The 56,352-nt window shown below is 71.7% G+C and carries 52 protein-coding genes and 1 pseudogene (2 of these 53 only partly in view); 34 read left to right on the top strand and 19 right to left on the bottom strand.

Annotated elements, in window-relative coordinates:
• A protein-coding gene (locus ACZ4NB_RS09270) for a LysR family transcriptional regulator (protein ID WP_467659626.1) crosses the window boundary here: on the bottom strand, window positions 1–628 show its 5' portion. Its footprint begins 287 nt before the window's first position; only the first 628 of its 915 coding nucleotides appear in the window; its start codon is at window positions 626–628; the stop codon falls past the left edge of the window.
• Window positions 629–704: 76 nt separating this feature from the next.
• Here ACZ4NB_RS09270 and ACZ4NB_RS09265 point away from each other — a divergent pair, with 76 nt between their 5' ends.
• Both ACZ4NB_RS09265 and ACZ4NB_RS09260 read left to right on the top strand, forming a co-directional pair.
• Window positions 705–1,418: a CTP synthase C-terminal region-related (seleno)protein gene (locus tag ACZ4NB_RS09265; RefSeq protein WP_467659624.1), complete on the top strand. Its 714-nt coding sequence runs from the start codon at window positions 705–707 to the stop codon at window positions 1,416–1,418.
• A 36-nt stretch (window positions 1,419–1,454) separates the two neighbouring features.
• Window positions 1,455–2,783 carry a glycosyltransferase gene (locus tag ACZ4NB_RS09260; protein ID WP_467659622.1) on the top strand — a complete coding sequence of 443 codons (1,329 nt, stop codon included), beginning with the start codon at window positions 1,455–1,457 and terminating at the stop codon, window positions 2,781–2,783.
• Between the two features lie 133 nt (window positions 2,784–2,916).
• Here the strand turns inward: ACZ4NB_RS09260 and ACZ4NB_RS09255 are convergent, their stop codons facing one another.
• Entirely contained in the window at window positions 2,917–3,081 is a 165-nt protein-coding gene (locus ACZ4NB_RS09255; protein WP_384426141.1) for a hypothetical protein, read from the bottom strand.
• Window positions 3,082–3,333: 252 nt separating this feature from the next.
• Between ACZ4NB_RS09255 and ACZ4NB_RS09250 the strand changes: the two genes are divergently transcribed.
• Window positions 3,334–4,278, top strand: coding sequence for a CAP domain-containing protein (locus ACZ4NB_RS09250; protein ID WP_467659620.1), 945 nt, complete (start codon window positions 3,334–3,336; stop codon window positions 4,276–4,278).
• 37 nt (window positions 4,279–4,315) lie between these two features.
• Here the strand turns inward: ACZ4NB_RS09250 and ACZ4NB_RS09245 are convergent, their stop codons facing one another.
• A complete protein-coding gene (locus tag ACZ4NB_RS09245) occupies window positions 4,316–5,518 on the bottom strand; it encodes an erythromycin esterase family protein (protein ID WP_467659618.1) in 1,203 nt (400 codons plus the stop codon).
• Between the two features lie 58 nt (window positions 5,519–5,576).
• Between ACZ4NB_RS09245 and ACZ4NB_RS09240 the strand changes: the two genes are divergently transcribed.
• Window positions 5,577–6,296 (top strand): TioE family transcriptional regulator, encoded by a 720-nt coding sequence (locus ACZ4NB_RS09240; RefSeq protein ID WP_467659616.1) that lies wholly within the window; start codon window positions 5,577–5,579, stop codon window positions 6,294–6,296.
• A gap of 121 nt (window positions 6,297–6,417) precedes the next feature.
• Window positions 6,418–7,875: an MFS transporter gene (locus ACZ4NB_RS09235; RefSeq protein WP_467659614.1), complete on the top strand. Its 1,458-nt coding sequence runs from the start codon at window positions 6,418–6,420 to the stop codon at window positions 7,873–7,875.
• Window positions 7,876–8,065: 190 nt separating this feature from the next.
• Here the strand turns inward: ACZ4NB_RS09235 and ACZ4NB_RS09230 are convergent, their stop codons facing one another.
• On the bottom strand, window positions 8,066–8,362 hold the full coding sequence (locus ACZ4NB_RS09230) for a hypothetical protein (RefSeq protein ID WP_467659612.1): 297 nt from the start codon (window positions 8,360–8,362) through the stop codon (window positions 8,066–8,068).
• Window positions 8,363–8,636: 274 nt separating this feature from the next.
• On the opposite strand from ACZ4NB_RS09230, the gene ACZ4NB_RS09225 reads away from it, so the two are divergent.
• A complete protein-coding gene (locus ACZ4NB_RS09225; RefSeq protein WP_467659610.1) occupies window positions 8,637–10,814 on the top strand; it encodes a polyprenyl synthetase family protein in 2,178 nt (725 codons plus the stop codon).
• 93 nt (window positions 10,815–10,907) lie between these two features.
• On the opposite strand, the gene ACZ4NB_RS09220 is transcribed toward ACZ4NB_RS09225, so the two are convergent.
• Complete coding sequence (locus ACZ4NB_RS09220; protein WP_467659608.1) at window positions 10,908–13,289, bottom strand: helix-turn-helix domain-containing protein; 2,382 nt, start codon at window positions 13,287–13,289, stop codon at window positions 10,908–10,910.
• 160 nt (window positions 13,290–13,449) lie between these two features.
• Here ACZ4NB_RS09220 and ACZ4NB_RS09215 point away from each other — a divergent pair, with 160 nt between their 5' ends.
• Window positions 13,450–14,517 (top strand): AfsR/SARP family transcriptional regulator, encoded by a 1,068-nt coding sequence (locus ACZ4NB_RS09215; protein WP_467659606.1) that lies wholly within the window; start codon window positions 13,450–13,452, stop codon window positions 14,515–14,517.
• Window positions 14,514–15,236, top strand: a complete 723-nt coding sequence (locus tag ACZ4NB_RS09210) for a DUF6585 family protein (RefSeq protein WP_467659604.1) — start codon at window positions 14,514–14,516, stop codon at window positions 15,234–15,236. The genes ACZ4NB_RS09215 and ACZ4NB_RS09210 overlap by 4 nt, the downstream gene beginning before the upstream one ends.
• Window positions 15,237–15,476: 240 nt before the next feature.
• Here the strand turns inward: ACZ4NB_RS09210 and ACZ4NB_RS09205 are convergent, their stop codons facing one another.
• Window positions 15,477–16,019, bottom strand: a complete 543-nt coding sequence (locus tag ACZ4NB_RS09205; protein ID WP_467659603.1) for a YciI family protein — start codon at window positions 16,017–16,019, stop codon at window positions 15,477–15,479.
• 34 nt (window positions 16,020–16,053) lie between these two features.
• On the opposite strand from ACZ4NB_RS09205, the pseudogene ACZ4NB_RS09200 reads away from it, so the two are divergent.
• Window positions 16,054–16,251 (top strand): annotated as a pseudogene (locus tag ACZ4NB_RS09200) (response regulator transcription factor); the annotation flags it as partial.
• A 181-nt stretch (window positions 16,252–16,432) separates the two neighbouring features.
• Complete coding sequence (locus ACZ4NB_RS09195) at window positions 16,433–18,850, top strand: SpoIIE family protein phosphatase (protein WP_467659602.1); 2,418 nt, start codon at window positions 16,433–16,435, stop codon at window positions 18,848–18,850.
• Between the two features lie 84 nt (window positions 18,851–18,934).
• On the opposite strand, the gene ACZ4NB_RS09190 is transcribed toward ACZ4NB_RS09195, so the two are convergent.
• Complete coding sequence (locus tag ACZ4NB_RS09190) at window positions 18,935–20,098, bottom strand: NAD-dependent formate dehydrogenase (protein WP_467659600.1); 1,164 nt, start codon at window positions 20,096–20,098, stop codon at window positions 18,935–18,937.
• Window positions 20,099–20,271: 173 nt separating this feature from the next.
• On the opposite strand from ACZ4NB_RS09190, the gene ACZ4NB_RS09185 reads away from it, so the two are divergent.
• Window positions 20,272–20,514 carry a hypothetical protein gene (locus ACZ4NB_RS09185; protein WP_467659598.1) on the top strand — a complete coding sequence of 81 codons (243 nt, stop codon included), beginning with the start codon at window positions 20,272–20,274 and terminating at the stop codon, window positions 20,512–20,514.
• A 3-nt stretch (window positions 20,515–20,517) separates the two neighbouring features.
• Window positions 20,518–20,910, top strand: a complete 393-nt coding sequence (locus ACZ4NB_RS09180) for an SRPBCC family protein (RefSeq protein ID WP_467659596.1) — start codon at window positions 20,518–20,520, stop codon at window positions 20,908–20,910.
• A 108-nt stretch (window positions 20,911–21,018) separates the two neighbouring features.
• On the opposite strand, the gene ACZ4NB_RS09175 is transcribed toward ACZ4NB_RS09180, so the two are convergent.
• The 6 genes from ACZ4NB_RS09175 to ACZ4NB_RS09150 all read right to left on the bottom strand — a co-directional run bounded on the left by ACZ4NB_RS09175 (window position 21,019) and on the right by ACZ4NB_RS09150 (window position 28,485).
• Window positions 21,019–22,749 (bottom strand): PKD domain-containing protein, encoded by a 1,731-nt coding sequence (locus ACZ4NB_RS09175; RefSeq protein WP_467659594.1) that lies wholly within the window; start codon window positions 22,747–22,749, stop codon window positions 21,019–21,021.
• 334 nt (window positions 22,750–23,083) lie between these two features.
• Window positions 23,084–23,680 (bottom strand): Type-2Aa cytolytic delta-endotoxin, encoded by a 597-nt coding sequence (locus ACZ4NB_RS09170; RefSeq protein ID WP_467659592.1) that lies wholly within the window; start codon window positions 23,678–23,680, stop codon window positions 23,084–23,086.
• Between the two features lie 87 nt (window positions 23,681–23,767).
• Window positions 23,768–24,793: a TolB family protein gene (locus ACZ4NB_RS09165; protein ID WP_467659590.1), complete on the bottom strand. Its 1,026-nt coding sequence runs from the start codon at window positions 24,791–24,793 to the stop codon at window positions 23,768–23,770.
• Entirely contained in the window at window positions 24,790–26,112 is a 1,323-nt protein-coding gene (locus ACZ4NB_RS09160) for an MFS transporter (RefSeq protein ID WP_467659588.1), read from the bottom strand. Before ACZ4NB_RS09160 ends, ACZ4NB_RS09165 begins: the two co-directional genes overlap by 4 nt.
• Window positions 26,113–26,117: 5 nt before the next feature.
• Window positions 26,118–27,005, bottom strand: a complete 888-nt coding sequence (locus ACZ4NB_RS09155) for an alkaline phosphatase family protein (protein WP_467659586.1) — start codon at window positions 27,003–27,005, stop codon at window positions 26,118–26,120.
• A 124-nt stretch (window positions 27,006–27,129) separates the two neighbouring features.
• Window positions 27,130–28,485, bottom strand: coding sequence for a helix-turn-helix domain-containing protein (locus tag ACZ4NB_RS09150; protein ID WP_467659584.1), 1,356 nt, complete (start codon window positions 28,483–28,485; stop codon window positions 27,130–27,132).
• Between the two features lie 377 nt (window positions 28,486–28,862).
• Here ACZ4NB_RS09150 and ACZ4NB_RS09145 point away from each other — a divergent pair, with 377 nt between their 5' ends.
• The 6 genes from ACZ4NB_RS09145 (at window position 28,863) to ACZ4NB_RS09120 (ending at window position 35,078) form a co-directional block, all read left to right on the top strand.
• Window positions 28,863–29,606, top strand: a complete 744-nt coding sequence (locus ACZ4NB_RS09145) for a DUF4232 domain-containing protein (protein ID WP_467659582.1) — start codon at window positions 28,863–28,865, stop codon at window positions 29,604–29,606.
• 555 nt (window positions 29,607–30,161) lie between these two features.
• Entirely contained in the window at window positions 30,162–30,269 is a 108-nt protein-coding gene (locus ACZ4NB_RS09140) for a keywimysin-related RiPP (RefSeq protein WP_467659580.1), read from the top strand.
• A 155-nt stretch (window positions 30,270–30,424) separates the two neighbouring features.
• The gene (locus tag ACZ4NB_RS09135; RefSeq protein ID WP_467659578.1) at window positions 30,425–32,344 is read left to right on the top strand and encodes a lasso peptide isopeptide bond-forming cyclase; all 1,920 of its coding nucleotides are present in this window, start codon (window positions 30,425–30,427) and stop codon (window positions 32,342–32,344) included.
• A gap of 14 nt (window positions 32,345–32,358) precedes the next feature.
• Window positions 32,359–32,616 (top strand): lasso peptide biosynthesis PqqD family chaperone, encoded by a 258-nt coding sequence (locus ACZ4NB_RS09130; protein WP_467659576.1) that lies wholly within the window; start codon window positions 32,359–32,361, stop codon window positions 32,614–32,616.
• 130 nt (window positions 32,617–32,746) lie between these two features.
• Window positions 32,747–33,163 (top strand): lasso peptide biosynthesis B2 protein, encoded by a 417-nt coding sequence (locus ACZ4NB_RS09125; RefSeq protein WP_399144798.1) that lies wholly within the window; start codon window positions 32,747–32,749, stop codon window positions 33,161–33,163.
• Window positions 33,164–33,167: 4 nt separating this feature from the next.
• Window positions 33,168–35,078, top strand: coding sequence for an ABC transporter ATP-binding protein (locus ACZ4NB_RS09120; protein ID WP_467659574.1), 1,911 nt, complete (start codon window positions 33,168–33,170; stop codon window positions 35,076–35,078).
• 130 nt (window positions 35,079–35,208) lie between these two features.
• On the opposite strand, the gene ACZ4NB_RS09115 is transcribed toward ACZ4NB_RS09120, so the two are convergent.
• Window positions 35,209–35,601, bottom strand: a complete 393-nt coding sequence (locus ACZ4NB_RS09115) for a hypothetical protein (RefSeq protein WP_467659572.1) — start codon at window positions 35,599–35,601, stop codon at window positions 35,209–35,211.
• 665 nt (window positions 35,602–36,266) lie between these two features.
• On the opposite strand from ACZ4NB_RS09115, the gene ACZ4NB_RS09110 reads away from it, so the two are divergent.
• The 10 genes from ACZ4NB_RS09110 to ACZ4NB_RS09065 all read left to right on the top strand — a co-directional run bounded on the left by ACZ4NB_RS09110 (window position 36,267) and on the right by ACZ4NB_RS09065 (window position 46,906).
• Window positions 36,267–36,434 (top strand): hypothetical protein, encoded by a 168-nt coding sequence (locus ACZ4NB_RS09110; protein WP_467659570.1) that lies wholly within the window; start codon window positions 36,267–36,269, stop codon window positions 36,432–36,434.
• Window positions 36,435–36,638: 204 nt separating this feature from the next.
• A complete protein-coding gene (locus tag ACZ4NB_RS09105; RefSeq protein WP_467659568.1) occupies window positions 36,639–38,222 on the top strand; it encodes a radical SAM protein in 1,584 nt (527 codons plus the stop codon).
• 112 nt (window positions 38,223–38,334) lie between these two features.
• Window positions 38,335–40,218, top strand: coding sequence for a carbamoyltransferase C-terminal domain-containing protein (locus tag ACZ4NB_RS09100; protein ID WP_467659567.1), 1,884 nt, complete (start codon window positions 38,335–38,337; stop codon window positions 40,216–40,218).
• Window positions 40,219–40,373: 155 nt separating this feature from the next.
• Complete coding sequence (locus ACZ4NB_RS09095; protein ID WP_467659565.1) at window positions 40,374–41,276, top strand: phytanoyl-CoA dioxygenase family protein; 903 nt, start codon at window positions 40,374–40,376, stop codon at window positions 41,274–41,276.
• On the top strand, window positions 41,269–42,621 hold the full coding sequence (locus ACZ4NB_RS09090; protein ID WP_467659563.1) for an MFS transporter: 1,353 nt from the start codon (window positions 41,269–41,271) through the stop codon (window positions 42,619–42,621). Before ACZ4NB_RS09095 ends, ACZ4NB_RS09090 begins: the two co-directional genes overlap by 8 nt.
• A gap of 3 nt (window positions 42,622–42,624) precedes the next feature.
• On the top strand, window positions 42,625–43,560 hold the full coding sequence (locus ACZ4NB_RS09085) for an NAD(P)/FAD-dependent oxidoreductase (protein ID WP_467659561.1): 936 nt from the start codon (window positions 42,625–42,627) through the stop codon (window positions 43,558–43,560).
• A 147-nt stretch (window positions 43,561–43,707) separates the two neighbouring features.
• Entirely contained in the window at window positions 43,708–44,625 is a 918-nt protein-coding gene (locus tag ACZ4NB_RS09080; RefSeq protein WP_467659559.1) for an Inducer of phenazine A, read from the top strand.
• Window positions 44,626–44,636: 11 nt separating this feature from the next.
• Window positions 44,637–44,822 carry a hypothetical protein gene (locus ACZ4NB_RS09075; RefSeq protein WP_467659557.1) on the top strand — a complete coding sequence of 62 codons (186 nt, stop codon included), beginning with the start codon at window positions 44,637–44,639 and terminating at the stop codon, window positions 44,820–44,822.
• 13 nt (window positions 44,823–44,835) lie between these two features.
• Window positions 44,836–46,716 (top strand): carbamoyltransferase family protein, encoded by a 1,881-nt coding sequence (locus tag ACZ4NB_RS09070; RefSeq protein WP_467659555.1) that lies wholly within the window; start codon window positions 44,836–44,838, stop codon window positions 46,714–46,716.
• On the top strand, window positions 46,694–46,906 hold the full coding sequence (locus tag ACZ4NB_RS09065) for a hypothetical protein (protein WP_467659554.1): 213 nt from the start codon (window positions 46,694–46,696) through the stop codon (window positions 46,904–46,906). Before ACZ4NB_RS09070 ends, ACZ4NB_RS09065 begins: the two co-directional genes overlap by 23 nt.
• 56 nt (window positions 46,907–46,962) lie before the next feature.
• Here ACZ4NB_RS09065 and ACZ4NB_RS09060 read toward each other — a convergent pair whose 3' ends face one another.
• The 3 genes from ACZ4NB_RS09060 to ACZ4NB_RS09050 form a co-directional block, all read right to left on the bottom strand.
• Complete coding sequence (locus tag ACZ4NB_RS09060) at window positions 46,963–47,589, bottom strand: class I SAM-dependent methyltransferase (RefSeq protein ID WP_467659552.1); 627 nt, start codon at window positions 47,587–47,589, stop codon at window positions 46,963–46,965.
• 99 nt (window positions 47,590–47,688) lie between these two features.
• Window positions 47,689–48,579 carry an NAD(P)H-binding protein gene (locus ACZ4NB_RS09055; RefSeq protein WP_467659550.1) on the bottom strand — a complete coding sequence of 297 codons (891 nt, stop codon included), beginning with the start codon at window positions 48,577–48,579 and terminating at the stop codon, window positions 47,689–47,691.
• Window positions 48,576–49,004, bottom strand: a complete 429-nt coding sequence (locus ACZ4NB_RS09050) for a nuclear transport factor 2 family protein (protein ID WP_467659548.1) — start codon at window positions 49,002–49,004, stop codon at window positions 48,576–48,578. Before ACZ4NB_RS09050 ends, ACZ4NB_RS09055 begins: the two co-directional genes overlap by 4 nt.
• 151 nt (window positions 49,005–49,155) lie before the next feature.
• Between ACZ4NB_RS09050 and ACZ4NB_RS09045 the strand changes: the two genes are divergently transcribed.
• The 4 genes from ACZ4NB_RS09045 (at window position 49,156) to ACZ4NB_RS09030 (ending at window position 52,429) form a co-directional block, all read left to right on the top strand.
• Complete coding sequence (locus ACZ4NB_RS09045) at window positions 49,156–49,740, top strand: TetR/AcrR family transcriptional regulator (RefSeq protein ID WP_467659546.1); 585 nt, start codon at window positions 49,156–49,158, stop codon at window positions 49,738–49,740.
• Window positions 49,741–50,094: 354 nt separating this feature from the next.
• Window positions 50,095–50,469, top strand: coding sequence for a peptidase inhibitor family I36 protein (locus ACZ4NB_RS09040; RefSeq protein ID WP_467659544.1), 375 nt, complete (start codon window positions 50,095–50,097; stop codon window positions 50,467–50,469).
• Window positions 50,470–50,588: 119 nt separating this feature from the next.
• Window positions 50,589–51,458, top strand: coding sequence for a hypothetical protein (locus tag ACZ4NB_RS09035; RefSeq protein ID WP_467659542.1), 870 nt, complete (start codon window positions 50,589–50,591; stop codon window positions 51,456–51,458).
• Between the two features lie 101 nt (window positions 51,459–51,559).
• Window positions 51,560–52,429: an SMI1/KNR4 family protein gene (locus tag ACZ4NB_RS09030; RefSeq protein WP_467659540.1), complete on the top strand. Its 870-nt coding sequence runs from the start codon at window positions 51,560–51,562 to the stop codon at window positions 52,427–52,429.
• A 5-nt stretch (window positions 52,430–52,434) separates the two neighbouring features.
• Here the strand turns inward: ACZ4NB_RS09030 and ACZ4NB_RS09025 are convergent, their stop codons facing one another.
• Window positions 52,435–53,154: a DUF6215 domain-containing protein gene (locus tag ACZ4NB_RS09025; RefSeq protein WP_467659538.1), complete on the bottom strand. Its 720-nt coding sequence runs from the start codon at window positions 53,152–53,154 to the stop codon at window positions 52,435–52,437.
• Window positions 53,155–53,749: 595 nt separating this feature from the next.
• Between ACZ4NB_RS09025 and ACZ4NB_RS09020 the strand changes: the two genes are divergently transcribed.
• On the top strand, window positions 53,750–54,517 hold the full coding sequence (locus tag ACZ4NB_RS09020; RefSeq protein WP_467659536.1) for a hypothetical protein: 768 nt from the start codon (window positions 53,750–53,752) through the stop codon (window positions 54,515–54,517).
• Between the two features lie 105 nt (window positions 54,518–54,622).
• Here the strand turns inward: ACZ4NB_RS09020 and ACZ4NB_RS09015 are convergent, their stop codons facing one another.
• Window positions 54,623–55,234 (bottom strand): TetR/AcrR family transcriptional regulator, encoded by a 612-nt coding sequence (locus tag ACZ4NB_RS09015; RefSeq protein WP_467659534.1) that lies wholly within the window; start codon window positions 55,232–55,234, stop codon window positions 54,623–54,625.
• Between the two features lie 218 nt (window positions 55,235–55,452).
• Between ACZ4NB_RS09015 and ACZ4NB_RS09010 the strand changes: the two genes are divergently transcribed.
• Window positions 55,453–56,352, top strand: the 5' portion of a protein-coding gene (locus tag ACZ4NB_RS09010) for a purine-cytosine permease family protein (RefSeq protein ID WP_467659532.1). Its footprint extends 561 nt past the window's final position; only the first 900 of its 1,461 coding nucleotides appear in the window; the start codon lies at window positions 55,453–55,455; the stop codon falls past the right edge of the window.

Genomic DNA, 56,352 nt, shown 5'->3' with positions numbered 1-56,352 from the left:
GGTCCAGGGGCAGCGCGGTGTCCGGGGCGTCGATCCAGTGGGCCTGGCTGAGGTCCGTCAGCCGGACCGAGTGGCGTCGCGCCAGCGGATGGCCGTCGGGGAAGAGCACGGCCAGCGGCTGCTCGGCCGTCGCGAGGGTGCGGGCGGGGCCCAGGTCCGGCAGCGGAAGCGGGTCGCTGGGGGCGGCGACGCCGTCGACGAGTCCGAGCTCGGCGCGGGCGGTGAGGACGTCCTGAACCACCGACTCCCGGCCCAGGACCTGCACCTGGAGGTCCAACGGGTGCTCCGTGGAGCGCAGTTGGGCGAGCGTCCGCGCGACGGCGGGGGTCAGGGCGGCCGGTGAGCAGACCAGGGTCAGGCGGGTGGGGCGGGCGTGGTGCAGGCGGTCGAGGTCGGCGCGGGCGGCGTCCAGGCGCAGCAGCAGGGCAGGAGCGTGCTCCATCAGCCGGGCCCCGGCCGCGGTGGCGGAGACCGGCCGGCGTTCGACGAGCCGGGTGCCCAGGTCGGCTTCGAGCGCGGCGATGTGCTGGGAGACGGCGGACTGGGTGTAGCCCAGGGCCGAGGCGGCGTGGGAGAAGGAGCGGTGTTCGAGGACCGCGACGAAGGTGCGCAGCAGATGCGGATCCATGAGCATCAGTATCGCTTATGCGGAGTGTATGAATCATCGTTGGACGCGATACGAGGTGTTCGGCAGGATCGGCGGCATGAACCACACCGCACGCATCGCCCTGGTCGGGGACCGCTCCGACGCCGTTCGCTCCCACGCCCGCATCCCCGGCCTGCTGGAGGCCCTCCGCATCCGGGACGGGCTGGACCTGGACGCCTACTGGATCGCCACACAGGACGCCGATCAGGGCATGGACGGCTTCGACGCGGTCTGGGTCCTGCCGGGCAGCCCCTACCGGAGCGAGGCCGGCGCCCTGGCCGCGATCCGCGCCGCACGCGAGGGCGGCATCCCCTTCCTCGGCACGTGCGGCGGCTTCCAGCACGCGCTGCTGGAGTTCGCGCGCAACGTCTGCGGCCTGGACCGCGCCGCCCACTCCGAGAACGACCCGGAGGCCACCGCCGAGGAGGCCGTGCTGACTCCGCTGGCCTGCTCGCTCGTCGGCCACGAGGGCACGGTCCGGGTCACTCACGGATCCCGGGCCGCCACCTTGATAGGAACCGACCGCGCACCGGCGCGCTACCACTGCAACTACGGGCTCAACTCCCGCTATTTGGACGTCCTGCGCGACCACGGTCTGACCTTCACCGGCGCCGACGAATCCGGCGAGGTCCGCATCGCCGAACTGCCCACCCATCCCTTCTTCCTGGCCACTCTCTTCCAGCCCGAACTGGACGGCGACGGCACCCGGGCCCATCCGCTCATCACCGGCCTGGCCCGGGCGGCGGTCGACCACGGCGCCCGCACCCGATGAGCGGAAATTCCTGACCGTCATCAGCCAAGTCTCTGTGTGTCACTGCCGCTTTCCGGCGCGCAACGGTCATCCTTTTTGGAGCGATGTGCGGTGCTACGGACCACCCACCGACAGCATGACGACCTGGCGAGGCGAGCTGTGCGAGTTCTGATTCCAAGCCCCGGCACCTGGGGTGACGTAGCTCCGTACCTCGGGCTGGGCAGGCGGTTGAAGGCCGCCGGACACGAGGTGACCCTGGCGTGCCATGCGCGCTTCGAGGACGCGGTCCGCGCGCACCGGCTGGAGTGCCGGACCCTTCCGCTGGACCCGCTGGACTTCATGACGACCGAGATCGGTCCAACGCCCCCGCGCACTCTTCTCCGAGAGATTCGACGAAGCCTCCTCCCACAGATCGCACGGGGGATCCTCGACGCCTCCCGGGGCGGGGTGGACGTCCTCCTGACCGGCCTGGTGACCCATCCGATCTGCGCGTTCGTCGCCGAGGGCGTGGGGGCGCGATGCCTCGGCACCTACCTCCAGCCGATGCGGTCGGCCGTACGGTTCGGTCTGAACGGCCTCGTGCCCGGTCGCCTCCGGGACCGGATCGTCGAGGCCGCCGTGGCCAAGAGCGCGGGCCTCAACATCGCCCCGTCCCTCAACGTGCTGCAGCAGGACCTCGGACTCCCCAAGCAGGCGACCAGACGCGCCCTGCGGGCCCTGCGCACCGAGACGGTGTGCCACGGATACAGCCCCATGATGGTGCCGCCGCTCGCCTCCTCGCCGGTGCGACAGCGAACCTGCGGATACTGGTGGCCGCCGCGCCCCGAAGGCTGGCAGCCGGACCGGCGACTGGTCGACTTCCTGGACTCCGGCAGCAAACCGGTGTTCATCGGCTTCGGCAGTATGGCCATGGGAGACGCGGAGCAGTTGAGCAGGCTGCTCGTTCAGGCCCTGAAGAAGGCGCGGCTGCGCGCCGTGGTCCAGTCGGGCTGGCTGGGGATCCATATGACCGGCGATGATGTCCTCACCGTCTCCGAAGTCCCGCACGACTGGCTCTTCCCCCGTATGGCCGCGGTGGTCCACCACGCGGGCGCGGGCACCACGGGCGCGGGTCTGAAGGCCGGGGTGCCGGCCGTTCCCGTGCCGGTCCACTTCGACCAGTTCTACTGGGCCTCCCGACTGGCCGCCATGGAAGTCGCCCCCGCCCCGATTCCCCGCCGCCGGCTGACGGCGGACCGCCTGGCCGATGCGTTGCGCGACGTCGTGGACGGACCGGTCTTCATGCAACGGGCCCGGGCGATCGCGTCCCACCTCGCCACCGAGGACGGAGCCGCCTCCGTCCTCGCCGAACTGGAACAGATGGATTCCTGCACCGCTCCCGCGTGAACCACTCGCATCGAGGGAGCGGGTCTTGGGAGCCGGTCCTTCCCGCGGCTGGTCGGTGCTGAGTTCCCGCTCCCGGACCGCGGCGCCGCGCCCATCGGGTGCTGCGCCGCGGCCTGCGGAGCGGGTCGGTCTATCAGCCTTTCTCGTTGCTGTGGACGGCCGCGGCCCATGTGGCAAGCAGGTGCTCGTACTCGTCCTGCTCCTCGGGCCATAGCGGCCGACCGATGCGGGCGGCCATGAAGTCGCGTATCGCGCGATTGGCCTCGGCGGTGGCGTCAGGGACGCAGTGGGGCGCCATGACGTAGATGATATGCGGTGGGTTGGTATGGGGCCATTACCGCTTTTGGCTGACTCTGGCAACCTCTGCCCTTGACGTGACTGCCGCGTGAGCTGCACGGAGAATTTCTTCGCCGGCGGAGCACTTTTTCGTTATCCGGCGCCGTCACCGGGGTCTCCCTTGTGCGGTCCGCCTGCGCGGCGGGCCGCACGGACCCATATCCCCTACGGGCCAGGGCCATGCAGGCCCGACGGCTGCACAGGAATCGAAACCATGAGCAACGACGACGAACTCCAGTGGGTACTACTGCGCGACGGGACGTCGACCGGGACCGGAAGCCCGACCGGCGAGCCCGCCGCACACCGCCGTCCCACCACGCCCAGGCCCGCCGGTCGGCACGCGCGCACCGCGCCGCGGGGCGGAACCCACCGCGCCGTCAGCAGCGGTCCCGGTCCCCGGCGGAAGGCCGTGCTGCTGGCGGTGGCGGCCGCGGTCGCCGCGGGCGGCTGCTCCCTGGCGCTGATACCCAGCGGCTCCGGCCCCGACCAGGAGCTCGCGGCGGACCGGTCCCCGGCGGCGCAGCCCACGGAGGACGTCGCCGCCCTGTCGGCACCGCACAGCGCCGCACCCACCCCCCAGCGCGACAAGGCGTCGTCCTCCCCCTCCGACGCCGAACGGCACGGCAAACGGCACGCCCCCCAACGGCCGCGGAAGACCCGCCCCGAGAGCGGCGCGAAGACGACGACCGCGAACCCGCCGTCCCGCACCTCCCGTACGGAGGCCGGGGCGAGAGCCGAGGCCCCCACCGCACCGCGGACCGCGACCGGCACCGCCGCGCGGTTCGCGCAGGAGGTCGTCGACCTGGTCAACGATCAGCGGGCCCAACACGGCTGCGGCCCGCTCACCGTCGACTCCCGGGTGCGGAAGGCGGCGCAGGCGCACTCGGACGACATGGCGGCCCGTAACTACTACGAGCACAACACCCCCGAAGGCGTCGACCCCGAAACCCGGATGACCCATGCCGGATTCCGGTGGAGCAGCTGGGCCGAGAACATCTTCAAGAGCCCCGAGGACCCCGCCACGGCGCTGAAGGGCTGGATGGAGAGCCCCGGACACCGGGCCAACATCCTCAACTGCTCCTACAAGTACACGGGCGTGGGCGTGAACCTCAGCTCCAACGGCCCTTGGTGGACTCAGGACTTCGCCACCGGGTCCTGACCACGGGAGGTGTGCCGCAACGGCGGCCCGGTACGCCCTAGCCTTGCGGGACGTCCTTGAGGAACACGATCCCGTCGAATCCGGCCAGGTGGGCCGGGTCGAGGGGGAAGTAGCCGAAGTAGGGCGACGCGTGGGGCGCGGGCAGTGCGTCGCCCAGGGCGGCGGTCAGCCGGGGGGCGTCGACGACGTAGCGGTCCTCGGGGAGGGCGTACAGCAGACCTTCGAGGGTGTCCGGCGGCGGGGTGTCCACTCCGTGGTGGCGGAGCGTGCCGAGGGCCGTGGCCAGGAAGGCGTACTCCTCGCCCAGGCGGGCGCTGACGAGTGCGCCGGCGCTCCACCACTCCAGCGGCAGACCACCCATCCGCATCGAGCTCCGGTCCCGCTGGAGATGGGCGTTGTGGGCGTGGACCAGTGTCGGTCCACGTTCGGCGAGGGCGAGGAGGTTGTCGGCCATCATCCGGTCCCGCAGGCTCACCAGCCAGGTCATGCGGGCCGGTGAGGTGTCGGCCATCCAGAAGTGGTAGCGCAGCAGACCGGTCGCGGTACGCCCGTACAAGCGCGCACGGTCCCAGGCGCCCCGCGAGGTCGCCGCGAGCAGCTGCGGCGTCCGCGCGTCGAGCAGCGCCACCAGATCGTCGGCGAGCAGCCGCAGCTCCCTGGCTTCGGCCGACTGTCCCACGGACCGGGCCGGGTCCATCATCGCGTCGGGATGGGTCCACCGGTCGTCGGCGCCGAGCAGTCGGTCGAGGGTTTCCGCGGTGCAGGGGAGCAGGTCCGCGTCCACCTGGGCCGCGAGGTAGCCGTGGAGTGCGAGGAGGGACTGCCGGGGGCTCGCGGCGCCGGTGATCTCCAGAGGTCCGTCGAAACCGGCGAAGCGGAGCCGCTCGGACGCCGGTCGGCCGTCGTTGTAGTCGCGCATCCAGCGCACCAGCTCGCGGTTGGCCGCGGAGGTCCCCCAGCCGTGGCTGAATCCGCGGGCCATGGCCTCATCGAGGGTGCCGGTGCCCGAGGTGACGTAGTCGTCCACCACCAGGCCCATCATGCAGTCGCTCTCGATCGTGATCGTCTGATAGCCCTCCTGCTCGACGAGCTGGCGGAAGAGCTCGTTGCGCAGGTCGAGCAGAGTGTCCTCGCCGTGAGTGGGCTCGCCGAGGGCGAGCAGTCGCGGCCGGGCCGGGAGCAGCCCCATGACGGCCGCGGCCTCGACGGCATGGACGGTGTCCTTGATGTCAGTAGCCATGCCTTAAACGGTATCGTTGAACCCTCGGTTGAGACTTTTCCACGATATCGGCGGCTCCATGGGACGAAACCTTCAAAACGGCGAACGCCTCAGGCCGGTTGACCTGGCGCGCGGGCACGGTCTGTCCACGCAGGCGATCAGGAACTACGAGGAGGCCGGCATCCTCCCGGCCGCCGGTCGCACCCCCCACGGCTACCGCACCTATACCTCCGTGCACGCCGGGGCCCTGCGCGCGTTCCTCGCCCTGATGCCCGGCCACGGCCACCAGACGGCGACGTCGATCATGCGGGCGGTGAACGAGGACGCGGCCGAGGAGGCGTTCCGCCTCGTCGACGAGAGCCACGCCCAGCTCCTCGACGACCGCCGCACCCTCCAGGCCGTGGAGCGCGCGCTGCGCGACCTGGATCCCACGGCGGCGTCCGGGCCCGGGGTCGGCGCCCTGTTCATCGGACCGCTGGCGGGGCAGCTCGGCATCCGGCCCGCGACGCTGCGCAAATGGGAGCGCGCCGGGCTGGTGCGCCCGCGCCGCGACCCGGTGACCGGGTACCGCGTCTACGACGAGGCCGACGTGCGCGACGCCCGCCTGGCCCACCAGCTCAGGCGGGGCGGCTACCTGCTGGAGCAGATCGCCCCGCTGCTCGCCCAAGTACGGGCGGCCGGCGGGCTGGAGCCGCTGGAAGGCGCCCTGCGCGACTGGCGCGCCCGACTGTCCGCCCGCGGCCGGGCGCTGCTGACCGGCGCCGCCGAGCTGGAGGCGTATCTGCGTCTGCGCGGATGAGCTTCGGTCGCCGGCGGCCAAGGGGCCTGAGTTACGGCCGGATGTCCGTTCGGCGAGCCATGAGACGGTTCAACTCGCGGGCGGCGTCGCGAAGGAAACAGCTCACAGACGGGATGCGGAAGTGAACGACAGTCAGAGCGTCGGGTCGTGGCGGGAACTCGGCAGACATTGCGGAACCGCCGTGGTGCTGGCCGGAGGCGTACTCGTCGGCGCCGTCAACATCTACCTGGCCGCGAGCCTGCTGCCGACGGCGGTCGCCGACATCGGCGGTGAACGCCTCTACGCCTGGAACATGACCGTCTTTCTGACCGCCCAGGTGGTCGCGACCATGCTCGTGAGCCGCATCCTCTTCCGTCACGGCAATGTCGGCTCCTACCTGATCGGCTTCGGCGTCTTCGCCGCCGGATCGGTGGTCGGCGCGGCCAGCCCGTCGATGCCCGTGTTGCTGGTCGGCCGCGGCGCCCAGGGACTCGGGGCGGGCTTGCTGACCGGTCTGGGGTTCGCCCTGATCTACTCGGCATTACCGCGCCATCTGTGGGTCCGCGGCAGCGCGTTGATCTCCGCCATGTTCGGCGTGGGCAATTTCGTCGGACCGGCTCTGGGCGGGCTCTTCGCCCAGTTCGGCTCCTGGCGGACGGCGTTCGTCGTGCTGGCCGTCGCCGCGGGAGCGATGGCGGCGTTCGTCCCCCGCGTGCTGCCACGAAGCGGCCGGGGCGAGACGGCGGCGGTTCCCGTACCGCTGGGCTCGTTGATGCTGGTTGTCGGGGCCACGGGTGCCGTGAGCATCGCCGGAATCCTCTCCGACGAGGCCGTGATAGCGGCGTGCATCGCAGTGGCGCCGGCACTGGTCATCGCCTTCGCGGTGACGGAGAAGCGGAGCAAGGACCGGGTCCTTCCGCGCCAGACCTACCAGACCGGCTCCGCATTGCGATGGGTCTACCTGACCATCGCCTTCCTCGCGGCCGGTATCGGTGTGGAGGCGTTCCTGCCCTTGTTCGGCCAACGACTGGGAGGGCTGCCGCCGGTTGCCGCGGGGTTCTTCGGCGCCACGCTGTCGCTCGGCTGGTCGGCAAGCCAGGTCGCCAGCTCCTCGGCGCGTGCGCAGCGGACGGTTCGACGGCTGCGGGTGGCCGGCCCCGGCCTCCTCACGGTCGGCCTCGCCGTGCTCGCTGTGCTGCAGCGCCGTGACGCACCACTCCTTCTGGTCATCGCCTGGCTGCCCGTACTCTTCCTCGCCGGCGCCGGAATCGGTCTGGCCATGCCCCACCTGTCCGTCGCCGCGATGGCGAGCACACGGGACAAGGCGGAGGGAGAGAAGGCCGCCGCGGGGATCGCGACCGTGCTCACGATGTCGACAGCGTTCGGTGCGGCGGTAGCCGGCCTCCTGGTCAACCTGACCGGTCCGTCGACGCTCGCCTCCGCGCGTTACCTCCTGCTCGGCTTCGCCGCCATCTCCTCCCTCGGGATATGCACCGCGCTACGCGCCAACCGCCTTGCGCAACGGACCGAGGGGCGGCGCGAGGATGAGAGTGAGGGCGGGAGCGAGGCCGAGCAGACCGCAGGACACCGCGGCCGATGACGAGGTGATCGACGACCGGATCGTCGTATGCGTGGCGGGGCAGTTCGACACCGTGGGCCTTGTGGCTGAGGTCGATCATCGCGTAGACGAAGTCGGATCTGCGCCGCAGGGCGAAGCGCTCCGCCATGGTCGGGGTTTCGGTCGCCGGGTCGGTCCCTGGTTCCGGTCCCGGCTTCGGCTTGCGGAGTGCTCACATGGTGGGGTGGTCGGGCGCGGGTGAGGCGGCCACGGCGTCGTCGAGGATCTGCTCCCGCGCCGAAACGACCAGTTTGTTGAGCGCGGTGGCCAGGGAGAGGATCTCGCCCGGCCGGTCCGAGACGGCGATCAGGTCCGTCGACTCGTCGAGGAAGGTTCCCGCTTTCTGGAGGAGGCCCTGAGCTTCGGGGGTGGTGGGAAGCGCATCGGCCTTGATCAGGTTGAGCATCGTCTCCAATGCGTCGGCCAGCTCGCGGACCGCTGCACGCATCTCGGCTTCATCGGAGTTCATGACGCATACGATCGCGGATCGAGCGTGCATCTGTCATGCCGTCAACTCGATGTGAGGTACCGGAACTTAGTGCTGTGCTGTCCCGCGGCGACTCGGCTGGTCCGGCAGGGACGAATCCGGGGCGGGCGGCATTTCACCTGTTGGGATGGTTTGCGTGTGGACGCTGACGGGCAACTCGACCGGCTCGCGGCGGATTCCTGGTAGGCCCGAAGCAGGCATGGGATTCCTCGGGCCGCTCACCGTGGCCGGGTGTCGGTGTGCCGTTGGGGGGATCATGCTGGAGCGGTGGGCCCTGCACGGCTGGCTGTCCGGGGAGGCCGGCGAGCCGTCTACGTTCGCGGTGATGTTCCTACGGGGTGTGGACGCGGCGGAAGCTGGTCCATCGGACCCATGGCACGGGTTGCTGTGGTCCCGGTCGGGCGCCGGGGGCCGGGAGCCGGCGGTCCGCACCTGGATGGACGGCCGGGCGGTGGCGATGCTGCGGTCGGCCGTCGAGGCCGATGAGGCGATGGACCCGCGGGTGCGCGCGGCGCTGGTGGAGGCGTTGGCGGACGGGACGCCGGTGCCTCCCGACCGACTTCTTCCGGGGCCGGTCGTGGTCGCCGCCAAGGGACGGGTGGGGCTTGAGTACGGCGGTGTGGCCGCCCTGCGGGAGGCCGCCGACGGCTCGTACCGGCTCACCGTGCGGGAGGGGGACGGTCTCAGTCTGGACCTGGTCGTCGCGCCCACCCGGGCGGTCCTTCCGTATGGCGGCCTCGGGGACCTGGGCGGCCATTGCCGGCCGCGCTGCAGCGTGCGGGGCGTGATCGCCGGACCGGGCGAGCGGCCGGTGGCGGTGTCGGGCAGCGGGTGGTACGACCACACCACCGGCGCCGACCTGCCGCGGATGAGCGGCGGGCGGCGGACGGCCGATGCCGGCTGGATCCGTCTGGACATCGGGTTGGACTGCGGCTGGGACCTCTGCGTCGGCGACATCCGGGTCGAAGACGTCGTCTCGCGCCGCGTCACCGAACGGCTTACGGCCGCGGGCGCCGTGGCTCCCGACGGCACCGTCGTCCACGCCCGGCCGCACCTTGCGGAATCCTCCTCGTGGACCTCGCTCGCCACGCTGAACACCTATCCGACGTCCTGGGAGGTCCGGCTCCCGGAAGTGGACGCGCGGCTCACGGTCACGGCGACCGGGGACCGGGACATCCGAAGCCTGCTGTTCGGCTTTGGGCTGCTCAGCACGGACGCCGAGGTGCGGGGCACTCTGGGCGGTCGGCCGGTGCGGGGACGGGCCTGGGCGGAAGTGGTGCCCGCCCAGCGGATCACGGACATCGAGGAGTATCTGGGCCGGCTCCAGGCGGTCACCCGGCGCGAGGTGAACCTGCTCTATCCGGACCGCCCCTCACCGGCCTTGACGGCCTCGCTGCTCGGTGGCTGCGGCACCCCGACGGACGGCATGCCCGACACGACGGTGCACGAGACCCTGGTGCGGCCCATCCGCCACCTCACGGACCCCGGGGGCAGGGGCTGGCGGACGTTCGTGTGCTGCGCGGCGATGGAGCTGCTCGGAGTCTCCAGCGCGTCGTACGCCCGGCTGTTGGCGGTCGTCGAGGTGATCCACAGCGCGAATCTGGCGATCGACGACGTGCAGGACGAGTCGACCTCCCGGCGCGGCGTTCCGGCCGTACACACCGTCTACGGCGTGCCGACCGCGATCAACGCCGGCACCGCCGCGTACTTCGTCTTCGACCGCGTCATCGAGGACCTCGTACCCGACGACGACACCCTGCGCCTGGGCGTCTACCAGCGCTGCATACGGACCCTGCGGTCCGCGCACGGCGGTCAGGCGGTCGACATAGCAGGCCATACCGAAGCGATGGACCAGGCGGTGGCCGCACACGATCCGACCGCGTTGCTGGCCCGGATCCAGGCGGCCCACCGTTTCAAGACCGGTTTGCCGGCCCGCGCCTTCGCCGAGATCGGAGCCTTGATCGCCAGAGGCGACACCGCGCGGATCGCCGCCCTGGGGGAGTACTTCGAAGCCGTCGGCACGGCCTACCAGATCACCGACGACCTCCTTGATCTGTACGGCGCGACGATTCCCGCCCCGCAGGGCGCACTCCGCAAGCACTGCGGGGAGGACCTCCGGGCCGGCAAGGTCACCATGCCGCTCGCCCGTGCCGTCTCCCTGCTGCCGGCCGGTGAGATCTCCCGGCTGTGGAGGTCGGTGCGCGGCGGCGGGGCCGATCCGGCGACGGTGCGGGAGGTCGCCGCCGCCGTCACCGGCTGCGGCGCCGTTCAGGCTTGCTACCAGGAGGCCAAGGCCCATGTCGACGCAGCCTGGCGTCGGCTTGAGCCCCTGCTGGCGGAGTCCCTCACCAAGGTCCTGGTGCGTGCCCTGGGGAACTACGCCGCCCTGCGCGAACCGGACTTCCCTGCTCGGGGAGGCGTGTGGGGGAAGTGACGGTGGTCGTCCCGCGGGCGGAAGGCGGTCGCCGGCGAACACCACCCCAGGGGCGTCTCTGCGGTCCGTTTCGTCCGGCGGGGAGCCGTCTCGTCAGGCCGGCTCCGATGCGCCGGTCGGGGGTGGGCTGTCCGGTCCGGTCGGCTGCGTGCGAACGCGGGGGGAGCGGTAGGCGCGGGCGAGGTGGTGTTGCAGCCGGGCGTGGCGGAACTGGTAGACCGCGCCGGCCTGACGGAGCACGCCCCGCTGGTAGGCGTCTTCGAGGAAGGCGACGACGGCCCAGGGCAGCCGGCCGGTCAGCGGCAGCCAGATCCGGGAGAACACCGCCCACTGCCCCCAGGCCGTCAGGCTCAGCGCATAGCCGAGGGCGCCGCCGAGCCCGCTGATGAGGCCGAGCTTGAGCGAGGCCGTGAGACTCCAGACGACCGGGCCGGTGACCGCCTGCACGACAACGATCACCGCCATGGATCCCAGGCCGACCAGGAGCCCGAAGGTGGGGGACCAGAGCAGGAGTTGGGTGGCGACGGTCCGGGAGTTCGTCCGCAGCAGGCTGACCGGATTGACGGCGGACCGGATGTCGAGGGGGGCCTCGAAGAGGGTCAGCAGGCCGAAGGTGGGGCCGGCTCCCAGTGCGAACACCAGGCCGTAGACGATGCCGTCGTCGAGGCCGATGGCCAGGACGGTCGGGAGGCTGCCGTGCGCGAGGACGCCGTTGAGCACTCCGCGGACGAAGCCGTAGCAGAGGCCGAACACGAACCCGCCCACCAACCCGATCACCAGTCGGGGGAGGGCTCGGCGTCTGGTCCGCGCGTCCCGGCCGAACAACTTCATCCGTATGCCGGACGGTTCCACGGCCGCGTCGTCGGACGCGACGAGTAACCAGTACGCGATGCCGAACAGCAGCCCGGACAGGAGTCCCGCCGCCAGCCCGTCGGCGAGCTGGAACTGGAGGGAGTCGAAGAGGGTGCCGACGACACTGTCGACGAGCCCGATGGCCAGGCAGGTCGCCAGCGCGGTCACCAGCGTGCGGGTGATGCGGCGCAGCCCGTAACCGAGCCGCCACCACTCCAGGTTGGGGGTGTCGAGCCGGGTCAGGTGGTCGGCCAGGTAGCCGAGCCAGTACTGGGCGCGCTCCGGGTCGACGGTGTGGCGCGGCCCGCTGCCGGGGCGGTGGTCGGGCCGGGGGCGGTAGGCGGTGGCGATGAAGTTGTCGAGGAGGTGGTCCTCCAGCTCCTCGGGCCCTGAGAAGCGCCGGGTCTCCAGGAGCGCGGCCGGGTCGTTGCCGGGGGTGTCGCTGTAGACGGCGCGGGCGAGGGTGACCATCAGCGGAGTGGTCAGCACCGCGGCGAGGTTGGCACCGGCCCGGCTGTGCGGCCGCTCGCGCAGCTCGTTCAGCACCGGATCCCAGGCGGTCGCCGAGGGGGCCCCGCCACGGGCCTTGCGCGTGGTGCGCGGCAGGTAGTCGGCCAGATCGTCCAGGGTGAGGTCGGTCAGATCCACCGCGGCGGCGGAGGTGAGCACATCGGTCTCCGCGACCGCGGCGGCGTACTCGGACGGGCGGCTGGTCAGCAGCAGGGGGAGGGTGGTGGCGTTGAGCGCCTCCAGTGCGGGACGGCGCAGTCCCCCGGCGATCTCGTCGAAGCCGTCGAGTACGGGAAGCACCCGGCCGGTCTCGACCAGCGCGGCGGCCAGGCTCGACCCGCCGGGCCCCGGGGCGGCGAGACCGGGGTGATCGCGCGTCAGCTGCGCGGCCAGCCAGTCCCGGAACGTCATGGCGGTCGGATCCCATGAGCCGATGCTGAAGATCACCGGTACGGCTTCCGGGCGGCTCCGCGACGCCAGGTAGTCCAGGACGAACCGCACGGCGAGGATCGTCTTCCCGGAGCCGGAACGACCCAGCACCACCAGCCGCCCGGACGGGATCCGCCGGAACACACCCGCGATCTCGCCCAGTTGCCCGCTCAGATCCAGTGGACCGGGCGTGGCACCGGCGGGCAGCCGGCGGATGTTGGCCCAGTGATCGGTCAGCTCCTCGGCGACCGGCCGCCAGCGCACCGGCAGCGGATAGGGATCGTGAACCTGCCGCTGCTCCTCCTCGCGCCGCCAGCGGGCGGCCACCGTCTGCGCCAGCTGCTCGGACACATCGGCCAGGGTCTCGTCCAGCGCCGACTCCGGCCGGGCGGCCGGCACCGGGCCCGGCCCCGGCTCGGCGCGGGCGGCCGGGTCCTCCGGCCGGGTGTCGTCCCCGGTCCTCCGGACGGCAGCCGCCAGCAGCTCCTCACGTTCCTGGGGGCTCAGCCCGAGCGCGTCGGCCAGCAGGCGCACCGTGGTCACCCGGGGGTCCGCGCGTTCGCCGGTCTCCAGCCCCCGGATGGTGCGCACGCCGACTCCGGCGCGCTCCGCCAACGCCTCCTGAGTCATCCCGGCCGCCCGTCGCAGCCGCTTCAACAGCGCGCTGAACTCACTGGTTGTCACAGGTCTGGCCTTCCCCCGGCAGGTCGATTCCCCCAGGTGAGGGACTCTAGCGCGGCCACCGGCCGGATACGGCCGGTCTGCTGGCCTGTCCGCAGCACGGTGCCGGGGCCAGCGTCGACGGCAGCGACCAGACCGACCACCGGAACCAGGGGATCCCGCGATGCCGACGACCGCGACCGCCGACCGACCGACCGTCACCACGCTCACGCCCCAGGAGCGCGAGCTGCTCTACGCGGTCGGCTGCGGGCTGACAGACACCGAGATCGCCTCCGCCCTCGCCCTCCCCGACGACGCCGTGGCCGGCCGCCTCGCCCGGATCCTCGCCAAACTCGGACTGCGCGACCGGGCCGCCGCCATCGTCCACGCCTTCGACTGCGGCCTGGTCGTCCCGGGCCACGGCCCGCGCGAGCCGGCAACCCCGTCGGTACGGAGTGCCGGTCGCCAGGCCCGCGAACCGCGGGTGCGGATCTGTGTGCTCGGCCCCCTGAAGGCATGGCGCGACGGCCGGCCCGTGGACCTGGGGCCGCTGCGCCAGCAGGCCGTGCTGGCGGCGCTGGCGCTGTCCCCGGACCGGACGGTCAGCCAGCAGGAACTGCTCGACGGAGTGTGGGGGATGGAACCGCCGAACACGAAGGTGGTGCCGGTGTACATCTACCGACTACGGAAGATCCTGAACACCGGGGACGGCCAGGACTCGGTGATACGGCGCGACCGGTGCGGCTACCGGTTGGTCCCCGGCGCGGTCGAGGTGGATGTGACGCGGATGGAGGAACTGGTCACCGCCGCCGGAAAGGCCGAGCGGGCGGGCGAACTCACCGAGGCGGTCCGGGTCTGCGGCCAGGCGGTGGACCTGTTCCGCGGGGAGCTGCTCTCCTGCCTGCCCGGACCCTTCGTCGAGCTGGAGCGGCTACGGCTCACCGAGCGCAGGATCACCCTCGCGCAGCGGAAGCTGGACTGGCAGCTGCGGCTGGGCCGGCACACCGAGGCGATCGCCGAGCTGTGGGCCCTGGCCGTGGCGCAGCCCCTGAACGAACCGGTCGCCGCGATGCTGATGCGTGCGCTGTACCGCAGCGGCCGGCGGGCCGAGGCGTTGGCCGTCTACGACCGCACCCGCCGCCGGCTGGCCGACGACCTGGGGGTGTCGCCGGGCCGGCTGCTGAGCCGGACGCATCTGATGATCCTGCGCGGGCACGACGCCGGCCTCGGCCTCACCCGCACCACGCCATGACCCGACCGACGCCGCGCACGAGCGGTGAGGAGCTGCTGCTGGCGCGGATTTCGGCGGCGGCCGGCCGCGCGGGCATCGGCAGACGGCGTGCCACCTACGCGGGGACCGGACAGCCGACCCCCGCGCAGGCCGGCCCGCTCCGGCCGATCCGCAGACTGCTGGCCTTCGTCCGGTACGGCCGGTCCGCCACGACGAAGTCGCGCGCGGACGCCCGACTGGACCTCTACGAGCACGGCATGACGGTCGCCATCAAGGGACGGATCCAGGTCATCCGCTACGACACCACCTCGATGTTCCACACGAGCGTCCGGCCCGCGCACGACCCGGCCGGGTCCCGCGCCCTCGACGTCCACACGCTCACCGACATCGAAGGCAAGCGGGTCGTGCTGTACGACGGCCCGGTGCAGGGCGCCGCGGAGCAATGGGTCCCAGAGGTCCAGCAGGCCGTCATCCGCGCCCAACTGCCGCCGGCACTGGCCGCACTCGACGAGGGCGGACGACTCGTCTTCGGGGACATCTGGCTGACCAGAGAAGCGGTCGGGTCCGCCGAGGTCGCCGCCCGGTGGCCGCAGGTGCGGCGCCTGAAGGTCGAACACGGCGCCGTCAGGCTCGACATCGACGGCACCTGGCACACCCTGGCGGCCACACCGTCGACGATCCGGAACCTCTTCGTCCTCCGCGTGCTCGTCGAGCACTTGGGTAATGGCGGTGGGCGCTGAGCCGCCGCGAGCACCCAGTTCGTCGTCATGGTGTGCACGGCGAGCCCTCGCCAGGCCCCGAAGCCCGGCGCGCCGATGGCGCCGATGCCGTACTGGCAGAAGACGGGCGCGCGACATGTCAGGGCACTTCACCGCGGCCTCCGCCTGGGTGCCGACGTCCATCCCGCAACGGCTGTGCGGTCCCGCCGAGCGCGACGACGGCTGGCTCCGGCCCGAGGTGACGGGCGACGCCCCGATTCCTCACGAACGCCCGCCGAACTGCCAGTTGTGGACCTCGACGGCGGCGTATCGTTCCCGGGTCAGGACGGCGCGTGCGGTGTCCGGGTCCGGTGCGCGGACCAGGGCCGCGGTGCCCACCCAGATGGCGCCGTCGTCGGACAGCAGCGGACCGTACGCGATCAGTTCGTCCTGGTCGGGTGGCAGGGCGAGGTCGGCTGCCGGTCCCGTGCCGAGGCCGAGCACCAGGTAGCGGCTGCCCTCGGTCGGGCCGCCGGGGAAGTCCCACATCGTGCGCCCCAGCATGTTGCGCCACCGGCGCAGCATCACGTCCCGGTACACGCCGGCCTGGTAGCCGGGCTCGTCGAAGGCGAACGCGCGGGCGGCGGCGAGATCGGGCAGGTCGACGATGTGGACGCTGCCGGTGGGCACATCGCCGACGAGCGTCGGGCCGCGGGCGATCATCTCCTTCGCGTACCGGTCCATATAGGACCAGTGCTCTTCCAGCAGCTCGTCGCGCAGCGCCAAGGAGTCGGGTCGATCGCGGTGGTAGCAGAAGAATTCCATGGCCACATCATCGAGGTGCCGGTAGATGAGGGCGCGCCGCACCCCGCGCGAGCGCGAGGTGCTCTCCCTGATGGCCGAGGGCCGGGCCGACGCCGCCGTCGCCCGCGAGCTGTACGGCACGGAAGCCGCGGTCGACAAGCACGTCAGCAGCATCCTGCAGAAACTCGACCTCCAACTCGACGGCCAGGGGCACCGCCGTGTCCTGGCCGTCCTCACCTACCTCCGCGCCTGACGGCCCGATCGGCCGGTAGGGGCGGGCGCGGCCCCATGCGTATGCCCTGTGAGGCGCGCGGAGTGCTCTGACCAGGCCGATACTGGGTTCGAGTCGAGCCAGGCGCCCGATCACCGCGGATCGAGCAGCGCCCCGGGCGCCGACGCGCGGTCCCCCGCGGACGGTACGAGGGTGGTAGGTGATGGACACACCGGTGACGACGTTCCGCGAGGGCCCGGACGACCCGTTCGCCCTGCGTCGCTCGGCCTCCGCGGTGCTGGACGGCAGGGGCCGGGTCGTCGGCTGGACCGAGCATGCCGAGGCGCTGCTCGGCTACTCGCCGGAGCAGGTGCTCGGGCGGACGGCGCGCGAGGTGCTGCTCGACCCGCGCGACGAAGACGTCGTCATGGCCGCGGTGGCGGACTGCGTGAGCGCCGGGGGCTGGTTCGGGGTGCTCGCCGTACGGGAGCGCGGCGGCAGACGGGTGGAGCTGGGCTTCCGGGTCCGGGCGGTGGGGCGGGCCGACGGGGAGACCGAGTGGGTGCTCGTCGCCGCGCCCGCGGAGCAGGTGATCCAGTGGGAGACGGACCGGTCCGTCCTGGAAGGGATGTTCCGCCGGTCCCCGATCGGTCTCGCGGTGCACGCCCCCGATCTGAGCCTGCTGCGGGTGAACCGGGCGCTCGCCCGGTTCGGCGGCATCCCGGTCGAGCACTTCCGCGGTATGCGCACCGGCGACTTCGTCATCGCCCGGGACACCGCGACGGTGGAGGCGCGGCTGCGGCGGGTGCTCGAAACGGGGGAGCCGCTGATCTTCACCGAGCAGCCCTGCCGCCTGCGGCACGACCCCGACCGGGAGCTGGTGGTGTCCATCTCGGCCTTCCGGATGCAGGACGCCTCCGGCCGTATCCTCGGCGTCACCCAGATGGTGGAGGACGTCACCGACCGCCACCGGGCCCGCCGGAGACTCGCGCTGCTCAACGAGGCCGGCGCCCGCATCGGCACCACCCTCGACGTGGAGCGCACCTCGCGCGAGCTGGCCGAGGTGGCGGTCCCCGACCTCGCGGACTGTGTCTCCGTCGACCTGCTCGAAACGGTTACCCGCGGTGAGGAACCGGGCCAGGAGCCGCCCGCCCACATGGTTCGGGCGGCCGTCCGCAGCATCTCGCCCGAGGCCCCGCCGGTGATGTATCCGGTGGGCCACACGATGCACTTCCCACCGGAGGCCCCGCAGGCCAGATGCCTGGCCGCACGCGCTCCCGTCCTCGAACCGGTCCTGGAGTTCTCTCCCGGCTGGTCCTCCCTCGACCCGGACAAGGTCGAGCGGGTCCTCGAACTGGGCGTCCACTCGCTGATCGTCGTGCCACTGGTCGCCCGCGGCCTCGTACTGGGCGTGGTGAGCCTGTGGCGGTGGCGGCGGCCCGAGCCGTTCGAGGAGGACGACCTCACGCTGGCCGAGGAGTTCGCTGCCCGGGCCGCCCTCTGCATCGACAACGCCCGCCGCTACACCCAGCAGCACCAGGCCGCGCTCGCGCTCCAGCGCAGCCTGCTCCCGGCTGAGGTGCCCGAGCACCCGGCCGTCGAGATCGACCACCGCTATCTGCCGGCCGACGCCACCGCCGGCGTGGGCGGCGACTGGTTCGACGTCATCCCGCTCTCCGGGCTGCGGGTCGCCCTCGTCGTCGGCGACGTCGTCGGCCGCGGCATCCACGCGGCGGCCACCATGGGCCGGCTGCGTACCGCCGTCCACACCCTCGCCCACCTCGACCTGCCCCCGGACGAGGTCCTCTCCCACCTGGACGACCTCGTGGACCGGCTGGCGACCGAGCAGGAGCGGACCGGCGAGCATGCCCCGCAGGTCGTCGGCGCGACCTGCCTGTACGCGGTCTACGACCCGGTCTCCCGGCGCTGCGCCCTGGCCCGCGCCGGTCATCCGCCGCCCGCGATGGTGACACCGGACGGACGGGTGGACTTCCTCGATCTGCCGGCCGGTCCGCCGCTCGGCCTCGGCGGACTGCCCTTCGAAGCCGCCGAGCTGGAACTGCCCGAGGGCACCGTGCTCGCCCTCTACACCGACGGGCTCCTGGCGAGCCACCGCCGCGACCTCGACGAGGGCCTGGCGCAGTTGCGCGAGGCGCTGAGCCGGCCCGCCGACTCGCTGGAGGACACCTGCAAGGCGGTGGAGGACGCACTGCTGCCCGACCGCCCCAGCGACGACATCGCACTGCTCACCGCCCGTACACGCTGCCTGGCCGGACACAAGGTGGCCACCTGGGAGCTGCCGGAGGAGCCGACCGCGGCCGCCGAGGGCCGGGCGCTGGCGGTGGCCCAGCTCGACGACTGGGGGCTGGCGGACCTGGCCTTCACCACGGAGCTGATCGTCAGCGAGCTGGTGACCAACGCCTACCGCTACAGCAGCGGTCCGGTCACCCTGAGGCTCATCCGCGACCGCGACCTCATCTGCGAGGTCTCGGACACCAGCAGCACCTCGCCCCATCTGCGCCACGCCGCGACCACCGACGAGGGCGGCCGGGGCCTCTTCCTGGTCGCCCAGCTCACCGAACGCTGGGGCACCCGCTATCTGCGCAACGGCAAGACCATCTGGGCGGAGCAGCCGCTGTGAGGTGCGGGTAGGCGGTGCGCGCGCACCCGGTTCGGGGGCTCCCGCCATCCGCCCGACGGTTTCTCGCCCGCCGGCCGTCGCCGGCTATCCGGCGACCGTGTACGAGCGCGCTCCCGTCCCGGCGAGCCCGCCCCCGTCGACGATCAGGTACTCCGGGCGGACCGGCCGCCCGTCGAGCCAGTGCTCCAGGATCTCCCGCGTGCCGGCGGCGTAGCGGGCCTGCGCCGACAGGGTCGTACCGGCCATATGCGGCGTCATCGCCTCGTGCGGCATGGTGCGCCAGGGATGGTCGGACGGTGGCGGCTGCGGATACCAGACGTCACCGGCGTATCCGGCCAGTCGGCCGCTGTCGAGGGCCCGCACCACGGCATCCCGGCCGACGATGAGCGCACGTGCGGTGTTGACGATGTACGACCCGCGCTTCATGACCCCGATCAGCTCGTCGTCGAAGAGGTTCTGGGTCTGCGGATGCAGCGGGGTGTGGATCGACAGCACATCGACCGAGGAGGCCAGGGACCGGACGTCGGGGTGGTGGGTGAGCGCCAGCTCCTCCTCGACGTCCCCGGGCAGCCGGTGCACATCGCAGTAGTGCAGGGTGACGTCGAACGGCCGGAGGCGTCGTAGCACCGCCTGGCCGATGCGGCCCGCGCCGAGGACCCCGACGTCCATGCCTTCGAGGTCGTAGGAGCGTGAGACGCTGTCCGCGATGTTCCAGCCCTGCTTCGCGGTCACCCACTCATGGGCGGGCAGATAGTCGTGCACCAGGGTGAGGATCTGCATGACGGCGTGCTCGGACACACTGATGCTGTTGCTGTAGGTCACCTCCGCCACCGTCATGCCGTGGGAGATGGCGCTCGGCAGATCGACGTGGTCCGAGCCGATACCGGCCGTGATCGCGAGTCTGAGCCGGGGTGCCGAGGCGATCCGGTCGGGGGTCAGATAGGCGGGCCAGAAGGGCTGCGAGATCACCACGTCGGAGTCGGGCAGCTCGCGGTCCAGCACACAGCCCGCCCCCTCCTTGTCGGAGGTGACGACGAAGGTATGGCCCCGCTCCTCCAGGAAGCGGCGCAGTCCCAGTTCTCCCGAGACGCAGCCGAGCAGCTGTCCCGGGGTGAAGTCGACGGCCTGCGGGGTCGGCGCGGTCTGACCGCCCGGATAGCCGGTGATGGTGGGAATCGCGTCGCGGGCGTACGGGGGTGGATAGCCGCCCACGGGATCCGGATAGAGCACCGCAAGGATCTTTGCCATGGCCGCCCTCCAACAATGGGGCCACCGCAGTGGAAAACCGGCAGTTCACTGGTGAACCGGCAGTCCACTGGTGAATCGACTAATGGTCGATGATCTTGAATTTTAGTCGAGCGGGTGTCCGCCCGGCAAACCTCGGAACACTGCGCCGGACGCGGAGCTCGCGCTCGTCGTAGGTGACGTCGACTCCCGCCTCCGTCACGGCGGCGAGCGACGCGTCCCGTGCCTCCGCGGACTCCCACTGCACAAGGGAAATCACCGCGTCGCCGGACACCCCTACCGGGATGCTGGCCGCCGCGATCAGCGGCGCGGTGATCGGCATTCACCAGCAGTGGCTGCTGGCACCCGACCGCATCGACCTGAAGGGCGCCCTGGTCGCGATGCGTGCGATGGTGGTGCCGACGGAGGGCCGCGGCTGAAGTGTGCCCAAGCCGTGCACCGGCTGGGTTCAGGAAGCCGTCGACCGGGCGCCGCTGACCGAGGTGGGGCAGATCTTCCGGATGGCCATGTACCACGCCGACCATCCAGGGGGTGACTACCGCGTGGTCAACAAGGTCCAGGTGCTCGACCCGCCGCGCGCCATCGGCTGGCTCACGGGGCAGGAAAAGGGCGACGGCCAACTGGAGTTCGGCGGCTGGCTCTGGCGCTACGACCTGGTGCCGCTCGGCCCGTCCGAGACCGAGGTCACGCTCACCTACGACTGGTCGGCCGTGCCGCAGTTCATCCGGGCGCGGGGCATCCGGTTCCCACCGTTCGGCCCGGAGCATCTCATCAACTCGCTGCACCACCTGGCCGAGCTGGTCTCCGGCAGGTGAGGTCGTCGACCCGTGGAGGGCGCCGCCGCCAACGGCTGGTGATGACGCCACGTCACGACACGTCCCGGGGGCGGCCCGCACCTGCGAGCCGCCCCCGGGACGGAGCCTTTAGTCCGCAGTGAGGGGCCGGGCGGCCTCGACCAGGGCGCGTCCGCCGTCCTGACCGGTCATCACGACCCGTGGCAGCCAGGGACCCTTGCGGTCGTAGGCATGGGCGACGGACGCCTCGCTCGTCTCCTGCTGGGTACCGTCACCGAAGTACCAGTGGTAGCGGTACCCGCCGGCGGGCGGCTTCCCGTCCACCGTCACCGACAGCGGCACCTCGCTTCCGACCTGCGCTTTCTCCGGGGCCTTGAACTGCGCCCGGGGGCCCTGTCGGGGCAGGTGGAACCACCTGCGCACACTCGGGTTGAGGAGAAAGGCGTCGGCGTACTGCCGGGCGCCCTCGATGTCGGGGTGGCCGACGGCCGCGGACAGGCACTGCAGCGGAGTCGAGCTGAGCTCGGGGCAGGCGCGGGTGCGCAGCGGGAACGCCGGATCGGTCACCGGAGTGTTCCAGACCTTGGAGTCCCGGGTGAGCACGGCGTTGTCCACCGTGAACAGTCCGTCGGCGGCGACCGCGTACGGGCCGTCCTCGGACGCCTTGTTGGCGGCGGCCGCCGCTTGGTGGTAGGCCGCGTTGGCCAGTTGGGTGTACTGCTCGTAGCGCTCGGCCACACCGCCGAGGGCGCCCTTGCAGGAGGCCAGCCGGGCCCCGGCCAGCCCCGGCGTCGAGCAGGTCTTCACCGGGATCGGAGAACTGCTGCGGCTCAGCGCGTAGTAGAAGTCGGCCACCAGCACCTTCGGCCGCCCCGGCAGGGAGTGGGCCTTCTCGATCGCCGCCTGCATCCCGCGCCCGCCGTATCCGACCTTCGCGCCACTGAAGTACGGCACGTCCTTGGCCGGGTTCTCCGGTGCCGCGCCGATGCCGGAGCACTCGCGCCGCACCGCCTCGGGGAGGTCCTTCGAGCCGGGGGTGATGCCGACGCCGATGCCGAAGAAGGGGTCGAGGTCGTTGATGCAGCCGTTGATCACGACCAGATCGAGACCGTAGCCGCCCGCCCGCGCCTGTGCGCCGGCCTTCTCCAACTGGCAGAACACGTCCGGCATCTGCTGGGTGACCTCGCCGAACTCCATTTCCCCGTCGCCGTCGGGGTCCTGCCGCTCCGTCGTGCGCAGGCAGGCCGCGTCCTTGTTGCCCGCGGGCAGCTCGGGCGCGTCGAGCACCGCGCCGGAGATCGAGTAGTCCAGGTTCTGATGACCCCGGCCGGTCGCCCGGCCGAGCAACTCACCCGTCAGATAGGGGAACTTCTGGTCGTGGTCCAGGCCCTGGCCCCAGACCACGGAGTCGCCGACGGACGCCACCCGCACCGGGTCGCACCCCCGGCGCACCGTGTCCCGCCAGACCTTGCCGTAGTGGCCGGGCGCCCGGTCGTCGGACCCGGCGATGCGGGCATCGACCTGGAGAGCGGTCTCGGTCGCGGGCACCCGGTCGAAGGGGATGCCGAACTCCGCCGTACCGACATCGGCGGCCATGGCGAGCCGCCCGCCGGCCAGCTGCTCCGCACCGGCGCGCACCCGCCACTCCACGGTGGCTCCGTGCTTCGCCGCGGACGGGTCGTAGATCTGCACCTTGCCGTGGACGGCTCCGCTGCACACCGGATTCGGCGTCATGTCCACATCGAGGACGAGCGGGAACGCCGATCCCGGCAGGAGGCCGGTCTGTGCCGCGGCGGGGTGCCCGCCGAGGAGCTGGCCGAGGAGCACGGCGGCCGCGCCGACCGCCGCGTAACGCCGCACCGCCACCAAGCGGCGGGCCGCCCCCGGCCGCCTCGGCACGGAACCCGCGCCGGTGCCCGCCCGCCTGGGCGCAACCCGCCGCCACCACGCTAACTTCACGCCAACACCTCTGATTTCGCCGTCATTTCGGTCCAATGCGGAGTGTGCGGAGGCCACCGCATTCCGCACCAATAGGGATCATGGCAGCCGTGAGACCGGTATGGACCGCGAGCGGGTCACGTACTGAGTGAAACTGATCACTTACCCGCAGTTACCGGCCTTTTGGCGGCGGTGCACGCGAGAGGAGCAGGCGGAGCGGCCGGGACGTGGTGTGGCGCCATGCCCCGGCCGGCGGTCAGACGGCGGACCGCAGCGCCTGCCGCACGGCGACCGCGTTGACCCGGATGGCGAACCGTGCGACGTCGTCGAGAGCCACTGCGCGTGCCCGCTCCCCGTCCAGCGCGACGGTCACATCGGCGCAGAGCGCGAGGACGTAGACGAAGCCCTCGGTCTCCTCGTCCTGGAGCGCGAACAGCAGGTTGTAGTAGTAGCTGGTGCGGTCCGTGGCGTCGCCGTGGAACGACAGATGGGTGCCCTGCTGTGCGCCGAGTCCGACGAAGGCGTCGGCGAGCGCCGCCTCGGCCTTCTCCCAGAACGCGGGGTTGCCGAAGGGGTGCGTCAGCGCTTGGCGGACCGCCTCCCGGAGGGAGAGCGCCATGACGCCGGCGGGAGCGGTCTCCTGGAGCCCCCAGCCGCGGATGATCTTGACGATCGAGCCGTCGGGGATCGCCCCCGCGGCGCGGCCGATCTCACCGAAGTCGTAGTCCACGGTCGCCGGGGCGACCGCGTGCTGGAACGCGTCGGCCATGCGCTGTGTCTGCGCCAGGGCGTCGGGGCCCACTTCGAAGACCGTCCGGAACGTGGTCTTCTGGGCGGTGGGCTGGTCGGCCATGACTGCTCCTCACATGCGGAAATGAACACGTCGCGCCGACAGGCAGTATGCCGTTGCGCTCATCGGGGGCGGAGGGCGGTCCGCCGGTCAGCGCAGATACGCCGGGGCGAGGGCGGAGGCCATCAGACGCCGGGCCCTTCCGCTGCCGTCGGCCGGGACGGTCCACAGGTCCGAGCCGTAGTCGCCGGGGAGGGCGTAGACGAGGGTGGAGTTGTCGGTCCAGAGTGCCTGGTCGTCGATATTGCGCCGTTCGGCCGTGCGGGATTCGGAGAGGGTGCGCAGGTTGAGTACGTACAGCCGCCAAGGCGCGTCGGGTGAGGCTCCCGGGACGCGCTTCTTGTAGGCGATCCGGCTGCCGTCGGGCGAGAGCGAGGGGCATTCGACGTTCCGGTGCAGGGTGGTGAGGGTGCGGGCGGTGACGTCCCCCCGGACGAGATAGGTCTGACCGCCGGTCGCGAGGGTGGCGTAGAAGCGGCGGTCGTCGGCGAAGGTCACGCCCCAGATGTTGATGTCGGAGGCGCGGTACGGCCGGCCGTCCTTGGTGACGGCGAAGGTCTCCAGGTTGTCCTGGATCGCCCAGGTGCGGGTGTCGACGATGGCGGTGCGGGTGGAGAACTTGGTGCCCGCGTAGGAGTCCCCGCTGACGAACACCGTCCAGGCGACGAGACGGCCGGAGGGCGAGACGCGGGCGCGGGTGGGGATGCCGGCGGCCGGGAATCGGTGCCGCGGGCGCAAGTGGGAGTCGAGGACGACGGCGCGATAGGTGTCGTCCAGCGCATGGTGCACGGCCTGTAGGCAGATGCCGGTGCCGGCGGCCGCGTGGAAGCGCAGGCACTTGACGCCGGACACGGTTCGCGGCCCGTTCGGCCGGTCGGCGGGCGCGGTGGCGATCTCGTCGCGATGCGGGCCCCAGGCCAGGTTGCGGACCAGCAGCCGGCCGTGGGCGGCGGTCGCCCGGAGCGAGACGGCGCCGGTCCGCACGGGCGGACCACCCGCCTGCTCCTGGTCGCGTTGGCCGGATCGCTCGGCGGCGCGCAGGACCGCCGCGGCGCCGACCGTTCCCAGCAGGAGTACGGCGGCCAGCAGGATCGCGAGGCGGGCGGTTCGGGTCATACGGCACCTCCGGTGGTCTCACCCGGCGTCTCACCGGTCGTACGGAGCACGGCCCAGGCCACGACGGCGCTGACTGCCAGCGCGGCGGCTGTGACGGCGAGGGCGCTGCGTCCGCCCCACAGGCTCCAGGCGGCGCCGAAGGCGAGCGAGCAGAGGAACCGGGCCACCGCCTGGCCGGTGCCCACCAGCGCCTGCCCGGCGCCCTGGTGCTCGGCCGGGACGGCGCCCGCGGTGGCCGCCGCGAGTACCCCGTCGGTCGCCGCGTAGAAGGCGCCGTGCAGCACCAGGACGGCGACCGTGACCGCGACCGGGGCGCCGCGGACGGGGGAGAGCAGCAGACCGTAGCCGAGCAGCAGGACGCCATGTCCCGCCAGGAAGAGCCGACCGCGGCCGATACGGTCCGCGGACGTGCCCAGCGGGATGGCGAGCAGCAGAAAGACGGCGGCCGTACCGAGCGGCAGCAGCGGGAACATATGGGCGGGCACCCGCATTTCCCGCTGAAGCAGCAGATAGAGGAACGAGTCGCTCACGGTGGTGAGTCCGAGCAGGGCGGCGCACAGGGTGAGCCGGCGCAGACCGGGCCGCCGGAGCAGCGCGAGCGAGTCGCGCAGTGTGGGGCCCGAGCCACCGCGGGGCGACCGAACGGCCTGCGGAGCGGTCGCCGCGTCCGTCGCGGCCTGCGGGGTGATCCTCCGGGGCACGAAGAGCACCAGTACGAGGACCCCGAGCGCGGCGATACAGCCGCTGACCGCGAAGACCGCGTCATAGCCGTCGACCGCCGCCCGGAGCACGGCGAAGGCCACCAGCGGGCCGAGCAGGGCACCGGTGGTGTCCATGGCGCGGTGCACGCCGAACGCCCTGCCTCGGTGTTCGGGCCGGGTGGCCAGCGAGATCATCGCGTCCCGGGGCGCGGTGCGCAGGCCCTTGCCGGTCCGGTCGGCGGCGAGTACGGCGCTGATCACGGGGAGGCCGTGGGCGAACAGGAACAGCGGTTTGCACACGGCGGAGAGTGCGTACCCCAGCCCTGCCACCACCTTGTGCCGCTGGCCGCCGCGGTCCGCGAGGTGGCCGCCGACGAGCCGGACCAGCGCGCCGACGCCGTTGTTGATGCCGTCCAACAGCCCGAAGCCGAGCGGCGACAGGCCGAGGGCCGCGACCACATAGAGCGGGAGGACGGCGGTGACCATCTCCGAGGAGACATCGGTGATCAGGCTGACCGCACCGAGAGCCAGGACGGTGCCGGGCACGGCGGGCCGCCGCCCCGGACGGGTGTCCGGGGCGGCGGCGGGCGCGGCGCTGCGGGAGTCCGCGAGATACACGTGCGTCAGTTCCAGATGCCGGTGATGTCGGAGGCGGTGGCGGCGTTGCCGGCGTGCGTGGTCAGACCGGCCAGGTCCTCCAGGGTGCGCAGGACGTTGTAGTGGTTGTAGGTGGTGCCGGAGGAGCTGCCGGGGGCGACATGCGCTCCGTACAGGACGGTGGGAATGCGGTTGCCCGACTGCTTGTTGTCCTCGTCGAAGGTGACGACCAGGACGCTGTTGTGGGTCTGCGCCCAAGTCGCGTACGCGCCCAGGTTGTTCTGGATCCAGGAGTCGCCGGTGGAGACCGAGCAGTCGTGCATGTCGTTGCACAGGTTCGGCACGATGAACGAGACCTTGGGGAGGGTGGTGTAGTCGGTCGGGAACTGCGTCATGGTCTTCGCGGTGCTGGTCGGCACGTTGGAGAAGCCGAACCACGGGTTGTGCTTCTGCGCGTACTGACCGCTGCTGCAGACGGTGGAACCCTGGCTGGGCAGCCCCTCGTTGTAGCTGGCCCAGGTCTTGCCGGCGCCGATCAGCTCGGAGCCGAGGTTCGGTGCGTTGAGGGAGCCGACGGGGACGCAGCTGTCGTCGGTGCGGCCCTGGTTGGAGCCCGAGAACAGCTGGTAGTAGTTCGGCTCGCTGGGGTGGGTGATACCGAAGGACTGGGTGAGGTTGGCACCACCCGCCTTGAGGGTGTTGTTGATGTACGGCGCGCTGGCGCTGCCGATCACCTGGGAGTAGGCGTGGTTCTCCATCACCACGACCACCACATGATCGGGCGCCGGCAGACCGACGGCCGATGCGGTGGACTCGGTCGTGGCCCAGAGCCCGATCGAGGTGACGGCGAGGGCCATCGCCCCGGCCAGTGCGGTGAGGGGACGACGGCGCTTGGGTGCCTTTACTGCGGTCATGACTGTCCTCCGGACAGAAGTGACGAGCGTTCGGGGGGCGGCACGGCGCAACCCTAGAAGCAGCCGTGTGACCCGGACCGCAGCTGGCAAATGAAGAAAAGGCGAACGATGATGCGGATCCGGCCTACTGAGGCACCCACTTGTCCTTGCCGGTCCAGTAGGAGAAGCGGTCGCGGCCGTCGATGGCGCTGGTGCGGAACGGCTTTCCGCCGTCGTCGATACGCACCGTTCCCTGCCGGTCCCCGCTGCTCCAGCCGAGTTCCAGATACCAGCTGACGTCGTGGCCCTCCGCGTGCAGATCCAGGTTGAACACCTGCGGATCCTGAGTGGAGACCTTGAAGGGGAAGTCCTTCGCGGGGACCACGATGTCGCCGTTCTGGCCGGCCACGGGCTTCGTCGTCGGCCGGTCGGAGTCCAGGTCGATGTCGAAGCTCTGCGGGATGACCCCGCCGCCGCAGCCTTCGGCCATCGAATACGCGGACCAGGGGAGCGCGGCGCGCTTGCCCACCACACGGACGTGCAGCGAGGTCAGGACGACGGCCTCGTCCGTGCTGCCGGTCGCCGTGAGCTGGAGCCGCAGATGTCCCGCGTCGACGCCGCCCAGGGCGCGCGCCCAGCCGCGGGTGTCCTGCGGCGGGGGCGGCGGCGGGACGTGCTCCGGCTCCTGCTGGAGCAGGTAGTAGGCACCGCACGGCCCGTCCCAGTTGTACGAGCTGACGCCGACCTGCGGTGCGGAGCGGTCGCCCTGCCCTTTGTCACCGGCGGGTGCACGGTTCGCGTCGCGGGTCTTCGGGCGGGCCGAAGCGGAGGGGCCGTGCTCGCCCTTGTCGGCGGGTGCGGGGGAGTCCTTCACGGCGGAAGGGGCGGGGGAGGGGCTGTTCTTGGGCGTACCGGCGGCGTGATCGTCGGTGGCCGGGAGGCGCGCGGCGCCACGCGAGTCCCGGCGGGCATCCTCCCCCGGTGCCCCCTCTAATGCCAGCGCCGCCGGTACGGCGAGCGAGACCAGGGCGAGGGCGGCGAGGGCGAAGCGGAGCCGCTTGCGGGCGGGGGCGGCGGAGGTGGGGGAGGTGGGGGGTGTGGCATCGGCGGATGGGCGGGCGTCTGCGTCTGTCATTGCGCCTGCCTCGGCATCCGCACTTGCGCCTGCCTCGGCGACGGCGCCTGCGTCGGCGGTGTCGGAGGAGCCGAGGTCGTCGGGGCCAGTTGGGGCCGTGACCGAGGGCGATCGTCCGCGTCGGCGCCCTTCGTCCGCGATGATCCACTGCCGGTGCAGCTCCACCATTCCCTCGCGGTTCGCGCCGCACAGCCTGGCGAGGCGTTCGACGGGGGCGAAGTCCAGCGGTACGGCGTCGCCGTTGCAGTAGCGGTGCAGCGTGGACACGCTCAGGTGCATCTGCCCGGCGAGGACGCCATAGCTACGTCCGGAGCGCTCCTTGAGCCGTCGCAGCAGGTGCGCGAAGTCCGCTGTCCCTGTGGTCATCCCGATCCCCCCTGTTCGTTCCGCCGTTCCAGGGCGGTGTTCCAGGGAATGGTCGTTTCCCCAGGTCAAACCCTATGTCGGCGTTCCAGCTTCTCTCATTGTCCAGGATCGGTTGGCGCGGTGGCGATCAGCACGCAGGCTGGACGCAGCACCACCGAGACGGGAGACCCGATGCGAACCCGCCCGTGCCTCAGCGATGTCGTCGCCCTCACCGTGCTGATCGTCTGCGTCGCAGTAGTCGTCATCTCGCTGCTCGACCGGACCTGAGACCTCGCCGGTAGAGACGGCCCTCGCAAGCACCCGGATCCATTCGCCCCACGCACAGACATATCCCCGGCCAACTCCACCACTGTGGAGTGAAAGGAACACCGCCCCTCATGCCTCGCCTTCGTCCCCGTACCGCCGTCGCCGCGACCGCCGCCGTTCTCGCCGCACTGTCCCTGACCGCCTGCCAGGGCTCGTCGTCCGACGCCGACTCCCCGGCGAAGTCCGCCGCCGACGGCGCCACGCCGCACCCCGGGGACAAGACCGACGGCAACGCGAATGGCAGGAGCAACGGCAACAGCGAGGGCAAGAGCGGCAGCGGAAACGGCAGCGGCAGCGGCAAGGGCAGCGGCTCGGGCTCCGGTGCCGAGAAGGATCCCTCCGCCCAGCAGCCCTCGAACGGCGGAAAGGCCCCCGGCGGCGGCAGCGGCGCGTCCGATGCCTGCACGGGAGGCAATGCGACGGCCACCGTCACCAAGGTGCCGCGCCCCATCAACCACCTGCTGCTGACGGTCACCAACAAGGGATCCCGCCCCTGCAGCGCCTACTTCGCGCCCTCCCTGCGCTTCGACGACGAACAGGCCGCCACCAGGGTCAACGACGACAGCAAGCCGCAGGCCGTGGTGACCCTCGCGCCGGGGCGATCCGCCTATGCGTCGATCATGCTCAGCGGCGAGGGCGGCGGGGACGCCCATGGCCGCACCGCGCGGAAGCTGACGGTGTACTTCACGCCGAGGAGCGGCTCCGGTTCGGTCGGCGCACCGCTGACGCTCAGCCTGCCCGCGGGGACGCACAAGGACGACAACGCCGCGGTGAGCTACTGGCAGACCTCGGCATCCGACGCGCTCCTGTACTGAACCGAAGGGTCCGATACCGGCGCCAAGTTGGCCGGATCGGACCGACGGGGCAACCGCGTGCCGTCGATGCGCTCCTGCCCAGGCGTCAGCCGGCCGTCGCCGCCCCGTACGGGACCTCCGTACGGGGCGGCGCTTCCCTCGCGGCCCTGTGTTGGCCTTTGGCCCTCGGTCGATGGTGCCCCCGGCCCCGACCGTTCAAGGTGAATAATTCTTCGATTGGTCGATATTCTGTTCGCCTGTATTTCGTTCGGGAGGATATCCCCGTTCCCGGCAATGGCGGGTCGGGTGGCTGGGAAAACGTTATTTCGCGCACCAATTGCCGTGCTGCGGCACGTCCGCAAGGGCGCAAGGGGATGCCCCGCCGGAGTGCACGTGAATTGCGCGCCCTCTTGTACCACTCAATGCCAGCGATCCGGCGTTGTGCTGTTGAGGTTTTCCTACTTATCGTTGTGCCCGCGGATTTCGCCGCTCGCAACTTCCGTTACGGAAGTTGCACGAAATTCGCTGCACAGGCGCCTGTTGTGCACACCGTCCCCATGAAAAAGGAGAACGATCATGACGTACGAGCGCCCCACCCTCACCAAGGCCGGCAGCTTCCGCAAGGTCACCGGCCTCAAGAGCAACGGCCCGAAGGACTTCCTCGGCGGCAAGCAGCTCCTCTGACCAAGCCCACCCGCGACCGCTGAGCGGTCCGGGGCGCAGCGTGGACCAGGCCGGCCGCTGAGCCGGTCCGGTCATCGGGTGGTGGCAGCCGGCCGCCACCCGTTCCCCGTTCTTCCTCTCTGTTCCCGAGTGCCAGCGATCGAAGGCCGAAGCCCATGGACCAGTCCCTGTCGCTCCAGGTCGTACGCACCTGGTTCGTCGTTCTGCCCGACACCGACGCGGTCGGGGCCCTCGCCGTCAAGGCGCTCTCCTACGCGGACCGGAGCCTGACCCACACATCGGGGCGCCCCTGGCTGGTGGGCCGATGGGCACCGGAGACGGTGGTGACCGGGGAGTGCCGGGGGACGCGCGTCGCGGTGCTCGGGGAGCATGCCGTCACCGCGAGGGATGCCGAGCGGGCCGCCGCGGCGGCCGCCGCCGACTCGCCGACCGCGCTGGACCGCGCGGCCGACTGGGCCGGCAACTACCACTTGGTGGTCAGCGGTGCTGACCGGGTAACGGTGCGAGCCGGTGTGGTCGACCTGCGCCGTGTGTTCCACACCCGGACCGGTACGTCCGGCCGCGGACCCGTGAGCGTGGCGTCCGACCGGGCCGATGTACTCGCCGAACTCGTCGGCGCGGACCTGGAAGAGCGCCGCATCGCCCTTGAGATGCTCGGCGCACCGTACCCCCGCGCGGGGGACCCCCTGTGGCGCGGTCTGCACGCCGTACCGGGCGGGCACTGTCTGACGATGCACCACGACGGGCGGACCCGCACCAGCCGCTGGTGGTCACCGCCCGACCCCGTCGTCCCGCTCGCCGTCGGCGCCGGGCGCCTGAGGGAGGCGCTCCACGAGGCGATCGAAGTGCGGACCCGTGGGCGGGAGCTGGTGACGTCGGACCTGGGCGGGCTGGACTCCACGGCCGTGTGCTGTACGGCGGTACGCACCGGGGCCCGAGTCGTCGGCTACACCGCCGCGACCCACGACGAGGCCGGCGACGACGTGTACTGGGCCAGGCGCACCGTCGCGGCGCTGAAGGGCATCGAGCACGAGGTCGTACCGGCCCGGGACGTGCCCATGACCTTCGACGGGATCGACGCCCTGGAGGACGTGCTGGACACGCCCTGCATCCTCACCGTCGACCGCAACCGCCGTATGGGCATCGTGGAGTTGGCGGCCGCCCGCGGGTCCGACCTCCATCTCACCGGCCTGGGCGGCGACGAACTGCTGGCCGGAGCCCCCGCCCGGCTGCATGCACTGCTGCTCACCCACCCTCTCATCGCCTCGCGAGCGCTACGGGGGTACGCCGCCAAGTACCGATGGTCGCGCAGCGGAGTACTGCGCCAGCTCCTGGACCGGAGCCCCTATCGGACGTGGCTCGGGCGGGTGGCCCGCGATCTGACCGAACCGGCGGTATCCGACGACGAACCGCTGCTCGGCTGGGCGGTTCCGCCCCGGATGCCTCCCTGGGCCACCCCCGACGCCGTCACCGCCGTACGCGAGCTGCTCCGTGCGGAGCGGTACGGCGTCGAGCCCCGGGGCAGGGGACATGGCGAACATCGTGAGCTGGTCGCCATGGACGGCATCTCCCAATGGGTGCGGCACATCGGCCAGATGGCCGCTCCGCTGGGCATCGGGGTCACCGCGCCGTACTACGACGCCCGCGTCATCGAGGCGGCCCTCGCCGTCCGACCGCAGGAGCGGATCACCCCGTGGCGGTACAAGCCGCTGATCGTCGAGGCCATGCGCGGTGTCGTGCCGGAGGACAGCCGCACCCGCGACACCAAGGCGAACGCCACGTTCGAGGAGGAGGCGGGGCTGCGCGAACACCGCCGGTCACTGCTGGCGCTGTGCGAGGACTCCCGGCTCGCCCGGCTCGGTCTGGTCGACGAGCGGGTCCTTCGCGAATGGTGCCGTCGTGCGTTGTCCGCGGAGACGGAGAGCTATCTGCTGCACCCGACCATCGCCTGCGAAGTCTGGCTGCGCTCGCGGGAGATGACGCCATCGGACCTGCGCCGGGCAGCGACGCCACCCGGCCGGGAATCCGCACCGACCGGCACAGCGGCCCTGCCCGCCGCCCACCGCGAGACCTGAGAGTGGTGAATTCAGTGTTGACCCTGAAGCCCGGTGTTCTGCTGACGGAGACCGAGTACGGAATGGCGCTGCTCGACCAGGAGAGCGCCGAGTACTGGACGCTCAACCCGACGGCCGCCCTCGTTCTGCAGACCCTCATCGACGGCCACGGCACCGAGCGTGTGGTGGAGATCCTGACCACGCGCTACGACAACGTCGATGCCGATCTGGCCGCGGAGGACGTCGGCCGCATCGTTGGCGAGCTGCGCTCGGCGGGACTCCTCACGTCCTGAGCCCGGCCGCCATTCGGTCAGCCGGATCCGTTCCCCCGACTCTTCGTCCGTCCAAGCCCCGCCCGTTCAGGCCCCGTCCGTCCCGGGCCTGTCCAGCTAGGTCCCGTCCGTCCAGACCGGAGAGCCACGCATGTCGACGCCGGAAGTGGTCCCGTACCGCCCGCGCTCCGTTCCACCGGCCCGCCGTTTCCTGGCCCGGGTGGTGGTGTGCTGCGCCCATGTGCTCGCCACCCAGCCGCCCGGCCGTATCCGAGCCGTCCTGCGCCGACTGCGCCGCGGGGCGCGGCCCGCCACCCTCGCCGAGGCGAGCCTGGCGCGGGAGACGGTGCTCGCCGTGAGCCTCGCCGCAGGGGGCCAGAAAGGGTGCCTGACCAGGTCCCTGGCCACCGTCCTGCTGTGCCGTTGGTACGGCCGGTGGCCCGCCTGGTGCGTGGGAGTGCGCAGCCGCCCGCCGTTCGCGGCGCACGCCTGGGTGGAGGCCGAGGGAGTCCTCGTCGGCGAAGGCGCCTCGGCCGACTACTTCCAGCGCTTCTTCACAGTGGAGTGACCCGATGAGCGCGGCACCCTCCGTCGAGACGCCTCGCACCGGTCCCGGTGGCCGCTCCCAGACGTATGAGGACCCGGGCGGTGCGCGGCCGGGGCACCGGGCCCTCGCAGGTCATCTGCGGCGGCAGCGCGGGCGGATGGCCGCGGGCGTCGCCTTGGGGCTCCTGGGCAGCGTCATGGGGCTGGCCCAGCCGCTGGCGGCCAAGCGCGTGATGGACGAGATGAGCCGGGGACAGCCCGGGGCCGGGGCCGTACTCGTGCTCAGCCTGCTGGTGGTGGCCGGCGCGATCCTCGTCGGTATGGGGCACTACGTGTTGCAGTGGTCGGCGGAATCCATGGTCTACGCCGCCCGGCACCGGCTGACCGAGCGGCTGCTGCGGCTGCGGGTGGCCGTGGTGGAGAGCACCGAGCCGGGCGATCTGATCGCCCGCGTGACCTCCGATACGGCGGTACTGCGCCAGAGCGTGCCCCAGGCGCTGTCCGCGGCGGTCACCGGCACACTGGTCACCGCGGCGACGGTGGTCATGATGGGGCTGCTCGACGCCGTGCTGCTGTGCGTCACCCTCGCCGTGATCGCCGTCGTCGGCGTCATCGTCGCGGTCGTGGCCCCGCGGATCGGCCGGGCCACCCGGCACACACAGGAGTCGGTGGGACAGATCGGGGCCGCGCTGGAACGGGTCTTCGGCGCATTCCGCACGGTCAAGGCGTCGGGCGCCGAGCGGCGGGAAGCCGCGGCGCTGCACCGGGCGGCAGCGCAAGCCCGTCGGACCGGGGTACGGGCCGCGGCGTGGGAGGCGGTGTCGGCGACGGCCTCGGCGGTCGTCGTCCAGGTCAGCTTCCTCGTCGTCCTCGGGGTGGGGGGCGCACGCGTCACCTCCGGGGCCATCAGTGTCTCCACGCTCGTCGCGTTCCTCCTCTATCTCTTCGCGCTGGCCCCTCGCATCGGCCAACTGGTAGAGGGAGTCGGGCAGTTGCAGATCGGTGCGGCGGCCGCCGTCCGTATCGACCACGTCGAGAGGCTGGAGGTCGAGAACCCGGCAGCCGAGCACGCAGAGGGAACGGGAGCGGAGTACGCACGGGAATGCGCAGGGGGACGGGATTGCGCAGGGGAACACGCGCGCGACCCCGATCCCACAGCGGTCACGGCTTCCGCAGGCGGCGAGCCGCCCCACGGCGAGCCGCCCCTCGGCGTCGCGTTCCAGCAGGTGAACTTCGCCTACCGGCCCGGACTGCCCCGCGTCCACCACGACGTCACGTTCGCCGTTCCCGCACGCGGACTGACCGCATTCGTCGGCCCGTCCGGCGCCGGCAAGACCACGGTCTTCTCCCTGATCGAGCGCTTCTACGAGCCCGACTCCGGTCGCGTACTCCTGGACGGGGAAGACGTACGACGGTGGCCCCTGCCCCGGCTTCGCGCATCGATCGGCTATGTCGAGCAGGACGTCCCCGTCCTCGCCGGGAGCCTGCGCGACAACCTGACCCTCGGCACCGTCGAGCCCGGCGAAGAGGAGCTCGCCCGCGTCCTGAGGATGGCCCGCGTCGATGTGCTGGCGGACCGTCTGCCCCTCGGCCTGGACACCGACGTCGGTCATCGCGGCAGCCGGCTCTCCGGTGGCGAGCGACAGCGTGTCGCGATCGCCCGCGCCCTGCTGCGTCGGCCCAGACTGCTGCTGCTGGACGAGGTCACCTCCCAGCTCGACGCGGCCAACGAGGCGGCGCTGCGCGAGACGATCACCGAAACCGCCCTCGGTACCACGGTGCTGGTGGTCGCCCACCGACTGTCCACCGTGACCAGCGCGGACCGGATCGTGGTCATGGAGGCGGGCCGGGTACGCGCGGTCGGCACCCATGCCCGGCTCATGACGTCCGACGCCCTCTACCGCGAACTGGCGAGCACTCAGCTGCTCGGCCAGTAGCTGCCGTGTGCGGTCCCCGGCGCCGGCGATCGACTCCCGCCGGGCCGAGCGCGCCCGGAAGAGGGGACCGGCCCGTTGAGGGCAGGTCCCCTGTGGTTGAAGGTCGTCGGTGTTTCCGTGGGCCGTTTGATCAGCCGTGGCCGCCGTGGCCGCCGCCACCGAATCCGCCACCGAATCCGTGACCGCCGCCACCGAATCCGCCACCGTGGCCGCCGCCACCGTAACCGTGGCCGCCGCCACCGTAGCCGCCGCCACCGTAGCCGTGGCCGCCGTAGCTGAATCCGTAGTCGTGGCCGTGGCCGTAGAAGCCGTAGCCGTGGTAGCCGTGTCCGTAGTAGGCGTCGCAGTCCCAGTCGTTCCAGGTCCAGTAGTCACAGCGCCAGTCGTGGTTCTGGACGTGGGCCGGTGCGGCCGCCGGTGCGGTGGCCGGGATCGCGCTGGCGGCGCCGGCGCCGCCGAACACGAGGAAGGGCACTGCGCACAGTGCTGCGACGAGGCGATGGGTTCTGCTCTTCGCGCGCATGGTCGTCCCCTCTCGGGGTGGTGCGTTGCCGATGGATCGGCGTGTCGATGCCATCGGCGTATCGATGTGGAGTTCTCCGGCCCCACCACCGTGCGCCGGCAACGCGCGCGGCCCCGGCCGCACCGGCGGGGCGACTTCGCAGGACTCCGACCTGCTTCGCCGACGTCGGGGCAAGCAAAGTTGCACTCTCAATGACGTCACTTTCGAGCGTAGGCACGTGGCCCCCGTACGGTCAAAGGAGCTGCGTTCGGTATACGACCGGTCACGCTGGGCGGTGCGCTGCGCGGTCTGGCCGGCCGTTCACCACCCGGCGGAATGCCGCGGGCTGTGGCAGGGCCGGTACGCCGTGTCACCGCACGCCGTGTGGCCGCTGCGGCTGTCCTCCGCGCCCCCTTCTGGCCGGATTTCATCCCGCGCGAAGGAAATGAAAGTGCGCACAGCGGTGCTCCCGGCCGCAGCGGATCACGCGGGCGTACGGGCGAATGGGCCGCTCAGCGCAGCATGCGTCGAATGCGGAAAGATCGATTCTCCGCGGCCTGCTCGGAAATTGTTGGGAAATGTGATCGAGGCGTTTTGTCGAGCATGACCGGTAGATGTCTTATCGAGGGTTCATTTCTTCTGCTTCAGTGGGGCGCGTTGTGAGTCGCACTTACTGAGGAGGCCAGATGGCCGAAGTCAAGAAGGTCGCCCGCCCAGCGGTCACCGCGTCGAGCCGTCCGTGTGCGTTCGTCTCGCCGGACCGGGGCAACGCCCCGACCATCACGCCCGCCCGCAAGCAGGCAGAGGTCGTCTCGACCCCTGCTGAGCAGCGGAAAGAGCGTACGTCGGCCTAAGGGCTGAGGTTCCCCGGGGCCCTGCCCACCGGCCGGGCCCCGGTCTGTCGCGCGGGCCGGGACCAGATCCGGGACCGGTCCGCGCCCAACGGCCCCGCGCCGAAATCCCATTCACCGACGCCGTGCCGCACGCCGTATGCGCGCGCCCGGAGCCGCGCCCTACGCCGGGTCGGAAGTCGTAAGACGCAGGGAGAAATCTTCACCATGCAGAATTCGATGTACCAGTCCTCGCGCTACGTCCGCACCCTGCGTGCCGCGGGCGACCGGGATTTCACGTCGTTCGGGGGCCGGCTCGGCTCCTACGAGGGCGACGAGCGGACCATGGCCTTTCATTCACTCTTCGGAAATGCGCGGCTGATTGATCGGGATATCGTCGAACTCCTCAAGGAGGCATCCCAGGGCCTGAGTTGGGACCAACTGGCGCAGCGGGTCGACGGCGACTCGCTGCGCGACCTCGTCGACGCCCGGTTCCTCGTCGAGGCCGGGCACGACGAGGCCAGGGAGATCGACGGTCTGCTGGAGAGCCGGCAGAGCGCACTGGGCAGCGGTGTGTTCCACTCCTCCATCCAGCTCGTGCTCACCAACGCCTGCAACTTCTCCTGCCAGGGCTGCTTCGCGTACAACTTCGACGGTGGCGTCGAGGAGCGCAACACCTCCGGCGAGTCGGTCAAACCCGGCCCGGTCCTGGTCGAACTGCGCCGCTCGCGCGACGACGCCGGCCCCCTCCGCCAGGACTCGGGTCCCACGCTCGCCAAGGGCGACTGGAACCACGGCGCCGACGAGGGCCGCAACCCCTCGATGCACATGTCCCGCGAGGTGGCCGAGAAGACCATCAAGGAAGCCATCGAGCTGCGCAAGGCCAACGGCGGCGGCCATCTGACGGTGTCGTTCTTCGGCGGCGAGCCCACCCTGGCGCGGGGCACCATCCTGCACGTGCTGCGCACCTTCGGCGACCGCTACGACGGGGTGACCCTCTCCTACGACCTGACCAGCAACGGCTCCCGCATCGACGACGAGCTGCTGGCGGCGCTCGCCAGGCACCGCGTCGACACCACCGTCTCCATCGACTACCTGGTCCCGGAGACCGGCGAGTTCCGCGGCGGACAGCAGCAGCGCACCCCATGGGCCGTGGTCCGCAAGGCGATCCTCGACATGAAGGGCGCGGGCGTCCCGGTCAGCATCACCTCGGTGCTCTCCCAGTACACCTGGGACAAGTGGGGAACCCCGCTCATCGACTTCGTCGCCGAGGCCGGTCTGGACTCCCTGGACGTCATCGTGTCGTTCCAGGCCAAGGAGTTCTTCCAGCAGCACAGCCCGCACGACGTCGCGCAGCGGCTGCTGGCCGCCGTCGACTACGGGCGCGAGCGCGGTGTGCAGCTCAGCGGCTACTGGTACCAGACCTTCCAGATGATCGTCGACGAGGCCAAGTGGTCCGAGCAGGCCGACTACAAGACCTGCCCGGCGGTCGGCCGCCAGCTCTCCATCGAGCCCAACGGCAGCGTCTTCGCCTGCAAGGCCACCGCCCGCAAGCTGGGCACCATCGACGACTGGCGCGGCATCTTCTCCTCTCCCGCCTACCAGGACTACGGCATGCGGGCCTACACCAACGGCCCCGGCTGCCAGGGCTGCGAACTCCAGGGCACCTGCTCGGGCGGCTCCGCCGGAGCGCTGGAGGAGGAGAACGGCTCGATCCAGCTGATGTCGCCCGGTTACTGCGCCTATATGCGCGAGGTGGTGCAGGGCCTCCTGGAGCGCCATCACGCCCAGGGCCTCGCCACCCTGTCCTGACCGGGCCCCTCCCGACGCTCTCCGCAACGGCCCGCCCCCTCCGCGAGGCGGGCCGCCGATCCACGACCCGGCCCGGCGACTCCCTCTGGGCCGACGAAGGGTGACTGGTTCCATGGCAACGATTGGGATGCACTTCGGCCATGACGCCGGTGCCGCGCTCACCGACGCGGACGGATACCGCGTCATCGAGGCCGAGCGCCGCCTGGGGCTGCGTCATGTGTGCGGCGGCAACGGCGACTTCCCGCGGGCCGCCGCCGAGTGGCTGGCGGAGCTACGGGAGCGGGCGGCGAGCCCGGTGACCGGCATCGCCGTGGCCGACTGGTACACGCCGATGTGCCAGGTGCTGCCCCCGGCGCTGGTCGAGCTCGTCAACGAGGACGCCCGCTGGACGGCCACCGGCGGCACCGGCCTCGCCGACGCGGTGACCCGGGTCATCAAACCCCTGGACTGGCCGCTGGCCAAGGGGTTCGGCGACATCACGCTGACCGCGGTGCGCCACCACTACGCGCACGCCGCACTGGCCTACTACACCTCCGGGGCCCGCAAGGCCCTGGTGCTGGCCCTGGACGGCACCGGCAACTACGCCGAGTGCGGCATGGTCTGCCTCGGCGACGGCGACCAGCTGACCCCGGTGATGTCCTTCACCAACCGCACCGGCCCGCGCTTCGGCCTGGTCTACGAGGCCCTCGCACGGCGCGTCCACGGCAGCCAGTTCGACACCGGCAAACTGCTCGGGCTGACCGCCACCGGGGAGTGCGACGCCGCCCTGCTGCCCGTACTGCGCGCCATGCTCGTCCCGCAGACCGTCCGGCGCGCCTCACCGGACCTCTTCGAACCGCTCGACGAGGACCGGCTGACCGGCACCGCGCTGCGCTACGCCGACACCTGGTGGGAGTACGACCCGCACAGCGGCGGGTATCTGGACGCGGGACTGGCCGACTCCTCGGACGACGACGTCGTGCACTCCTTCGGCTCGGTCTTCCCCGACGAGATCCGCACCGCGGACGGCCGGACGACCGCGGTGGGGACCTCCCCCGACGAGCGCATCTGCCGGGACCTGGCCGCCACCCTGCAGACCGCCGTGGAGCGGGACCTGACGCGACTGGTCACCGGTATCAGCCGGCGCTTCCCCAGCTACACCACGCTCTGCTACGCGGGCGGCTGCGCGCTCAACATCACGGCCAACAGCCGCCTCGCCGAGTGCGGCCAGTTCACCCGGGTGTCCATCCCGACCTGCTGCGACGATTCGGGCATCGCACTGGGCGCGGCGCTGGCCGCCGCCGACCCGGCCGACCGCCCGGCCCTGCTGCACCGCTCGCGATCCACGCCGCTGGCCTACGCCGGACCGCCGCTGGCGGGCCTGGACACGGCGGACGGCGACGACGCGGCTCCGGACGGCGGCCTCGCGCGGCGACTGGCCGGCCTCGGGCTGTCCCTGTACCGCCCGGCCGACGACGAGGAGTTCCTCCAGAGCGTCGCCGACCTGCTGGCCGTCCGGCGCTGTGTGGCCTGGCTGGAGGGCGGCCTGGAGACCGGCCCGCGGGCGCTGGGCCACCGCTCGCTGCTGGTCTCGGCCCACTGGAGCGGCGCCCGCCGGTACGTCTCCCAGACGATCAAGCAGCGGGAGTGGTTCCGGCCGGTCGCGCCGATCTGCCCGGAGGAGGTGGCCGACCAGTACTTCACCGGCCCCCTGGACCACACCGAGACCATGCTGTTCGCGGTACGGGTGCGGAGCGACCGGGCCCGGCAGCTCGCCGAGGCGCGGCATATCGACGGCACGGCCCGCCTGCAGACCGTACGGCGCGACGCCCAGCCCCTGCTGCACGGGTTGTGCCACGCGGTGGCCGCCCGCACGCAGTTGCCGGTGCTGATCAACACCAGCGCCAACGGCGGCGGCCGCCCCCTCCTCAACCACCTCGACCAGGCACTGGAGTTGCTCACCGAGACCGAGCTGGACGCCGTGGTGCTGCCCGAACGCCGCCTGATCATCGAGTGACCCCGGTCCCGACCCCGTCCCGACCGCCCCCGTCCAGCGCTCCGTACCCGTTTCCCCCGACACCCCGACCGGGCGAAGTTTGGCCGAATCGGACATGTCGGGGCCGACCCGTCCCACCCGATCATGTGCAGGCGTCGTGTCCCTGGAGAGTGCCCGTGGCCGCCATCCCACTGCGAGACATCCGCAAGACGGAACCACTGCGCGTCCTGTCCCCCGCCGACTGGCAACAATGGATCAACCAAGGCTATGTGATCGTCCGTCAGGCGGTGGCGGCGGAGACCGTCGCCGCGGTCACCGACGGCCTGTACTCCTTCCTCGACATGCGCCCCGAGGCCCCCTCGACCTGGACCTCGCCGCACACCGGCAACGACCGGCTGCCGGGCCACAGCGGGCTGGTCGAGATGTACAACCACCAGGCCCAGTGGGACATCCGGCAGACCCCGCGGGTGTACGGGGCCTTCGCCGACATCTGGGACCGCAGCGACCTGTGGGTCACCATCGACTTCGCCAACGTCAACCCGCCCAACCGGGGCCCGCGCGCCTTCGACGGATTCATCCACTGGGACGTGGACACCTCCACCGACCCGCTGCCGCTGAGCTGCCAGGCGGTGCTCTCGCTGACCCACGGCGACGAGGAGATCGGCGGTTTCCAGTGCGTGCCGGAGATCTTCACCGAGTGGGAGAAGTGGGTGAGCGGCCAGCCCGCCGACCGCGACCCGATCACGCCGGACATCACCGGCTACTCGATCACCACACCGGAGGTCGCGCCCGGCGACCTGATCATCTTCAACAGCCTGCTGCCGCACGGGGTGCACCCCAACGTCTCCGAGGACCGGGTGCGGATGGCCCAGTACCTGACCATGGCGCCCGCCTGGCCGGAGAACGCCGAACTCCGCGAGGCCCGGGTGCGGTTCTGGCGGGACCGCGTCCCACCGCATCCGCCGCAGGGCGGGGTGCGCAAGGACGAGGCCGAGCTGTACGGGCCGGCGACGCTGACCGAACTGGGCGAGCGGCTGCTGGGCCTGCGTGCATGGCCCGAAGGGAGCGCCGTTGACTAGTACCGCCCGGTCCGGGACCCGCCCGGCCCGCGGGGCGGACCTGGGCCGCCCGTTCCGCTGGCTGTGGGCCTCGACGGCCGCCTCCAACGCGGGCGACGGCGTCACCCGCACCCTGCTGCCGCTGCTGGTGGTCGCCCACCACCCCGACCCGGCGGCGGTCGCCGGACTGACCGCCGTCAACATGCTGCCCTGGCTGCTGTTCGCACTCCTCGCCGGCGTCCTGGTGGACCGGGTGGACCGGCGCCGGGTCGTGCTGGGCAGCAATCTCGTCCGCGCGGCGGCCCTGCTCGGCGCGGCCCTGGCGCTCGCCGACGACCGCCCGCTGGCCCTGCTGTACGCGCTGGCGTTCGTGCTGGGCATCGCCGAGACGCTCGCCGACACCGCGGCGCCCGCCATGTTGCCGCGCCTGGTCGACGAACGGCACCTGGAGCGCGCCAACGGGCGGCTGATGGCGGCGCAGATCGTGCTCAACGAAACCGCCGGACCGCCCGTGGCGGGCCTGCTGGTGGGCCTGACCGCCGCCGCGGCGCTGGCCACCGGCGGGGTGCTCTACGCGCTGGCCGCACTGCTGCTGTTCGGCCTCGCCCCGCTCGTCCGCCCCGGCCGCGAGGCGGCACCGGGCGGGGCGGGCGGCGGAGTGCTGCGCGATATCCGCGAGGGGCTCGGCTTCGTCCTGGCCGACCGCACCCTGCGGCTCACCCTGGCCGCGAGCGCCCTGTACGGCCTGGTGTTCTCGGCGACCTTCTCGATGCTGGTGTTGCTGAGCGACCGCACGCTGCGGCTGAGCGAGACCGGTTACGGGCTGCTGATCGCCGCCGGATCGCTGGGTGCCGTCGCCGGCAGCTGGCTGGCGCCCCGGGCCGCCGCCCGAGTGCCCACCGTACGGCTGGCCCGGTGGTCCCTGGTGGCGTCCGGGACCGCGTACGCCGCGCTGGGCCTGGTCCGCCACCCGGTCCTGGCCGCGCTGGCGCTCGCCGCCAACGGCGTCTTCATGATGGGCTGGAACATCCCCGTGATGTCGCTGCGCCAGCGGCTCACCCCGGAAGACCTCCAGGGCCGGGTGATGAGCGTGTCCCGGCTGTGCTCGTGGGGCACCATGCCGGTCGGTGCGACCCTCGGCGGACTGCTCGCCGAAGCCCTGTCCGTGCCCGCGGTGTTCGTGGTGTGCGGGGCCGTCCTGGCCGCGGGGGCCCTGCTGCTGCTCGCGCCGCTGCGCGAGGACCGCTCCGCGCCCGACGACCGGCTCGCGCCCACCGAGCCCCCGGCACCCCGCACACCACCACCGTCGTCCGACCGACCGCCGTCCGATCCGGCTCCGCACCACGACCCTCTCGACAAAGGATGACCCTTGGACACTCAGCTCTACGACACGGTGATCGTCGGCGGCGGCCCGGCCGGCCTCAACGGGGCGCTCTATCTGGGCCGTTCACGCCGCCGGGTACTGCTGATCGACTCCGGTGACGCCCGCAACATGGCGGCCGGTGTCATGCACAACGTCCTCACCAACGACGGGGCGACGATCGCGGACTTCCGCACCCGTTCCCGCGCCCAACTCGCCGCGTACGACGTGACGTTCCACGACGACGAGGTGGTGTCGGCCGAGCCCGACGGCGACCACGTGGTGGTCACCACCAAGGAGTCGGGCACCTTCCGCACCCGCACCCTGCTCTACGCGGCCGGTGTGCGCTCGGTGCTGCCGCCCGTCCCGGGCCTCGCGGACCTGTGGGGCAAGACGGTCCTGGAGTGTCCGTACTGCCACGCCTGGGAGGTACGGACCCGCAGCTTCGCCGTGTACGGGGGGACCGTGCCCAGCGAGTGCCTGGCCGCGACCCTGACGGTCTGGTCCGACCGCATCACCTACCTCACCGACCGGCGCGAGCTGCCCCAGGACGAGCGCGACCGCCTCACCGCGGCCGGCGTACCCGTCGTCACCGACCGGGTCGGCGAGGTGAAGCCGCACCCCGAGGGCGTCGAAGTCCGCTTCGAGGACGGCCGGTCCGCGAGTTACGGAGCGCTCTTCCTGCACCTGGACATCGAGCCCCGGGTGGCCCCGCTGCGCCCCTGGCTGCAGGCCCCGGACCTGGAGTCCGTACAGACCGACGAGCGCGGCCGCACCAGTCTGCCCCGGCTGTACGTGGCCGGGGACCTCGGCCGGAACATGCAGCAGGCCGCGATGGCCGCGGCCAGCGGGGGCCTGGCCGCCATGGCCATCAACGCCGACCTGATTCGCGAGGACCGCCCAGGCTCCCTGCCCGAGCCGCCACCCCCGACGCCGGCCCGCTGAGCGCCCTCCGCCCACCCCGCACCCACCGTGCCGACCGGCCGCACCGCACCCACCGTGCCGACCGGCCGCACCGCGCACGGCAGCACACCCGGTCACCACGGAAGGCACCACGGCCACACACCGCGCACCGACGGGAGCCCCCTCGCGATGACGTCACCCCGCGCCGAGTTCACCCCGCACATGGAGCACTACACCTTCGTCCTGGAGGACCAGCCCTATCTGGGGTACTTCCAGTACGGCAACGAGAAGACCCCCGTCTACACCACCGACCGGCACGGCTTCCGGGTCACCCCGGGCCCCGCCGGGCTCCGGGCGACGGTCGGCGACGACCGCCCCGACGGCCCCGCACGGGTGCTCGCCGGCAGCTCCGCGGTCTTCGGCGTGGGCGCCACCAATGACGCGGCCACCATCACCGCGCGGCTGTGGCACACCCACGCGCCCCGGCTGCCCTGGCTGAACATCGCCGGGCAGAGCCACAACTCCGCCCAGGAACTCCTGCTGTTCACCCTGTTCCAGCACGAACTTCCGCCGGTCGAGGACATCGTGCTGCTCTCCGGGGTCAACAACCTGGTGCTCAGCCGGCTGCCCGAGGAGCAGCAGGGCCGGCACGGCGCGTTCTTCGACTGCGGCCCCGCCCCCGACGTCGTACCCCCTGCGCACCAACGCGTCGCCCACGCAACGGAACTGACCATCCGTCACCTAGGCGGCTGGAAGTCGCTCGCGGACGCCCTCGGCGCCCGGCTGACCTTCGTGCTCCAACCCCTCGCACCCTGGGTGCGCGCCGAGCCGCTGCCCCGCGAGCAGCAGCTCTTCGAGGAGCTGGACGAGGTGTCCAACTTCCGCCGCTTCCACCACGACATCTCCACCATGGCGGTGGGCCGCACCTACGCGGACCGGCTGGCCGCCGGATGCGCCCGGCTCGATGTGCCCTTCCTGGACATGAACGTGGCACTGGCCGAGGCCGCCGGGCCGCAGGACTGGCTGTTCATCGACCGCGTGCACTGCACCGACCTGGGCTACGACCTGGTGGCCCGGCAGCTGGCGGACCGCCTCGACCTGGCGTGAGGAGCCGATCCATGCCCGACGACAGCAGCACGGCGCCCGCGTCGGCGCTCCGCCGCCTCGCCTCCTGGCTGCGGCACCGGGGACGCCCCGAGCCTTCCCCCGACGCCCCGCCGGACCGGCCCGCCGCCCAGGCCCCGCCGCCGTCCCGGCTGCGGCCGCAGCCCGAGGACGACGCGTCCGTCTACCCCCTGTTCTGACATGGGGCACGGCATGGGCGGTACGAGTGCCGGCCGCTTGAGCCCGGGCGGGCCGGACGCCCCGGTCCTGGGCATCTCCGCCTACTACCACGACAGCGCGGCCGCCCTGGTGGCCGGCGGCACCCCGCTCGCGGCGGCGCAGGAGGAGCGGTTCACCCGGCGCCGCCACGACCCGGGCTTCCCCTCGCACGCGGTCTCCTTCTGCCTGCGCGAGGCCGGACTGCGCCTCGACGAGCTGGCGGCCGTGGCGTTCTACGAGGACCCGGCGCTGAAGTTCCGCCGGGTCGCGGCGACCTGGCTGGCCACGGCCCCGCACGGCTTCCCGGTGTTCCGCCGGGCGTTCCCGCAGTGGGCCGGCTGGAAGCGGCGGGCGCTGCACGACGTACGGGCGCGGCTGCGCGACCTGGCGCCCGGACGGCCGCTGCCGCCGGTGGTGGCCCACCGGCACCACGCCTCGCACGCCGCCTCGGCGTTCTTCCCGAGCCCGTACCCGTCGGCGGCGGTGCTGTGCGTCGACGGCGTGGGGGAGTGGGCGACGACGACGGTGTGGCACGGCCGGGGCGCCGAACTGGTCCCGCTCGCGGAACTGCGCTTTCCGCACTCGCTCGGCATGCTGTACTCCGCGTTCACCTACTTCTGCGGCTTCAAGGTCGACTCGGGCGAGTACAAGCTGATGGGCCTGGCGCCCTACGGGACGCCGCGCTACGCCCCGCTCATCCGGGAGCGGCTGATCGACGTCAAGCCGGACGGCTCGTTCCGCCTGGATCTGCGCCACTTCACCTTCCAGTACGGACGGACCATGGTCGGCCGCGCCTTCGAGGAGCTGTTCGACGGGCCGCGCCGGACACCGGAAGGCCCGCTCACGGACCGGGAGTTCGACCTGGCGGCCTCGGTGCAGCAGGTCACCGAGGAGGTGATGCTGCGGCTGGCCCGGACGGCGTTGGCGCGTACCGGGGAGCGGCGACTGTGCCTGGCCGGCGGCGTCGCGCTCAACTGCGTGGCCAACGGCCGGATCCTGGCCGAGGGGGTCGCCGACGAGGTGTGGGTCCAGCCGGCCGCCGGGGACGCGGGCGGGGCGCTCGGCGCGGCCCTGGCCGAGTCGCACCGCCGGGGAGCGCCCCGCGCCCATGTGGGGCGCGGCACCGACGCGATGGCGGGGGCGCTGCTCGGCCCCGGCTGCACCGAGGAGGAGGTCGAGGAGTTCCTGACCCGGGGCGGATACCCCGCCGTGCGGCTGCCGGAGCGGGAGCTGGTGCGGCGGGTCGCGGCGGAGCTGGCGGCGGGAAAGGTGGTGGGCTGGTTCCAGGGGCGGATGGAGTTCGGACCGCGGGCGCTGGGCAATCGCTCCATCCTCGCCGATCCGCGCGATCCGGCCATGCAGTCCACCCTCAACCTCAAGACCAAGTTCCGGGAGTCCTTCCGCCCGTTCGCGCCCGCGGTACTCGCCGAGGACGCCAAGGACTGGTTCGACCTGGCGCAGGAGAGCCCGTACATGCTGCTGACCGCGCAGGTCGCCGCGGCACGGCGGCGGGAGTGCGAGGGCGCACCCGAAGGGGCCACGGGCCTGGACCTGCTGCGGGTACCCCGCTCGACGATCCCGGCGGTCACCCATGTCGACGGCTCGGCCCGGGTGCAGACCGTGTCGGCCGAGCGCAACGCACGGTTCCATGCGCTGCTCACCGCCTTCCGGGACCGCACCGGCTGCCCGGTGCTGGTGAACACCTCGTTCAATGTGCGCGGGGAGCCGATCGTGCGCGACGCCGAGGAGGCGTACGCCTGCTTCATGCGCACCCAGATCGATCTGCTGGTCCTCGGCGACTTCCTGCTGGACAAACGGGACCAGCCCGAGTGGCGGGAGGAGGGCGACTGGCGTGCCGCGATCCCGATGGACTGAGCGGCTGCGGCACCTGGCCCTGGCCGCCCTGTACTTCGCGGTGGTCACCCCTGCCGGGCTGTGCGTACGGGCGGTGCAGGACCCGCTGCGGCGTTCCTGGGACGACCGCCGGACGAGCTATCTGGACCGCCCCACCGGGCCCGGCCAAGACCGGGTGAGACCCGCCCCCTCGCCCCCTGACACGCCGTGACCGACGCGCACCGGGCGCGGTGCGGTCCGCACGGACGTCGTGGCTCGGCGGCTTGCCTACCGGCCGCCGGGTTCCCTGGCCGAGGTCACCACCACACGACGCGTACCGAGGACGAGAACGCGGGATGCGGCCTCGGTGAATCCGCACTCCGCCGCCCAGGCACTCGCCTCCTGCGCGGTCCGGGGCAGCGGCACATCACGGGCGAGGTGTACCGAGAAGCGCTCCGACGGACGGAAGTGCGTGGCCAGCGGCAGCGTGAAGCCCACCCGGCCGCCCGGGCGCAGGGCGCGCCGCCAGTCGGCCAACGCCCGGCGCCCCAGGAAGTGCAGCGAGGACGCGCAGAGCACGACGTCGAGGGAGTGATCGGCAACCGGCAGCGGTACGGCATCGGCGACCCGCCAGTCGATCGCCGTGTCCGGTACCAGGCCCGCGGCACGGGCCCGGCCCGCCTCGACCATCCCGGGAGACAGATCGACGGCCAGGACGGGGCGCGCGGTCTCGGGCCGGCTCCGCGCGAGTTGCCGGGCGACGGCTCCCGCTCCGCACGCCACGTCGGCGACCTCGTCGCCCGTATCAGGGGCCACCCACGCGATCAGCGCCCGGGCGATCTCCTCGTGGTGCCGGTGATCGTAGCTGTCGGCCAGCTCGTCGAAGGCCCCGGCCAGCGCCGCGCTCTGTATCACCGTCCGATCCTATCCGCCGCGCACCGCCCAGGGGCCGACGGCGGGGCGAGGCGTCGCGGGATCCGCCCTGCCCCTCCCGACACCCACCCCCCGGGCACGTCATCTCCCAGCTGCCAGCTCCCGTTCCACGACCGCCCGGAAACCGTGCGGCGGGCGTCCGGTGAGGCGCTGCACGGTGTCGGTGGTGCGGTCCTCGGCCCCCTCGGCGATGGCACGATCCATACCGGCCAGCATCGCGGCGAACTCCGCCGGCATCTGGAGGGCCAGACGGTCACGCAACTGCTCGTATGTCAGCGGACGATGGACCACGGGGCGGCCGGTCACCTCCCCGATGACGGTCGCGATGTCGTCGTGGCCGAGCGCCTCCGGCCCGGTGAGGATCAGGTCGCTGTCGGGCGCGTGGTCGTCGGTCAGGGCATGTACGGCGACGGCGGCGATGTCGTCGGCGTCGACGAACCCGACCCGGCCGGTGCCGGTAGCGGTCAGGATCACGCCGTCCTCACGGATGCTCTGGGCATGGCCGTGCGTGCCGGTGAAGTTCTGCATGAACCAGGAGGGCCGCAGCACCGCCCACTGCTCGAACAGACCGGGCAGGGCCTGATGCACCGCTCCCACCGCCGGGCCCCCTTCGGGGATGGCCGAGGAGCTGAGGAGCACCACGCGGCGGACGCCGGCGGCGCGGGCCCGCTGGAGGAAGGGCAGCATGACCGCGGCCGGGTCCGGATCCCCCACGGGCGGCACGAGGTAGGCGCGGTCGGCTCCACCGAGCGCGTCGTCGAAGGTGGTGGGCTCGTACCAGTCGAAGCGGACCGGTTCCGCGCCCGCGACCGGGGTGGCGCGGCGGCTGGCGGCCTTGACGCGGTGGCCGGCGGCGGTCAGTCGTGCCACCGTACGACTGCCTGTGGTGCCCGTGGCGCCGACGACGAGGGTGGTGCCGGTGCCGGTGCCGGTGCCGGTGTCTGTGCCTGAGCTTTCGCTGGTGCCGTTCATCGGGCGTCGCTCCTGGTGAAGTCCATGCCGGGGGTGTGGACGGCGAGGGGGTTCCAATAGTCGCGGTAGGAGGTGAAGCGTCCGTCCTGCACGGACACGACGGCGATATAGGTCATGTCGAAGGAGCCGCCGGTCTCCACCAACCGGCCGACGCCGCGCATCTCGACCACGATGGTCTCGGGGGCGGTGGTCTGGTGGATCCGCACATCGGGGAAGTCGTGCAGGTCGATGTGGTCGGGATAGTCGCGCATATAGGCGGCGATGGCCTCCCTGCCGTCCAGCCGCTCGGGCCAGCCCGGGGGAGCGAAGGGGAACTCCATGACCCCGTCCTCGGCCCACAGCCCGACCCAGGCGGGAATGTCCTTGTCCAGCAGAAGCCGCAGGCTGCGGCGGTACAGATCTGCCGGCGAGGTGTGCGCAGGCACGAGCCCGGACGTGAGCCCAGGTATATGTCCAGCTTCAGGTCCAGGCGTAGGGCCAGGCATGAGTCCTCCGTCGCGTAAGATGACGATGCGGACCGACGGTCCGCTTCTGAAGATACGGACTACCGGTCCGGATCGCAACTGGAGGAACGACATGACCGAGCGCAGCCCGCGCAAGGACGCGGTGCGCAACCGTGCGGCCGTCCTCGCGGCCGCCGACACCCTCTTCGCCCGCTGCCAGAGCCCGGAGGAGGTCACCATGGCCGATATCGCGGCGGCGGCCGGTGTCGGCAAGGGAACGCTCTTCCGTGCCTTCGGCGATCGCACCGGGCTGATCCGAGCGCTGTGTGAAGCACGCCTCGAACCGATCAGGGCCGCCGTCGAAGAGGGCCCGCCGCCCCTGGGGCCCGCCGCCCCGCCGCTTCAGCGGGTACCGGCCCTGCTCGACGCCGTCCTGTGCTTCAAGCTCGACAACCGCCACCTCGCACTGGCCCTGGAGCAAACCGGCAGCGACAGCCCCTACCGCACCGCACACTACGAGCGATGGCACACCCTGCTCCGTGACTTGCTGGAGCGGATTCCGGGCCCGAGCGACAGCGACTTCACCGCCCACGCCCTGCTCGCCGCCACCCGAGCCGACCTCGTCGAATACCTGGCCGGCGAAAAGCACCTGTCCCGCGAGGAAATGCGGGGGCAGCTGGCAGCCTTCACCGCCGGAGTGCTCGGCGCCCGTGGGTAGCGGACACTTGGAAGAACGGTGGCGGCCGCTTGGTCTCCGGTCCGACAGACGCGCCCTCGCCCAGCCGGCCCATTGCCGCCACTGCGCCTTCGCCCCTCCCTCAAACAACAACTGCCCTACGCCCACGGGCAGTTAGTGCCGCCACCAAGGGCTCCCTCGCCCTTCAGGTGGAAGCGCCGTTCATCCGCTCGGGGGAGCCGGATGCTTCTGAGGAAGGAAGTGTGGGTCGCCGGCCCCGGACACCATGGAATCCATGAGCGCAGGAGCCGCCCCCCGCTTCGGGACCTGGGTGGACCCACCGGCGCTCACCGACGTCACGCACCCAGCGCGTGACAACGAGCCAAAGGGACACACATGCGTATCCGTCACATGGCCGCTGCGGGCGTGGCCGTTACCGCACTCACGCTCGGTGCCGCTCTGCCGGCCGCTGCCGACAGCCACGCGACCGTCGCCGGTGCCCAGCGAGTGGTCAAGAAGGTCAGGGTCTACCAGGACGCCAGCTTCGAGAACAGGCGCACGACGTTCACCCATAACGTGAAGAACCTGAAGGACGAGGGCTGGAACGACACCATCAGCTCCGCCAGGAACCTGGGCAACCGCACGGTCACCTTCTACTCGGACGCCGGCTACATGGGCGCCAGCTTCTCCCTGAAGCCGCACCACAACGAGGCTCACTTCGGCCGCCACAGCGGTATGAGCGACGCCACGAGCTCCATTGAGTTCAGCTGACAGCAGGTCCGTTCAGCAGGGCACTGCTGGCGGGCGGGGTGCGGCGACCGGGGCCGCACCCCGCCCTACCTGCCACCGCACCTTCTCCACATACCGCGCAAGCACGACGAGAGGCAATCATGTCGCTCTCCCGCGCCCGGGCCACCACCGCGCTCACACTGCTGCTCCTGGCCACCACCGCCTGCACGGCTGCGGAGCACGAGTCCACGCCCGCCCCGCACTCCCCGTCCGCGTCCCGGCAGACCGAGCAGCTCCGGCTGCCCCTGGACGCCTATACGTCGACCGTGGCCGAGACCCACGTCGTGGAGGACGCACAGGACATCCTCATGCGCCGGTGCATGAACGACCTGAACAGGGAGTGGAAGACCCTGCCGCCGGTGGACCCCCAGGACACCAGGCCGCCGAACCTCCGACGCTACGGAGTCGACGAGGCGAACGCCGTCCGTTACGGGTACCACCTGCACCCCGACCCGCCGTCGGTGGTGCGGCGCAACCGCGCCTGGGACGAGCGGGAGGCGCTCCCCGCCGAGGTGCAGCGCGCGGCCTATGGGCCCTCCGGCACGGGCGGATGCCTCAAGACCGCCCAGCGCCAACTCGTCGGCGGCACCGCCCCACCCGACGACCACGCCTTCAACCAGCTGACCGGCACCGCCCTGGAGAACTCCCGGCGGGCCCCCGAAGTACGCGACACCCTGCGCAAATGGCACGCATGCATGGCGAAGGCGGGCTTCGACTACCCGGACCCCTATGCCGCGGCCGGCGATGAGCGCTGGGAGGCCGCCGAGCCCACAGCCACCGAACGCGCCACCGCGCGGGCCGATGTGGCCTGCCAGAAGTCGACGAAGTTGGTGAAGGTATGGGCGGCGACCGAGACCCGCATCCAACGCCGTCTGATCCGGCAGAACACCGACCGTCTGCGTGAGGCGAAAGCCCGCCAGGACCGCTGGCTGACGGCCGCCCGCAGTGTCCTGGACCGTGCGGGCGGCTGAGGCGGAACCACGCCGCGCCCGGGGTGCTTGCCACAGCAGGCCGGCCCGTGGCCCCCCGCCCACAACTGCCTGCGTCTTGGATGCGGTTCTAAGGTGTTGTCGTGATCAACATCCACAGCACCCTTGCCCGCATCATCGAACGGGTGCCACCGCCCGCCGCGACGGTCCATGCACGCGGCGACTGGGTCGATGCGGAGCGGGCGCTGGGTACCCGGCTACCGGACGACTACAAACAGCTGGTCGAGATCTACGGCCGCGGTGATTTCTGGGGCGCACTGTGCCTGTGCACCCCGTTCGGCGACGAGAACCCGGTCCGACTCGAAGCGAACCTCCTGGAGGACTTCGGTCCGATGCGCGAGCGCTGGCCCGAGGACCACCCCTACCGCTTCTTCCCGGAGCCGGGCGGACTGCTCACCTGGGCAGTGACCGACGCCGCGGCGCAACTGTGCTGGCTGACCGAAGGGCCGCCCGAGTCCTGGCCGGTGGTGATCTGGTCACGGGACAACGACTACGAGCGTTTCGACTGCGGGGCCGCCGCCTTTCTCGACGGGTGGGTCGGCGGCCGCATCAGCTCCGAACTCCTGCACCACGCACCGGACATCGCCCCCTGGTTCGACGCCGCGACAGAACGCGATCACGTCTACGTCCGCCTGGACGAAGGACACCTCCCCTACGCCGAGCGCCTTCGGATTCTGCGCGACACGCTCGCCCCCACCTCGGACCGCGGCGGCTACGAGTACAACGGCAGCCGGCAGGACCACTTCGTCGTCACCGAGACCGGGTGGCAGCTGACGTATGAGACGGCCTACGCGCATCAGCTCCGTATCGCCTTCCCGCCCACCGACAGTGAGCCGGCCCGCCGCGCGGTCCTTCGCGCCGTCGACCGGATGGGGTGTGCCGTGCGGTCCATCGAGACCGTCCACGGCAGGTCTTCCTGGGCATCTGGCCCCGCCCCATCGGACCGGTCCTAGAGCCGCTACGGGCGCGGACGGCCGGCGGTCCAGCCCGGGATGGTCGGCAGCACCTTCTCGGCGACGCGGAGCAGCGCCTCGTCGTCGGGCATGCCCCCGTCCTGGCGCCAGACGGCGAGTTCGAAGGAGCCGCCGCGGTCCTTCGCGTCCTTGGCGATCACCAGGGTGCGGGCGATGCCGCCGGGGCCGGTGTCGGTATTGCTTGCCTTGCCGTCGCTGAGGTCGAAGCTGATGGCGATGGTCCGGTCCGAGTAGAGCACCGCCGGGCGTCCCAGGATCGTTTTCGCCTGTGCGGTCTCGCCCAGCAAGCCGGCCGACCGGGCCACGCGTTCATGGTCGTACGACGCCGAGAGCTTCACGGAGTAGGTCTCCAGCTGGACGGTCGACTCGGGGGTGGCGATCTTGGTGCCGCCGGCGAGTTTGACATAGCTTTCGCTCCCCCCGGCGGTCTTCGCGCGTTCTTCGGGCGTTCCGAGGAGCGCCGGCAGGTCCCGGCGGTTGAGTGCGGTGCAGAGCTGCGCACCGGAGACCCGCTTCGAGGACGGGGCGTCATGCGTGGGGGAACAGGTGGCCGGTTTGCGGTCCTCGGGCGTCTGCGGGGAGGTGTCCCCGAGCCCGCGCAGCCCCCACATGCCGCCGACGACGACGGTGACCAGCGCTACCGCCGCGACGGTTTGGGCGCCCGCACCCATGCCCTTCTTCGATGTCGCGAAATCGTCGACCATGTCCCCCACTTCCCCGTTCGCGCCTGATGAGCGCTGGGGGAGCGTAACCGGTGATCGTTTTGCTGGGAAGTGAATACCGAGAACCAGAACCGAGGGCCGAGGACGTCCAGGGCACGGCGGACGAACTCGTCGGATGAACTCGACGGGTGGGCTGGACGGATGAACGCGATGCGTGATCTCGGCGGTTTCGTGGGGTGCGCTCTGGAGAGGCGCGTGATGCGGGGGTGTGGCTACGGAAGGAGGCAGCGTGGCGGACCAGGCCGGCAGCGCGGGGACGACGGGCGGACCGGACGGGGCGAGTGGGGAGAGTGGGGCGAGTCGTCGGACGATGCTCGCCGCCACCGTGGCGACCGGGCTCGGGCTCCTCGCCGGATGCGGTGGATCGGCAGCACCGGACGATCCGGCCAACGGTGCGCCGCCGCCCCCACGGGCGTCGGGACCGACGGGGTCGACAGGTCCGGCCCGAACCTCGAAGCCCTCGGCCTCCGCGGAGCCTTCCCCTTCCGCCTCCGCGGAGCAGTCCCGTTCCGCGTCCGCCGGATCCGGTCGGCACGGATCACATCGCCGACCCGAACTCCCGCGTGGTGGAAGGGAGTTGTTCCCCCGATACCGGCTGGTGGGCTTCTGCGGGGTGCCCGGCGCGGCGGCGCTCGGCCGGCTCGGCATAGGCGACGTGCGGGCCCGAGCCGCCGAGGTGGAGAAGGTGGCGCACGGGTACGCCGCCGGGCGCGAGCCGCTGCCGGTGCTGGAACTGCTGGCGACGGTCGCCAATGCGTCGGCCGGACCCGACGGCAGCTACCGTTCGCGGACCCCGGCCGCCACGATCCGGCGCTTTCACACCGTGGCCCGCGAGCGGCGCGCGCTGCTGCTGCTGAACATCCAGCCCGGCCGCGCGGCACCCCTGGACGAGGTACGGGCGCTGCGCGAGTGGCTGGTCCATCCCGATGTCGGCATCGCACTCGACCCGGAGTGGGAGATGGGGGCCGGCGAGGTGCCGGGGAGGAAGTACGGGCACACCAGCGGACAGGAGTTGACCCGCGTCGCCCGCTATCTCTCCGGCCTGGTGGCCAGGTACGACCTGCCGGAGAAACCGCTGGTCTTCCACCAGGTCGCGGCGTCCGTCGTACGGGCGGAGCCCACGCTGCGGCCGCAGCCCGGCGTCGCGCTGATCAAGAGCGTCGACGGGATCGGCTCACCGGGGCTGAAGCGGGGCACCTGGCGCCGGCTCGTGGCGCGGCTGCCCGACGGCGTGCACTCCGGTTTCAAGCTGTTCTACGAGGAGGACGCGGAGGGGAGCCGCTTGATGACCCCGAAGGAGGTCCTCGCACTCACCCCGCGGCCGGAGTACGTGATGTACGAGTGAAGGTGAGGGGGTGCGGGGAGGACCTGTCTCGTCGTCACCTTGTCATTGACGAATGGACGTCACTTCCGGGCGTGCTTTTTCGGTGTCGTGCGCTGGAGCGATCGGTTATGCGTCGGTCGGCCGGGGGATGAGGCGTTCCGCGGCGGAGCGGGCCGCGGCCAGCGCCCCGGCGCGGTCGCTGCCGCGCTGGCCGAGGACGACCCGGGTGCTCAACCCGTCGAGCAGCGCCAGGAGTTCGGAGGCGCGCGCCGATACGTCCAGCGGTGCGAACCGTCCGCGTTCCACGCCCTTGGACAGCAGCGACTCCAGGTCGTCCTGCCAGCCCTGGTCCATCTCCTCCTGGGCCTGGTGCAGCGACTCGTTCGACGGCGTACGGGCCCAGAGCTCGATCCACAGCATCCAGCGGGCGTCGCGGGGGCCGCGCGGCAGGTACAGATCCAGGAACAGGTCGAGTTTGCGCTCGGCGGACAGTCGGCGGGTCAGCAGTGCCCGCCGCTCCTCGGTGAGGGCGGCCTCGCTCCAGCGCAGGGCCTCCAGCAGCAGGAGGTCCTTGCTGCCGAAGTAGTACAGGATGTGGCCGCCGCTGGTGCCCAGGCGCTCCGCGAGGGCGGACATGGTGAGCCCGGCCAGGCCGTCCTCGGCGATGGCCGCCATGGCTTCCTCAAGCATCCGTTCCTGGGCGATATGCCCGTCCCGCCGCCGTGCCGCCCGTGCCACCCGTATCGCCCCTGCTCTTTGTTCTGCGCCGTCCCGGATTTCCCGGTCTCCCGTGACGTACCGGCTTCGCCTGTGACGTCCTCCTGTGCGTCGAACCCTATCCACGAATTCGCGCAGGGGGCTTGACGGGCGGGGGAGTGGTCGCACACCTTGAATGCCGTTCTAAAAGTTAGAACGGCATTCAAGATCTGGATCCGGCAGGGAAGGGCGGTGTGCGGATGGCACAGCAGCCGAACGCGGACACGATCGGGACGACGGGGACGGGTGGCGCATCCGCACCCGCCGCCCGCGCGGACGGCGACCCCACCGCCACCGACGAGGTGTTCCGGGTCGAGACCCACGGCATCGATCCGATCCCCGACGACGAGCGGCACGGCAGCGCCAAGGACCTCTTCTGGCTCTGGTTCGGCTCCAACCTCACCTTCACCTACGTGATCAACGGCGCCCTCGCGGTCGGCTTCGGGCTCTCCTTCTGGCAGGCGACCGCGGTCGTGGTCCTCGGCGGGCTGTCGTTCTTCGCGATCAGCGCGGCGGGTCTGAGCGGGGTCCGTACCGGAACCGCCACCCTGGTCATCTCCCGTGCCGCCTTCGGCGTCCGCGGAAACTGGCCGGCCGGACTGCTCAACTGGGTGGTCAGCATCGGCTACACCATCGTGAACACGGTCGTCGGCACCCTCGCCCTGGAGGCGTTCTTCGCCGACCTCGGCTGGCAGGGCGGCAACCTCGCCCGTGCGCTCGCGCTCGCGGTGACCCTCGCGCTCACCTTCGTGGTGGCGATGTGGGGCCATGCCACGGTCCAGTTCGCCGAACGCTGGATGGCCTACATCCTGGCCGTCGGCTTCGCCGCGCTGCTGGTCTTCGTCCTGCCCGGAGCGCACCTCACCGCCCGGGACGGCGCCCCCGGAGCCGCGGGCTGGAGCCTGGCGTTCGTGGTGATGCTCGCCGGGCCGTTCTCGTACGTGCCGATGCCCGCCGACTACACCCGATATCTGCCGAAGACGACGTCACTGCGCGCCCTCACCTGGAGCGGTGCCCTCGGCGGTTTCCTGTCCTCCGTCGCGCTCGGCGTCATCGGCGTGGCCGCGGCGAGCCGGACGGATATGGCCGACGCCGTCGCC

It is taken from the genome of Streptomyces sp. NPDC026575 (assembly GCF_055567415.1).
Note: the sequence above shows the minus strand (reverse complement) of the source record. Positions and strands in the feature narration are given on the sequence as shown.

Coding starts and splice junctions, on each gene's coding strand:
- ACZ4NB_RS09265 (WP_467659624.1), top strand. CDS start 705: ATGAACCACACCGCACGCATCGCCCTGGTCGGGGACCGCTCCGACGCC.
- ACZ4NB_RS09255 (WP_384426141.1), bottom strand. CDS start 3,081: ATGGCGCCCCACTGCGTCCCTGACGCCACCGCCGAGGCCAATCGCGCG.
- ACZ4NB_RS09250 (WP_467659620.1), top strand. CDS start 3,334: ATGAGCAACGACGACGAACTCCAGTGGGTACTACTGCGCGACGGGACG.
- ACZ4NB_RS09245 (WP_467659618.1), bottom strand. CDS start 5,518: ATGGCTACTGACATCAAGGACACCGTCCATGCCGTCGAGGCCGCGGCC.
- ACZ4NB_RS09240 (WP_467659616.1), top strand. CDS start 5,577: ATGGGACGAAACCTTCAAAACGGCGAACGCCTCAGGCCGGTTGACCTG.
- ACZ4NB_RS09230 (WP_467659612.1), bottom strand. CDS start 8,362: ATGAACTCCGATGAAGCCGAGATGCGTGCAGCGGTCCGCGAGCTGGCC.
- ACZ4NB_RS09225 (WP_467659610.1), top strand. CDS start 8,637: ATGCTGGAGCGGTGGGCCCTGCACGGCTGGCTGTCCGGGGAGGCCGGC.
- ACZ4NB_RS09215 (WP_467659606.1), top strand. CDS start 13,450: ATGCCGACGACCGCGACCGCCGACCGACCGACCGTCACCACGCTCACG.
- ACZ4NB_RS09210 (WP_467659604.1), top strand. CDS start 14,514: ATGACCCGACCGACGCCGCGCACGAGCGGTGAGGAGCTGCTGCTGGCG.
- ACZ4NB_RS09205 (WP_467659603.1), bottom strand. CDS start 16,019: ATGGAATTCTTCTGCTACCACCGCGATCGACCCGACTCCTTGGCGCTG.
- ACZ4NB_RS09195 (WP_467659602.1), top strand. CDS start 16,433: ATGGACACACCGGTGACGACGTTCCGCGAGGGCCCGGACGACCCGTTC.
- ACZ4NB_RS09190 (WP_467659600.1), bottom strand. CDS start 20,098: ATGGCAAAGATCCTTGCGGTGCTCTATCCGGATCCCGTGGGCGGCTAT.
- ACZ4NB_RS09170 (WP_467659592.1), bottom strand. CDS start 23,680: ATGGCCGACCAGCCCACCGCCCAGAAGACCACGTTCCGGACGGTCTTC.
- ACZ4NB_RS09165 (WP_467659590.1), bottom strand. CDS start 24,793: ATGACCCGAACCGCCCGCCTCGCGATCCTGCTGGCCGCCGTACTCCTG.
- ACZ4NB_RS09155 (WP_467659586.1), bottom strand. CDS start 27,005: ATGACCGCAGTAAAGGCACCCAAGCGCCGTCGTCCCCTCACCGCACTG.
- ACZ4NB_RS09150 (WP_467659584.1), bottom strand. CDS start 28,485: ATGACCACAGGGACAGCGGACTTCGCGCACCTGCTGCGACGGCTCAAG.
- ACZ4NB_RS09145 (WP_467659582.1), top strand. CDS start 28,863: ATGCCTCGCCTTCGTCCCCGTACCGCCGTCGCCGCGACCGCCGCCGTT.
- ACZ4NB_RS09140 (WP_467659580.1), top strand. CDS start 30,162: ATGACGTACGAGCGCCCCACCCTCACCAAGGCCGGCAGCTTCCGCAAG.
- ACZ4NB_RS09135 (WP_467659578.1), top strand. CDS start 30,425: ATGGACCAGTCCCTGTCGCTCCAGGTCGTACGCACCTGGTTCGTCGTT.
- ACZ4NB_RS09125 (WP_399144798.1), top strand. CDS start 32,747: ATGTCGACGCCGGAAGTGGTCCCGTACCGCCCGCGCTCCGTTCCACCG.
- ACZ4NB_RS09120 (WP_467659574.1), top strand. CDS start 33,168: ATGAGCGCGGCACCCTCCGTCGAGACGCCTCGCACCGGTCCCGGTGGC.
- ACZ4NB_RS09115 (WP_467659572.1), bottom strand. CDS start 35,601: ATGCGCGCGAAGAGCAGAACCCATCGCCTCGTCGCAGCACTGTGCGCA.
- ACZ4NB_RS09110 (WP_467659570.1), top strand. CDS start 36,267: ATGGCCGAAGTCAAGAAGGTCGCCCGCCCAGCGGTCACCGCGTCGAGC.
- ACZ4NB_RS09105 (WP_467659568.1), top strand. CDS start 36,639: ATGCAGAATTCGATGTACCAGTCCTCGCGCTACGTCCGCACCCTGCGT.
- ACZ4NB_RS09100 (WP_467659567.1), top strand. CDS start 38,335: ATGGCAACGATTGGGATGCACTTCGGCCATGACGCCGGTGCCGCGCTC.
- ACZ4NB_RS09080 (WP_467659559.1), top strand. CDS start 43,708: ATGACGTCACCCCGCGCCGAGTTCACCCCGCACATGGAGCACTACACC.
- ACZ4NB_RS09075 (WP_467659557.1), top strand. CDS start 44,637: ATGCCCGACGACAGCAGCACGGCGCCCGCGTCGGCGCTCCGCCGCCTC.
- ACZ4NB_RS09070 (WP_467659555.1), top strand. CDS start 44,836: ATGGGCGGTACGAGTGCCGGCCGCTTGAGCCCGGGCGGGCCGGACGCC.
- ACZ4NB_RS09055 (WP_467659550.1), bottom strand. CDS start 48,579: ATGAACGGCACCAGCGAAAGCTCAGGCACAGACACCGGCACCGGCACC.
- ACZ4NB_RS09045 (WP_467659546.1), top strand. CDS start 49,156: ATGACCGAGCGCAGCCCGCGCAAGGACGCGGTGCGCAACCGTGCGGCC.
- ACZ4NB_RS09040 (WP_467659544.1), top strand. CDS start 50,095: ATGCGTATCCGTCACATGGCCGCTGCGGGCGTGGCCGTTACCGCACTC.
- ACZ4NB_RS09035 (WP_467659542.1), top strand. CDS start 50,589: ATGTCGCTCTCCCGCGCCCGGGCCACCACCGCGCTCACACTGCTGCTC.
- ACZ4NB_RS09025 (WP_467659538.1), bottom strand. CDS start 53,154: ATGGTCGACGATTTCGCGACATCGAAGAAGGGCATGGGTGCGGGCGCC.